The organism is Prevotella sp. SGI.167 (assembly GCF_050313615.1).
Taxonomy (GTDB): Bacteria; Bacteroidota; Bacteroidia; order Bacteroidales; family Bacteroidaceae; genus Prevotella.
The window spans coordinates 1-57671 of record NZ_JBNPLT010000017.1 but is presented as its reverse complement, the minus strand read 5'-3'; the positions used below and the strand labels follow the sequence as shown (position 1 = coordinate 57671).

General features: G+C 45.5%; 45 protein-coding genes and 1 pseudogene (1 of these 46 running past the window's edge). 18 read left to right on the top strand and 28 right to left on the bottom strand.

Translation table 11 applies throughout. The features are described from left to right. A protein-coding gene (locus tag ACQRBJ_RS10130; RefSeq protein WP_004342032.1) for an acyl carrier protein crosses the window boundary here: on the bottom strand, positions 1-144 show its 5' portion. Its footprint begins 93 nt before the window's first position; the window shows 144 of its 237 coding nt (coding positions 1-144); its start codon is at positions 142-144; the stop codon falls past the left edge of the window. A 225-nt stretch (positions 145-369) separates the two neighbouring features. Here ACQRBJ_RS10130 and ACQRBJ_RS10125 point away from each other — a divergent pair, with 225 nt between their 5' ends. From ACQRBJ_RS10125 to ACQRBJ_RS10105, 5 genes and pseudogenes are all read left to right on the top strand, one after another. Continuing rightward, complete coding sequence (locus ACQRBJ_RS10125) at positions 370-975, top strand: DUF4254 domain-containing protein (RefSeq protein WP_294971315.1); 606 nt, start codon at positions 370-372, stop codon at positions 973-975. A 73-nt stretch (positions 976-1048) separates the two neighbouring features. After that, positions 1049-2134 (top strand): glycosyltransferase family 9 protein, encoded by a 1086-nt coding sequence (locus tag ACQRBJ_RS10120; protein ID WP_294971318.1) that lies wholly within the window; start codon positions 1049-1051, stop codon positions 2132-2134. Positions 2135-2549: 415 nt separating this feature from the next. Further along, on the top strand, positions 2550-3542 hold the full coding sequence (nadA, locus tag ACQRBJ_RS10115) for a quinolinate synthase NadA (RefSeq protein WP_217760003.1): 993 nt from the start codon (positions 2550-2552) through the stop codon (positions 3540-3542). A gap of 85 nt (positions 3543-3627) precedes the next feature. Continuing rightward, positions 3628-5613, top strand: a complete 1986-nt coding sequence (locus tag ACQRBJ_RS10110; protein ID WP_445303539.1) for a glycoside hydrolase family 97 catalytic domain-containing protein — start codon at positions 3628-3630, stop codon at positions 5611-5613. A gap of 103 nt (positions 5614-5716) precedes the next feature. Continuing rightward, positions 5717-5830 (top strand): annotated as a pseudogene (locus ACQRBJ_RS10105) (Rpn family recombination-promoting nuclease/putative transposase); the annotation flags it as partial. A gap of 956 nt (positions 5831-6786) precedes the next feature. Here ACQRBJ_RS10105 and ACQRBJ_RS10100 read toward each other — a convergent pair. From ACQRBJ_RS10100 to leuS, 9 genes are all read right to left on the bottom strand, one after another. Then, a complete protein-coding gene (locus tag ACQRBJ_RS10100) occupies positions 6787-7875 on the bottom strand; it encodes a glycosyltransferase family 1 protein (protein WP_445303538.1) in 1089 nt (362 codons plus the stop codon). Positions 7876-7900: 25 nt separating this feature from the next. Continuing rightward, positions 7901-8851 carry a glycosyltransferase family 2 protein gene (locus ACQRBJ_RS10095; protein ID WP_441933271.1) on the bottom strand — a complete coding sequence of 317 codons (951 nt, stop codon included), beginning with the start codon at positions 8849-8851 and terminating at the stop codon, positions 7901-7903. Then, on the bottom strand, positions 8839-9846 hold the full coding sequence (locus tag ACQRBJ_RS10090; protein WP_445303537.1) for a glycosyltransferase family 2 protein: 1008 nt from the start codon (positions 9844-9846) through the stop codon (positions 8839-8841). Before ACQRBJ_RS10090 ends, ACQRBJ_RS10095 begins: the two co-directional genes overlap by 13 nt. Further along, positions 9843-10961 (bottom strand): hypothetical protein, encoded by a 1119-nt coding sequence (locus tag ACQRBJ_RS10085; RefSeq protein ID WP_294969046.1) that lies wholly within the window; start codon positions 10959-10961, stop codon positions 9843-9845. Before ACQRBJ_RS10085 ends, ACQRBJ_RS10090 begins: the two co-directional genes overlap by 4 nt. Next, complete coding sequence (locus ACQRBJ_RS10080; protein WP_445303536.1) at positions 10937-12934, bottom strand: T9SS type A sorting domain-containing protein; 1998 nt, start codon at positions 12932-12934, stop codon at positions 10937-10939. Before ACQRBJ_RS10080 ends, ACQRBJ_RS10085 begins: the two co-directional genes overlap by 25 nt. Then, complete coding sequence (locus tag ACQRBJ_RS10075; protein WP_445303535.1) at positions 12931-13872, bottom strand: glycosyltransferase family 2 protein; 942 nt, start codon at positions 13870-13872, stop codon at positions 12931-12933. Before ACQRBJ_RS10075 ends, ACQRBJ_RS10080 begins: the two co-directional genes overlap by 4 nt. Before the next feature lie 3 nt (positions 13873-13875). Further along, positions 13876-14487: a non-canonical purine NTP diphosphatase gene (locus tag ACQRBJ_RS10070; protein ID WP_153124849.1), complete on the bottom strand. Its 612-nt coding sequence runs from the start codon at positions 14485-14487 to the stop codon at positions 13876-13878. Between the two features lie 59 nt (positions 14488-14546). Further along, positions 14547-15500, bottom strand: a complete 954-nt coding sequence (locus ACQRBJ_RS10065) for a YitT family protein (protein ID WP_294969036.1) — start codon at positions 15498-15500, stop codon at positions 14547-14549. 148 nt (positions 15501-15648) lie between these two features. Continuing rightward, positions 15649-18510, bottom strand: coding sequence for a leucine--tRNA ligase (gene leuS, locus ACQRBJ_RS10060; RefSeq protein WP_445303534.1), 2862 nt, complete (start codon positions 18508-18510; stop codon positions 15649-15651). Positions 18511-18751: 241 nt separating this feature from the next. On the opposite strand from leuS, the gene ACQRBJ_RS10055 reads away from it, so the two are divergent. Together ACQRBJ_RS10055 and ACQRBJ_RS10050 are read left to right on the top strand one after the other, a co-directional pair. Next, positions 18752-21661 carry an outer membrane beta-barrel protein gene (locus ACQRBJ_RS10055; protein WP_445303533.1) on the top strand — a complete coding sequence of 970 codons (2910 nt, stop codon included), beginning with the start codon at positions 18752-18754 and terminating at the stop codon, positions 21659-21661. A gap of 193 nt (positions 21662-21854) precedes the next feature. Next, entirely contained in the window at positions 21855-23147 is a 1293-nt protein-coding gene (locus tag ACQRBJ_RS10050; protein WP_445303532.1) for an ATP-binding protein, read from the top strand. A 130-nt stretch (positions 23148-23277) separates the two neighbouring features. Here the strand turns inward: ACQRBJ_RS10050 and ACQRBJ_RS10045 are convergent, their stop codons facing one another. The 5 genes from ACQRBJ_RS10045 to ACQRBJ_RS10025 form a co-directional block, all read right to left on the bottom strand. Beyond that, a complete protein-coding gene (locus tag ACQRBJ_RS10045; protein WP_117728249.1) occupies positions 23278-24387 on the bottom strand; it encodes an acyltransferase in 1110 nt (369 codons plus the stop codon). 22 nt (positions 24388-24409) lie between these two features. Next, positions 24410-26110, bottom strand: a complete 1701-nt coding sequence (locus tag ACQRBJ_RS10040) for an alpha-amylase family glycosyl hydrolase (RefSeq protein WP_117728251.1) — start codon at positions 26108-26110, stop codon at positions 24410-24412. A gap of 115 nt (positions 26111-26225) precedes the next feature. Beyond that, the gene (locus ACQRBJ_RS10035) at positions 26226-27038 is read right to left on the bottom strand and encodes a response regulator transcription factor (RefSeq protein WP_445303531.1); all 813 of its coding nucleotides are present in this window, start codon (positions 27036-27038) and stop codon (positions 26226-26228) included. Positions 27039-27051: 13 nt separating this feature from the next. Further along, the gene (locus tag ACQRBJ_RS10030; protein WP_445303530.1) at positions 27052-28176 is read right to left on the bottom strand and encodes an AAA family ATPase; all 1125 of its coding nucleotides are present in this window, start codon (positions 28174-28176) and stop codon (positions 27052-27054) included. Between the two features lie 165 nt (positions 28177-28341). Beyond that, a complete protein-coding gene (locus tag ACQRBJ_RS10025; protein ID WP_445303529.1) occupies positions 28342-29790 on the bottom strand; it encodes an AAA family ATPase in 1449 nt (482 codons plus the stop codon). 458 nt (positions 29791-30248) lie between these two features. Between ACQRBJ_RS10025 and ACQRBJ_RS10020 the strand changes: the two genes are divergently transcribed. Next, complete coding sequence (locus tag ACQRBJ_RS10020) at positions 30249-31541, top strand: ATP-binding protein (RefSeq protein ID WP_445303528.1); 1293 nt, start codon at positions 30249-30251, stop codon at positions 31539-31541. A gap of 114 nt (positions 31542-31655) precedes the next feature. On the opposite strand, the gene ACQRBJ_RS10015 is transcribed toward ACQRBJ_RS10020, so the two are convergent. Then, positions 31656-33056 carry a hypothetical protein gene (locus ACQRBJ_RS10015; protein ID WP_445303527.1) on the bottom strand — a complete coding sequence of 467 codons (1401 nt, stop codon included), beginning with the start codon at positions 33054-33056 and terminating at the stop codon, positions 31656-31658. Between the two features lie 455 nt (positions 33057-33511). On the opposite strand from ACQRBJ_RS10015, the gene ACQRBJ_RS10010 reads away from it, so the two are divergent. The 3 genes from ACQRBJ_RS10010 (at position 33512) to ACQRBJ_RS10000 (ending at position 37055) form a co-directional block, all read left to right on the top strand. Continuing rightward, positions 33512-34840 (top strand): VapE domain-containing protein, encoded by a 1329-nt coding sequence (locus ACQRBJ_RS10010; RefSeq protein ID WP_445303526.1) that lies wholly within the window; start codon positions 33512-33514, stop codon positions 34838-34840. 469 nt (positions 34841-35309) lie between these two features. After that, the gene (locus tag ACQRBJ_RS10005) at positions 35310-35729 is read left to right on the top strand and encodes a DUF6078 family protein (protein ID WP_294969015.1); all 420 of its coding nucleotides are present in this window, start codon (positions 35310-35312) and stop codon (positions 35727-35729) included. Positions 35730-35885: 156 nt separating this feature from the next. Further along, positions 35886-37055: an ATP-binding protein gene (locus ACQRBJ_RS10000; RefSeq protein WP_445303525.1), complete on the top strand. Its 1170-nt coding sequence runs from the start codon at positions 35886-35888 to the stop codon at positions 37053-37055. 103 nt (positions 37056-37158) lie between these two features. Here the strand turns inward: ACQRBJ_RS10000 and ACQRBJ_RS09995 are convergent, their stop codons facing one another. Then, the gene (locus tag ACQRBJ_RS09995; protein WP_445303524.1) at positions 37159-38127 is read right to left on the bottom strand and encodes an aldo/keto reductase; all 969 of its coding nucleotides are present in this window, start codon (positions 38125-38127) and stop codon (positions 37159-37161) included. A 192-nt stretch (positions 38128-38319) separates the two neighbouring features. Here ACQRBJ_RS09995 and ACQRBJ_RS09990 point away from each other — a divergent pair, with 192 nt between their 5' ends. Then, the gene (locus ACQRBJ_RS09990) at positions 38320-39405 is read left to right on the top strand and encodes a TIGR04133 family radical SAM/SPASM protein (RefSeq protein WP_445303523.1); all 1086 of its coding nucleotides are present in this window, start codon (positions 38320-38322) and stop codon (positions 39403-39405) included. Here the strand turns inward: ACQRBJ_RS09990 and ACQRBJ_RS09985 are convergent. From ACQRBJ_RS09985 to ACQRBJ_RS09935, 11 genes are all read right to left on the bottom strand, one after another. Continuing rightward, on the bottom strand, positions 39388-40701 hold the full coding sequence (locus ACQRBJ_RS09985) for an ATP-binding protein (RefSeq protein WP_445303522.1): 1314 nt from the start codon (positions 40699-40701) through the stop codon (positions 39388-39390). The genes ACQRBJ_RS09990 and ACQRBJ_RS09985 overlap by 18 nt on opposite strands. A 223-nt stretch (positions 40702-40924) precedes the next feature. After that, the gene (locus ACQRBJ_RS09980) at positions 40925-41881 is read right to left on the bottom strand and encodes a sensor histidine kinase (protein WP_445303521.1); all 957 of its coding nucleotides are present in this window, start codon (positions 41879-41881) and stop codon (positions 40925-40927) included. Continuing rightward, positions 41871-42662 carry a hypothetical protein gene (locus ACQRBJ_RS09975; RefSeq protein ID WP_445303520.1) on the bottom strand — a complete coding sequence of 264 codons (792 nt, stop codon included), beginning with the start codon at positions 42660-42662 and terminating at the stop codon, positions 41871-41873. Before ACQRBJ_RS09975 ends, ACQRBJ_RS09980 begins: the two co-directional genes overlap by 11 nt. Before the next feature lie 72 nt (positions 42663-42734). Further along, positions 42735-43442, bottom strand: a complete 708-nt coding sequence (locus ACQRBJ_RS09970; protein ID WP_445303519.1) for a response regulator transcription factor — start codon at positions 43440-43442, stop codon at positions 42735-42737. Positions 43443-43737: 295 nt separating this feature from the next. Then, on the bottom strand, positions 43738-44088 hold the full coding sequence (locus ACQRBJ_RS09965; RefSeq protein WP_294968985.1) for a hypothetical protein: 351 nt from the start codon (positions 44086-44088) through the stop codon (positions 43738-43740). Positions 44089-44537: 449 nt separating this feature from the next. After that, the gene (locus ACQRBJ_RS09960; protein ID WP_445303518.1) at positions 44538-46409 is read right to left on the bottom strand and encodes a 4-hydroxy-3-methylbut-2-en-1-yl diphosphate synthase; all 1872 of its coding nucleotides are present in this window, start codon (positions 46407-46409) and stop codon (positions 44538-44540) included. Between the two features lie 45 nt (positions 46410-46454). Beyond that, on the bottom strand, positions 46455-46961 hold the full coding sequence (purE, locus tag ACQRBJ_RS09955) for a 5-(carboxyamino)imidazole ribonucleotide mutase (RefSeq protein WP_006848250.1): 507 nt from the start codon (positions 46959-46961) through the stop codon (positions 46455-46457). A gap of 64 nt (positions 46962-47025) precedes the next feature. Next, the gene (locus tag ACQRBJ_RS09950) at positions 47026-47634 is read right to left on the bottom strand and encodes a phosphatase PAP2 family protein (protein ID WP_294968979.1); all 609 of its coding nucleotides are present in this window, start codon (positions 47632-47634) and stop codon (positions 47026-47028) included. Positions 47635-47669: 35 nt separating this feature from the next. After that, positions 47670-49202 carry an RNA polymerase factor sigma-54 gene (rpoN, locus tag ACQRBJ_RS09945; protein ID WP_445303517.1) on the bottom strand — a complete coding sequence of 511 codons (1533 nt, stop codon included), beginning with the start codon at positions 49200-49202 and terminating at the stop codon, positions 47670-47672. A 41-nt stretch (positions 49203-49243) separates the two neighbouring features. After that, positions 49244-49894, bottom strand: coding sequence for a hypothetical protein (locus ACQRBJ_RS09940; protein ID WP_441933750.1), 651 nt, complete (start codon positions 49892-49894; stop codon positions 49244-49246). 670 nt (positions 49895-50564) lie between these two features. After that, entirely contained in the window at positions 50565-51635 is a 1071-nt protein-coding gene (locus ACQRBJ_RS09935; RefSeq protein ID WP_295348301.1) for a C1 family peptidase, read from the bottom strand. Positions 51636-51866: 231 nt separating this feature from the next. Here ACQRBJ_RS09935 and ACQRBJ_RS09930 point away from each other — a divergent pair, with 231 nt between their 5' ends. The 6 genes from ACQRBJ_RS09930 (at position 51867) to ACQRBJ_RS09905 (ending at position 57442) form a co-directional block, all read left to right on the top strand. Then, the gene (locus tag ACQRBJ_RS09930) at positions 51867-53132 is read left to right on the top strand and encodes a peptidase U32 family protein (protein ID WP_153124807.1); all 1266 of its coding nucleotides are present in this window, start codon (positions 51867-51869) and stop codon (positions 53130-53132) included. Then, positions 53132-53569 carry a SufE family protein gene (locus ACQRBJ_RS09925; RefSeq protein WP_153124805.1) on the top strand — a complete coding sequence of 146 codons (438 nt, stop codon included), beginning with the start codon at positions 53132-53134 and terminating at the stop codon, positions 53567-53569. Before ACQRBJ_RS09930 ends, ACQRBJ_RS09925 begins: the two co-directional genes overlap by 1 nt. Next, positions 53562-54104, top strand: coding sequence for an RNA methyltransferase (locus ACQRBJ_RS09920; RefSeq protein WP_217760034.1), 543 nt, complete (start codon positions 53562-53564; stop codon positions 54102-54104). Before ACQRBJ_RS09925 ends, ACQRBJ_RS09920 begins: the two co-directional genes overlap by 8 nt. Before the next feature lie 328 nt (positions 54105-54432). Continuing rightward, a complete protein-coding gene (locus ACQRBJ_RS09915) occupies positions 54433-56187 on the top strand; it encodes a hypothetical protein (RefSeq protein WP_445303516.1) in 1755 nt (584 codons plus the stop codon). Positions 56188-56361: 174 nt separating this feature from the next. Further along, positions 56362-56595, top strand: a complete 234-nt coding sequence (locus ACQRBJ_RS09910) for a hypothetical protein (protein ID WP_294970643.1) — start codon at positions 56362-56364, stop codon at positions 56593-56595. A gap of 10 nt (positions 56596-56605) precedes the next feature. After that, entirely contained in the window at positions 56606-57442 is an 837-nt protein-coding gene (locus ACQRBJ_RS09905; RefSeq protein WP_445303515.1) for a GLPGLI family protein, read from the top strand. The last annotated feature ends 229 nt before the right edge of the window (positions 57443-57671 follow it).

Genomic DNA, 57671 nt, shown 5'->3' with positions numbered 1-57671 from the left:
CTCGAATTCCATGATCAACTCTACTGTATCCAATGAATCTGCACCGAGATCGTTTGTGAAGCTTGCCTCTGGCTTTACTTCTGCCTCATCAACACCGAGCTTATCAACGATAATTGCCTTTACTTTGCTTTCAATTTCTGACATAATTGTAACCTTTAAAATGTTTATAAATTAATTTCTAATTAAAAATCTGAGTGCAAAGGAACACTTTTTTTTTGAGATAAACAAATATTTTGGCGAAAAAAGTGACTTTCGGTGCACAATCACCCCTAAATTGTGCATTAATTTGGTCTTTTTTCGCTTTTTTGTTGGCTCTTTGAGAGAAATTTGTTACTTTTGTGCAGTATTTAATTAAACATTTCAAACCATATGACATTTACAGAAAACGCTAACAGGATTTTTAATCAGGCGATAGCTGATTATCACATCAAAGACAATATTGATACTCCTATCAATAATCCGTTTGCCGAAGGTACCATCGAGAACCGTCTCTACCTCAAGTGCTGGATTGATACCGTACAGTGGCATTTCGAGGATATCATCCGCGATCCGCAGATTGATCCTGCTGAAGCGCTCGTCTTGAAGCGCCGTATCGACAAGAGCAATCAGGACCGTACTGACCTCGTGGAGCAGATTGACTCTTACTTCCGTGAGACTTATAAGGACGTAAAGGTACATCCGGATGCGCGCATCAATACCGAGAGTCCGGCATGGGCTGTTGACCGCCTGAGCATCCTCGCCCTCAAGATTTATCACATGAAGGAGCAGGTAGACCGTCCTGAGGCTTCTGCTGAGCACAAGGCTAAGTGCCAGGCTAAGCTCAACGTGCTGCTCGAACAGCAGGTAGACCTTTCTACAGCCATCGACCAGCTCCTGGAAGATATCGAGGCGGGAAGAAAGTACATGAAGGTATATCGCCAGATGAAGATGTACAACGATCCTTCTACCAATCCGGTTCTCTACAACCAGAAATAAAACAGGAGGAGGATGAGGGAGAGCTATTTCTCCCCATTCCCACCTTATTATATATATAAAGAAGAAAAAACAAATGAAGACAGAGCATATACTTGTTATAAGATTCTCGGCCATGGGCGATGTTGCCATGACCGTACCTGTGATATATTCGCTGGCCAGACAATATCCACATGTCAGGATAACAGTGCTCAGTCGTCCATTCGCCCGCTCATTCTTCGAAGACCTCGCCCCTAACGTAGGCTTCATGGAGGCAGACATCAAGGGCGAATACAAAGGCGTAACGGGCTTGAATGCATTGTATCGCCGACTCATCGCCAAGCAGTTCACGGCGATAGCCGACCTGCATAGCGTATTGCGCTCAAGCTATCTGCGCATGCGTTTCAATCTAGCCAATTTCAAGGTGGCACACATCGACAAGCATCGCAGCGGCAAGCGCAAGCTGGTTGCATCTTCCGGCAAGAAACTGCAGCAGCTGTCTAGCTCCTTCCAGAATTATGCAGATGTTTTTGCACAGTTAGGCTATCCCGTCAAGATGGAATTCACATCCATCTTCGGCGAAGGAAAAGGCAATCTCGCCAGCCTGCCACAGGAAGTTTTCAGAGCTGGCGACAGCGTTATCAGTCTGGAAAACAAGCACATAACCGAACCTTGGATAGGCATCGCTCCGTTTGCTGCCCACGAAGGCAAGATTTATCCCGTACAGCTGATGGAAAAAGTTATCCAGCAACTTATCCACAATCATCCCCACTGCCATATCTTCCTCTTCGGAGGAGGCAAAAACGAGACTCCGGTCATGGATAAATGGGCAGAAGACTATAAGCAGGTAGTGAATGCTTCCTCCCATCTGGGCGGTCTGCAGCAGGAACTAATCCTGATGAGCCATCTCCACGTCATGCTGAGCATGGATAGTGCCAATATGCATCTGGCTTCGCTCGTCAATACTCCTGTCGTTAGCGTCTGGGGAGCCACTCATCCTTACGCTGGCTTCATGGGATGGCATCAGAGCCCCGACAATGCCGTTCAGCTTGACCTGCCTTGCCGTCCTTGCAGCATCTACGGCAACAAGCCATGCATGCGCGGGGACTTTGCCTGCATGAAGAATATATCTCCCGAACTGATTATCGAAAAAATAGAAAACGTATTCAAGCAGAAATCCTGACCGGTTTCTGCTTTTTTGTTTATACACGAAAAACCGTTGATAAGTGTACGGAAAACCCTATTCATAACTTTTTAATAACTTCGTAAATATCCACAGCCCCCATGTCATGAATGTGAAAATAGGGATATCCACAGGGTTATTAATAAGTTTTTAGAAACTTTTTCGCACTTTTTGAGCGGAAAAAGATATAAACTTATTAACTTTGCAGCGAATTGGGGAAATGTTGATAAAACGGTTAAGGCATTAAGAGCCAGGAAAAAGATTTCCATTACCCGTGCTCAAAACTGACAGGAAGACTTGGATAACGGAAACAGCAAATATCCGGACTGTTTTTTATCCACTTATCCACGTCATATCATCATCCTAATAATTCTTTTTTAAAAATTAGAAATAAAGAAATATAAATATGAATATTATGGTGAAAAAAGAATGGATTGAGAAAGGATACGTTGACGAACCCGTTGACGAAGCCTTAGACTTGAAAGCTGAAATCAAGAAACTCTGTAAGGAGAAGGATGCTATCATCCTGGCGCACTACTATACCGTAGGCGAGATTCAGGACATTGCCGACTTCGTGGGCGATTCCCTGGCGCTGGCACGCAAGGCTGCCGAGACCGATGCCAAGGTGATGGTGATGTGTGGTGTTCATTTCATGGCTGAGACCTGCAAGCTCCTGAGCCCTGACAAGACCGTGCTCTGCCCAGACCTCAATGCCGGCTGCTCGCTTGCCGACAGCTGCAAGGCTGAGGATTTGAAGAAGTACAAGGAGGAGCATCCTGGATATAAGGTGGTGAGCTATGTCAACACTACCGCTGCCGTGAAGGCGCTGACCGATTGTGTGGTGACCAGCGGCAATGCCAAGAAGGTGATTGATGCCTTCCCGCAGGACGAGAAGATCATCTTCGGTCCTGATTACAACCTGGGCAACTATATCAACAGCGTGACGGGCAGGAACATGCTGCTCTGGAATGGTGGCTGCCATGTGCATGAGAAGTTCTCTGTAGAGGCTATCATCCAGTTGAAGCAGGAGCATCCTGATGCCGTCGTGATGGCCCACCTGGAATGCAAGGCGCCTGTGCTTGCCGTAGCCGATGTGAAGGGTTCTACAGCCACCATGCTTCATTATGCCCAGGAGCATCCGGAAATCAAGGAGTATATCATCGCCACAGAGGCTGGTATCCTGCACGAGCTGGAGCGCAACTGTCCTTCCGTCGTCTTCTATCCTGTTCCGCCGGAGGTTAGCGAGGGTGGAGTAGGCTGCAGCTGCAATGAGTGCGAATATATGAAGATGAACTCATTGAAGAAGATCTACAATAGCCTGAAGTTCGGCTGGCCTACGGTAGAAGTGGCTCCGGAAATAGCCAAGGATGCCGTCAAGCCTATCGAGAAGATGCTTTCCCTCTCATAAGACCCGGAAGTTCCGTTCCGTGAATGATCTGCATTTTTGGAACGGAACTCTTTAACCATTAGATAAACAACAAAACAACTTAGGTATGGATGCAAGATTAATCACTCCAATCCTGGCTTTATGCTGCCTGCCTTTGTCGGCGAAAGTATATACCGTCCAATCATTATTGGGCGATATGGTTGTTAACATCCATGTGGATAAGTCGATAACCTGGGATATCACCAAGGGGAAAACCCAGGTTCTGAAACCTTCCGCTATCTCCTTACAGACTGATAGACAGACCTTTGGCGTCAATCCGAAGGTGCGCAAGGCTACCGTTCATAATTATAAGAACGATGATACGGGCGGCTATCAGCAGCTGCTCCTTTCCTGCAACGGATATGATGTGGAATTCCGCGTTTTCCTGAATGCTGCAGCCTATCGCATCATCCCTAAGAAGACAATCAATAAGGTGGTGAATGAAACTTCCGAATATCGCTTTGCCGGCAACTATCAGAGTTTCGTACCTTATGTGAATGATAACCGTGAAGGAGAGCGCTGGTGCTATTCCTTCGAGTCCTATTATGACGAGGCTCCGCTGTCCAGAATGTATCAGGATTCCCTCGCCATCACGCCTCTAGCCGTCTGTCTGCCTGAAGGAAAGAAGGCCGTGGTCATGGAGGCTGATGTAGAAAACTATCCGGGCATGTATCTCCTGAAGGGTGCGTCTTCTTCAGAACATTCGCTGCAGGCTGCCTTTCCTCCTTATCCTTTAAAGGAGAAGATAGGTGGATACAACCGCCTGAACCTGGTCCCTACAGAGCGTGCCGGCTATATCGCAGAAAAGGTAACCCGTCTGCCTTGGCGCATCGTGCTCGTAACCGATGAAGACAAACAGCTGGTAGGCAATGATATTGCCCGACAGCTGGGACCTCAGTGCAGAATCAAGGATACATCGTGGATAAAGCCGGGAAAAGTGGCTTGGGACTGGTGGAACAACACCAATATCACGGGCGTGGATTTCCGTGCCGGCATCAATACCGATACCTATAAGTATTTTGTGGATTTTGCCCGCAAGAACGGCTTGGAATATATCATCATCGATGAAGGCTGGAGCGATCCCGAAGACCTGCTCATCTTCTCCGACAAGATGGATATGGCGGGCATCATCAACTATGCCAAGCAGAATGGGGTAGGAGTGATTCTCTGGTCTTCATGGCGCAATCTCATCCAGCGCGGTCATGAGAAGATGGAAGAAATCATGAAGCATTACGGCGATATGGGCGTCAAGGGATTCAAGGTTGATTTCTTTGACCGTGACGACCAGAAGGCTATCAATTCCGTATACGAGGTGGCTGAATGTGCTGCCAGACATCATCTTCTGCTCGACCTTCATGGCATGCGGCCGTTTGGCGTACAGTTTGCCTATCCCAACATCGTGAATTTCGAGGGCGTGAAGGGTTTGGAGAATTCCAAGTGGGAGCCTCGTGTGGGCGATGGTCCTCTGCACGACCAGCCTCGCTATGACGTGACGATTCCATATCTCCGTGCCCTGCCGGGCAGTTTCGACTATACGCCTGGAGCCATGGTGAATGCCGTCCGTTCGCAGTTCTTCGGCAACAACGACCATCCGATGAGCCAGGGCACCAGAGTGCATCAGATGGCGATGTATACTATCTTTGATGCTCCTTTGCAGATGCTTGCCGACAGTCCTACGAAGTATATGCAGAATCAGGAGTGTACCGATTTCATAGCCCAGATACCGACGGTTTATGACCAGGTGGTGCCATTGGACGGCAAACTGGGCGAATACGTGGTTGTAGCCAAGAGAAAGGGCAGCAGATGGTATATTGCAGCGATGAACAACTGGCAGGCTCGTGACCTCACCATCGACCTCTCTCCATTACTGAAGCTGAACGGAAAGACCAACCGTCCTGAAAAGCTGAGCGGCAAGGCGAACATCTTTGCCGACGGCATCAATGCCGACCGTGAAGCCACAGACTATAAGCATACTTACCAGCAGATCAGTGCCGGCGATAAGCTTCAGATACATCTGGCTCCAGCAGGTGGTTGGACAGCCATCGTAGAGTAAATAAAAGGGTCTATATGTCACCCGTTCATCGTGGCATTTAGACCCTTTTTCTATTGTTTTGCCCCACACGCCCTGGGCTAGGAGCTTTTGGGCCTTCAGCCCGGAAGGCAAACATAAGACCAAAACTGAAACAGCACAACGATTGCTGGCAATGGGACTTTCTGCCGAACAGGTTGCCAAAGCTACCCAGCTACCTTTGGAAATCATGAAGAAATAAATATACCAACTGAGATGTAGATACTAATTGTAAATTATTAATTGTTTCCATCTTTCTTCCGATTGGCGCCTATATCTTCCGATTGATGGTGTGAAGGAGAGGTTGATGCCTTTCTCCTAATCACCTGCAAAAGTACGACTTTTTTTTGATACCACCAAATTTCGGGTTGTGATAAGGGCCGATTTTCAGTAGCTTTCAAATTGTAAGTTGGTTAATAATTACAAGTCATAGTTTTGAGAGCAGAAAAAACATAGAGTTGTGGAACAGAAAACATAGAGTTGTGGAAAAGAAACTGTAAATCAGGAGAATCAGGATATTCCGGAAGATCCCCGATTTATTATTTCAATTTCAGTTATTTCAGTTATTTCAGTTTTCAGCGCCTTAGTACTTTTCTCTTTATAGTATTATCTTATATATTTATATATATATAAATATATAAGATATATAATTTACTTACAATTCGTAACTACATATCTAACATATAGGGGCACGCTGAAAACTGAAATAACTGAAATAACTGAAATTGAGATAGGGTTTGGAGTATTTGGCCCTATAAGCCAGCCTTCTTGCTCTACAGACCCCTTGTATGTGGTCTCAAGAACGGGCTGAAGTCCCAGAAGCAGTGCACAAGGCGTCCTGAAAACCCTGGGCGCCGCCCTTTATTAACAAAATGTACGGTAAATATTGTCGGAAAAAGAAAAGAGAGTATCGATAAAGGTGGTAAAAACTGGTTGATAGGTGGTAAAAACTGTTTTCTTTTATATAAAACAATATTTTTAACCTCCTGAAAAGACAAAATTTACGACATTGGTAATCCGAAATGTTGTATCTTTGCATCAGTTAAAACAAACGGACGTTGTGAAACGTCTTTTCATCATCTTTTACTTATACAAATAAAATTAGAAAGTTTAATCTAATTATAAAAAAGAGTGCTCAAGTGATTGAGTGCTCTTTTTTTATTTCCAGTAAAAGGCTTCATATTCGCGAGCCACCTTTATATAATGGTGGTGCTTTTCTATATATTCCATACTTTGCTTTTTTAACAGAGGTATCCGCTCTGGATGCAGGATGAGTTTTTCCAGTTCTCCGTAGACACTCTCGTAGCTGGGCTCTACGTTGATGATGGGACGAAGCTGGGTTTCATGAAGAATCTCGTAGTTTTCCGGTTCTCCACCTCCTATGCAGATGATGCCTCTGGACATCGCTTCCAGCGGATTCATGGAGGGAGTGTAGCTGTAAAGCTGGTCGAGGATGGCATCGCTCCCGTTCATCATCCTTACGTATTCCCGGAAGGGCAGGTTTTCTGCCTGGCGCAGTTCCATCCTGTCGGGATATTTTTCTGCTATCGCCTGGGCAGCCTTCAGCATGATGTCTGTACCCTTATATTCGCTCCGGCTTCTGTTGATGCCGATGAAAACCCTTACCTTATCACTATCCTCCTGAGTCGGTTCCAGGTCATGGGGCTTGATGGGGAGAGGGATAAAGGTGGTCTTGGCGGGGAATTTCGGGTGATAGCATGCCCAGTATTCATAGAGTCCCGTCACGATGCCGTCGCACTCGCCGGCTATGATTCTGTTGAGTCTTTCCTTCTCCGTGCCCAGCCAGTCTTTCCTTTCCTTCAGGGCGTCAGCGTTGGTCCGCAGGGTCTCTCCCATATTGAAATCGCTGTATCTCAGCGGTTGGTCGTTGCAGCAGCCACTCACCCAATAATAGTCCATCCCGAAACCGCCCAGGATAATCTTCCCGTTGTGCCGTTTCAGATAACGGTAGACGGGTAGGATGCGCTCTGCCTTCAACTCGAGAAACATGGGATTGATGAGCTGTACGACATCATATCCGCGAAGCTTGGGCAACAGCGCATACAACCGTGCCATATACGCTATTCCGCCCCATTTCCCGGGCTTCCTGACCAGGTCGATATCCCGCGGATAGTTCTTCCAGAAGTCGCCGTTAGAGAGCACGGTAACCTGATGCCCCAGCTGTCGGAGTCCTTCGGCAAGTGTGGCATGAACGTTGCTGTATTCTCCCATGAGTAGTATTTTCATATCCTATGAATCTAAAAATGAATTTTTATCCCTTCAGCTGGGGCAGGGTCATGACCATGAGTCTTCTGCCCACCTTGCTTCTTATCGCCTTGCAGAACAGCTGGTATTTCTTGGTGTATTTCTTGTCTGGAAGCGGATAGAGCCCCTTGTCGTGGAGCCGCTTCATGGCATCTTCCAGATGACGGGTGCTGCGGGTGAGCAGGATAGTGTTGTAGAGATAGTCCATGGTGAGCTGGGCTATTCTGCGGTTGAGGGCCACTCTCTCCGTATCAGACAGTAGCGCCGCCTTCTCCTGCAGATGGCAGATGACGAGCTCGGTATCGGCGAGTCGCCTCAGATTGTGGCGCATATTCTCCTTCTGATGCATGATGGAGTCTTTCCTCGTGCGGTAGAAATATGCCCTGGCATCGGTGGTGATGACTCTTTCAGCCTTCAGGAAGAGGAGCGGGGTGAATTCCTCGTCCTCGTGCAGGATGCCCGGGGTGAAGCGCTGGTTCTGCAGGATATCTCTCCTGAAGACATAGCTGCAGGCTGAACCCCGCAAGTTGTTGTTGTGCAGGAAGATACTGCCGCTAACCGGTTCGGTATATGAATAAGGTACCTCCTTAATCTCCTTATCCGTCAATTCGAAATATACGATGTCGGGGTTGTGATATCTCACCAAATCGAGACAGTGTTCATAGCCCCGCTGGAGCAGATAGTCATCGCCGTCAATAAACTGCAGAAATTTGCCGGTAGCTATCTTGATGCCCGTGTTCCGGGCTATCGACAAGCCCTGGTTGCGCTGGCGCAGATAGATGAAATCGTCCTGATAGTCCATCAGGTCGTGGATGGGCGAGAGGTCGCTTCCATCGTCGACGATGATGATTTCGCGCTCCTTTGGATTGAGCGAGAGCTGCAGGATGCTTTTCAGGCAGAATTCCAGATATTCTGACGGCAGGTTGTAGGTGGTGATGATGAAACTTACCAGTGGCATCTGAGCTTTCTGCCCAGACAGAGAATTTGATGTATAAGATGATTGACTTTGCATAATCGTTGATAACCTAATATTTTAAGAAGTTGAAGTTTGAACGGATGGATTCCTTTATCTATTCGGGCAAGATATTCCACGAGAGGCGGGGAAGGTTCCAGCTTCCCGGAAACGTCGTAGAGATCGAGCATGATGTTCAGTATCTGCGCCATATAGTCCTGCAGCTGTTCTCCGTATTGCTGCATATAGGCGGGATGCGCCTTGAACCGGTGCATGATGCTGGTCAGGATGCGGATATGGGCATCGTATAATGATTTCAAATCCCCATATTTTGCCTGGGCTGTGATGCCCCGACTGTTCCAGTGATAGACGTATTTCCCTATATCCGTGACCCTGATGACGGGGAAGGCTTTTTCGTCCTTCCTGTCAGAAACCAGTCTTATCAGCAGCGGGGTGGTCCATGCGTCTTCGAAGGTCCTGCCCTTGGGATATTCTACGTCGTCGAAGAGATGGCGCCTGTAGATCTTATTCCATGCATAGGTATGCTGATATCCCTTTTCGGCAAACCAGTAGTCCAGCGGATTCTGATATTCGGCAGGCGTGAAGGAGAGTTCTGACTGTCTCTTCCGGTTGCCGTATCTCTCTGATACAGAATACTCCAGAATGTCGACATGGGGATGCTTCCCGATTTCCTGAATCAGGTTTTCCAGGGTGTTATCCACCATCGTATCATCGCTATCCACAAAGGTGATATATTCTCCCCGTGCCTTTCTGATTCCGGTATTGCGGGCATCGCTCAAACCTCCGTTTTCCTTGTGAATCACCCTGATGCGGGCATCTTTCCGGGCATATTCATCGCAGAGCTGGGGACTGCCGTCGTCTGATCCATCGTCTACGAGAATCATCTCATAGTCGGTGAATGATTGCTGCAGGATACTCTCCAGGCATCTTTCCAGGGTATCCTGCGTGCGATATACGGGTATGATAATGCTCAGTTTCATGACTTTCTGATGTTTGCTATGATGATGAATGGAAGCGACATGCTGAAATAGGAGATGTCGTATGTGGGACTGAACAGCTGGTAGTTGCCCGATGTTGCCATATTGATGATGAACGTGACGGCGGTGAGGAGGAAGAGTCCGTAGCCTATGTTGCCATACAGTCTTCTTCTGCTGTCCTGCCAGCTGAATGCGAGATAGATCATGACAGGTATCAGCAGGAGGATGCCCGACAGGCTGCCCTGGCGGGTCTGCAGGACGAAGGGATTGTATTCGAAGAACAGCAGACTCTTCATATCCCACAGCAGGAAGGGGAGAAACGTGAGGCTGAATGTCAGGAAAATTCCCAATAAGAAGCTTGTTTTCCTCCGAAGGTTTAATGAAAGGAAGGGGCGCAGCAGGAAGATGAAGAACGGAATGGCGACTGCCAACCGCGTGCTGAGCAGCATTCCCAGCAGGAGGGAAAAGAGTACGGGACGGGTGGATAAACCTGCCTGTTTTATCAGCAGCAGGTTGATGACTGCCAGCACCAGTAGGAAGTTTGCCATCAGGTCGCTCCTGACGAATATCTCGTATAGGAAGGCTGGAGAATAGAGCAGACACGCTAGGAAACAGAGTGTTGCCCTGTTGCCATACAGGCGTTTGACGGTATATAGCGTGAAGGCTAAGACCGCAAAAAGGGAGAGTCCTACATTGTTGAGATAATAGAACGGGATGTGCAGAAACTGCCAGACGGGGAAGGGAGATCCGTAGCCACCCAGATGGGTTGGAGCCATATAGGGGTATCTGCCATGCACCAGATAATTGATGAAATTGTGGATTGCCGACCATCTGTCTACCTGTATCTGATAGGGGTCGATGAGATATTGCATGCCTGCCAAAACGAGGATGAAGCCGAGGATGGCGAACCAGAGGCTGCGACTGCCCACATGCCCTACACGAGCAGCAAGACGGGGGAGAAGCAGACCGGCAAGAAGGTAGGCAGAAAGCACCAGAAGGGTGACAGAGAGGCTTATCCTCATCAGATACTTCGTGATGAACAAAGCATTGATGAGAAAATAGAGCACATACAGAATATATGTATTTATATCTTTTATCTGATGATTGCAATTTTGCATACTGTTCCTTGATTACCTTCGTTTGTTGCCGTTTCTACCATATAGATACCGCTAGCCACTTTTTCTCCCTTCCTGTTTCTGCCGTCCCAGGTATAGGAGCCTCCGTTGCTTTTGCCCTGGTTTACGAGGACACCGTTGGAAGTGACAATCTTGACATCTGCCTGGAATGACAATCCGGTGATGGTGATGAGTCCCGTATAATCAGGTTTCACGGGGTTAGGATAGGCCCAGACATTGCCACTGGTCATTTCGTCATTGGTCTTGCTGGCGTTGCTCATATAGGAGCAGAGACCCTTGTCGGTGCCGAAGAATACCTCGCCGGTGGCATCGTTGATGGCTATCGACTCGATGTTGTCAGAGAGCAGAGGACTGTTGCCCGACGTGAAATGATGGATTTCCTCCATATTGTCGTCGCTGATGAGATAGACACCGTTGCTGCTGGTTCCAAACCATTTTCTGTTGCCCTCATCGATGGCGATGGCGCTGATGCTTACGCCTCCCAGCAGATAGTCGGCAAAATTGGTACCGTCGTTTCTCGGAATCTTCACCTGCGTCAATACCGGGGATTCCTGGGTTGTTTCCTTCTTTTCTATCAGTATCGGACCCGCATCCGTTGCCAGCCAGATGTTGTGTAACCGGTCTTCCTTGATATCCTTCAGCCAATAAGTTGTAAACTTAGTTTCATCCTCATTGATGAAATTGGTGGTAGAATACAGCTTGTTGTTCGTCATGTCATATCTGAAGAATGCCGGATTCTGCCAGTTGTCGTTGCTGAACCACAGGATGTTCCTGCTGTCTATCAGCAGATGGCTCATGTTGGGCAATGTAGATAACTCGTTCTGCGAAAGCGCCGTCCAGATTCCGTCCTGATAGGTGAGCAGGTTCTTTTCCTTGTTCATGCTGTTGATGAGCCAGAGCTTGCCCTGGCTGTCGAACGTAAGGCCCTGCACGACCACGTAGTTCTTGTCTGAACCGAATACGGAAACCAGCGGACTGTTGTCGTAGCTGTAATGCTTGATGAATCTGCCATCGGCAAACTTGTAGAGTCCGGTTCTTCCGCATGCAAAAAGGGTATCGGGATGCAGCGGATTGAAATCGATGCAGTTGATGTCCATATAGGAAGGATTTCCGGCAGCCTCATGAAAATTGTCTTCATAGATGTTCCATTCCTGGTTGTCCAGAAGCTGGATGCAGCCTGGGCGTCGCATGTCCTGCATCACGTTATAGCCGCCTCCGCAGGTATATAGCTGTCCCCGGTCGAACTTCATGAATCCAAAGTAGTTATACTTCGGACCTCCCGGCTTCAGGGTGCTTACTATCTGCCTGAGTTCGCTCTTGTCTTCCTGCTTCCGGGCAGCATAATCTCCCACCCTGCTCCAGCTGTTCCTATCGAGCAGGTTGCTGGTGAGCGGGGCACGGTATTGTCCGCTCGCCTGGCTGTAGGCATAGATATACCGGTCTTTTATCTCGCACCAGTCAACCTTGAATCCGAGCTGATAGGTATCGCTGATTTCGCCATCTGCCACGTTCACCTTGACGATGCCGAAACCGTTGCTGAGATAGGCATATTTACCATATATATAGATATCGTTTACCGATTTATCGCCGGTGGTAGCAGCCGTATAGTAATCAGAAAGGTTCTGAACTTCGAAATTACTGCTGTTCATCAGGTCGATATTGGCATTTCTGTAGAGAATCAGCAGGCGTCCGGCAGCCTTGTTGTAGGCGATGTGCTGGATATCGCAGTCGCTCAGATAGTCTACCTTGCTGAAGGTCTGGATACTCTGGTCGTTCCTGTTGTAGACATATAGATTGTTGGAAGCCTGTACGAAAATCAGGTTTCCTGCGGGTTCTATCTCCTGCACTTCGCTATATGCCATATAGGCTTTCCAGTCGCCGATGGCAGCAAATGTGCGGTTGGATGCAACCTGCAGAATCAGGAACGTAAGGAGTATCAATATTTTCTTGCTCATATATCCAGATGTATATAATATAATAACTTATATATATTAAACAGAAAAATGCTGGGTTTATTGCCTGTGAGCCTTGCTTTTATTGGTAGACTCAGCAGCGGAAAGAGATGCTGGCAGAGCGGATAGAGACGGCAGCGCTTCAGCTTGCCGGCATAACTGATGATTCTGGAATAGTCCTGCAGTTCGGTTCTGAACTGATAGAGGGTGTGCAGGCTTTCCTCTGTCTTGCGGATAAACGACATGTTGCCGATAAAGTGTTCATAACCCAGTGGATTATCTACGTGTAGAATGGATATGTGGTTGTCTTTCAGGTTTTTACCCCATAGTACATCTTCATATCCATAGTGGATAAACCTTTCGTCGAAGGGATATCTGAGCATGATATTCCGCTTCACGATGAAGTTGGAGGTGTGGAAATCTGCATAGGGATTAGCCTGGCGCTGGAGATGATTTCCATTCTGCGTGCCGGCTGATTCGAAGATATATCGTAAGTTATACTTCAGCCGTTCTCTGGTTTCAGCATCCCGTTTTATCTGATAACCGCCATAGATAACATCGTTTTCCTTTTCTCTTTGATAATCGGCAAGATACTGCTGGCTGATAATGTTCATGTTGCTGTCGATAAACAGCAGCCAGGGATATTTTGCCTCCTGTGCCAGGAAATTCCGGATGGCAGCCCTGCCCACGTTTTCTTCTCTTTCGATATATCGGCAATGGGGGAGGGTGTTGATGATTCGGTTCTCCTCTACGGTTCCCTTATCGGTAGAACCATCATCGGCAACCAGGATTTCGTATTCGAAACGGGAGGATGATTCCTGGGAAGAAGAGCGGGTTTCCGAGGAAGAAGACAATAATGAAGCTTGAGCCTGTAAGGACTTTACAAGCTCAATACATACATTATTATATGTAGGGATTAATATCGAAAGGGTATTAATCATACCTTATTTCTTTTTCAGATATTCTGCCAGTTTAGCCACGGCTCTGGCTCTATGGCTGATGCCGTTCTTGATTTCCTCGCCCAGCTCGGCAAAGCTCTTGTCGTAGCCTTCAGGAACGAAAATAGGGTCGTAGCCGAAGCCTTCCGTGCCGTGCTTCTCGGTAGCGATAGAACCGTTTACGATGCCGTCAAACTGATGGATTTTCTTGATGCTGGTACATCCGCAAGGACATACATCCTGCTTCTCTATGTAGCAGATAACGGTACGGAAGCGAGCCTTTCTGTTCTCTTTCCCATTCAGTTCTCTCAACAGCTTGGCCATGTTAGCCTCGCTGTCGTGGTCGGTTCCCTCAGCATATCGGGCACTATGAACGCCCGGAGCACCATCCAGCGCCTCTACCTCCAGTCCGGTATCATCGGCAAAGCAGCTCAGATGATAATGGTCGTAAACATACTGTGCTTTCTGCAAAGCATTCTCTTCCAGTGTGTTTCCGGTTTCAGGAATGTCCACGTTGCATCCTATTTCCTTCAGCGAAACTACCTCGTAGTCGCTGCCCAGGATGTCGCGTATTTCCTGCAGTTTATGCTGGTTGTTGGTTGCAAATACTATCTTCATAATTTTCAATTTTTCAAATAATCTCTAACTAAGCAATCACTAATAAGAATAAGTAATCACTACTTCAGTTTCTTAATATCCTTGTCCTTGATTTTCACCTTCATTTCATCAAATCCCTCGCCATATACACCGATGACGGCACTCTGGCTGACGAAGGCATTCGGGTCGATGATTTTCACAATACGGAAGATGGTGACGCTCTCGTTCTTTTTAGCTAAGATACAGAGCACTTTCATCTCATCACCCGTGTACCAGCCGTGACCATCAAGAATCGTCACACCATGATTCATCTGCATACCGATGGCGTTGGCTATCTCCTGATATTTCTTGCTGAATATCATGAATTGCACACTCTCTCGCTTGGCATTCATCACATAGTCGAGTACCAGATTCTCTATCACCATCGTACAGAGACCGAATACTACCTTTCTTACTGCATCAATCGTAGTGAATTCCGGTTTGGCATTGAAGACGAAGAAGGAACTGCCCACGATGACGAGGTCCACGAAGATGAGCACCCGTCCCAGCGAGATATTATGGTATTTGTTCACGATGGCGGCGATGATATCCGTTCCTCCCGTACTTCCATTGTGCAGGAAGACGATGGCGAGCGACAAGCCTGTAAACAGACAGCCGATGATGAGCGACATGAAATCCTGTCCCTCTCCCAGCACCTGTACCATCTTGCCGTCTTCACCTATCATCAAGTCTTGTGCCAGAGCCAGGAATAGGGAGAGCATGATGATGGCATAGACGGTCTTCACCATGAACTTGAATCCCAGAATCTTCAGCGCAGCCAGCAGCAAGGCGGCATTGATGAGAAAATAAGACAAATAGATAGGTATCCCCGTACCGTAGTAAATCACGGCTGCGATACCCGTTACGCCACCTGTTACTATCTGGTATGGAAGCAGAAAGATGGTCCATCCAAATGTGTAAAGCAACAGACCCAATGTAATGTAGAAATAGTCCTTGATTTCGTTCTTAATTCTCTGACTGATTGCTATTTGCATAATATTTTCCTCGTATTTTAAAAGTAGTTAAGGAGTTAAAGGAAGTTAAGACAACAGCTTTTGTTTTCGTATATCTTCTATTGACAGGATATACAATTGTCTTAACTCCTTTTACTCCTTAACTCCTTAACTTCCTGTTATCAGTAAATTACTTTTTCAACACAACGTTGACGATCTTCTTTGGTACGATGATCACTTTCAACACATTGAATCCTTCCAAGTACTTCTGGCTCTTCTCGTCTGCCAATACCTGCTTCTGGATTTCCTCGTTAGGAGTATCCACAGGGAAAGTCATCTGGAAGCGAGCTTTACCGTTGAAGGAAATGGTGAGCTGCATATCGTTCTCCTTCAGATACTGCTCATCATACTTTGGCCATGCAGCATCGCAGACGCTGCCCTGCTCGCCAAGTGCTGCCCACAACTCTTCTGCGATGTGTGGAGCGAATGGAGCGATGAGGATCACGAGGTCTGTGAGCAGTTCTTTGTTGCGGCACTTCTGCTGACCGAGTTCGTTCACGGCAATCATGAAGGCTGAGATAGATGTGTTGTAAGAGAACTTCTCAATATCCTCGCTTACCTTCTTGATGAGCTTGTGAACGCTCTTCAGACTCTCTGGCTTCGCAGCCTCGTCGGCTGATGGAAGGAAGTTGTCGGTGCGGTTCTCATAGAACAAGCCCCAGAACTTCTTCAGGAAGCGGTGGCAACCGTCGATACCGTTGGTATCCCAAGGCTTGCTTGCCTCTACAGGACCCAGGAACATTTCGTAGAGACGCAGGGTGTCGGCACCATACTTCTCGACAATCATATCTGGATTCACCACGTTGAACATACTCTTAGACATTTTCTCGATAGCCCATCCGCAGATGTACTTGCCATCCTCCAGGATGAACTCAGCGTTCTGATATTCAGGGCGCCAAGCCTTGAATGCCTCGATATCCAAAACATCGTTGCTTACGATGTTTACATCTACGTGGATAGGAGTTACGTCGTAATCCTTCTTCAGGTTCAAGCTTACGAATACAGGAGCCTTGTCGTGGTCATCGCTGTTGATGCGGTAAACGAAGTTAGAGCGACCCTGAATCATACCCTGGTTCACCAGCTTCTGGAATGGCTCTTCCTTGCAGCTTACGCCGAGGTCGAAGAGGAACTTGTTCCAGAAACGGGAGTAAATCAGGTGACCGGTAGCATGCTCGCAACCACCTACGTAGAGGTCCACGTTCTGCCAGTACTCATCAGCTTCCTTGCTTACGAGAGCCTCGTCGTTGTGAGGATCCATGTAGCGCAGGTAGTAAGCAGAAGAACCTGCGAAACCTGGCATGGTGTTGAGCTCCAGTGGGAATACGGTCTTGTTGTCTACGAGGCTCTTGTCAACCACCTCTTTTTTCTCAGTATCCCAAGCCCACTTCTTAGCTCTGCCCAATGGTGGCTCGCCAGTCTCTGTAGGCTTGTAGGTCTCAATCTCAGGCAATTCGAGTGGCAGGCACTCCTCTGGAACCATCTGTGGCATTCCGTCCTTGTAATATACAGGGAATGGCTCACCCCAGTAGCGCTGACGCGAGAAGATGGCGTCGCGGAGACGATAGTTTACCTTTACTCTACCGATGCCCTTCTCGGTAACAAACTTCTTGGTAGCTGCGATAGCCTCCTTCACGGTGAGTCCGTTCAGAGAGAAACCGTCCATGCTGCTCTTGCCTGCTACAGGTGAGTTGGTTACGATACCTTCCTTGGCATCGAAGCTCTCCTCTGAAACATCAGCACCCTCGATAAGAGGAATGATAGGCAGGTTGAAGTGCTTGGCGAAGGCGTAGTCACGGCTATCGTGAGCAGGCACAGCCATGATGGCACCTGTACCATATCCTGCCAATACATATTCTGAAATCCATATTGGAATTGCCTCACCGGTGAATGGATTGATGGCGTAGCTTCCTGAGAATACACCGGTTACGCTGTGGTTAGCCATACGGTCCAACTCGGTACGCTTCTTCACGTAGTCGAGATATTTCTCCACCTCTTCCTTCTGCTCGGCAGTAGTTACCTGCTGAACATATTCGCTCTCTGGAGCCAGAACCATGAAGGTTACACCAAACATGGTATCGGCACGGGTGGTGAAGATGGTGAACTTCACGTCGCTGTCCTTTACAGAGAATACTACCTCTGTACCCTCAGAACGGCCAATCCAGTTCTTCTGGGTTTCCTTGATGCTGTCGCTCCACTGGATGGTCTCCAAACCGTCGAGCAATCGCTGAGAGTAAGCAGATGTTCTCAAGCACCACTGCTGCATCTTCTTCTGGATGACAGGATAACCGCCACGCTCACTTACGCCGTTTACTACCTCGTCGTTGGCAAGCACAGTACCCAATCCTGGGCACCAGTTTACCATCGTTTCGCCGAGGTAAGCGATGCGGTAGTTCATCAGAATCTGCTGCTTCTTCACGTCGTCGTAGCTGTTCCACTCCTCGGCTGTGAAGTCAATCTGCTCGTTCTGAGCCACGTTCAGGTCAGCAGAACCCTTCTCCTCGAAGCGCTTGATGAGCTTTTCGATAGGCTGAGCCTTCTGGCAGCTGTTGCAGAAGAATGAGTTGAACATCTTCTGGAAAGCCCACTGAGTCCAATGGTAATACTTAGGGTCGCAGGTGCGGACCTCGCGATCCCAATCGAAGCAGAAGCCAATCTTGTCGAGCTGCTCGCGGTAGCGGTTGATGTTGGCTACGGTAGTTACCTCTGGGTGCTGACCGGTCTGGATAGCATACTGCTCAGCAGGCAATCCGTAAGCATCGTAACCCATAGGGTTCAGTACGTTGAATCCGTTCAAACGCTTGTAGCGTGCATAGATATCGCTAGCGATATAACCAAGTGGGTGACCTACGTGCAGACCAGCTCCTGATGGATAAGGGAACATGTTGAGCACATAGAATTTCTTCTTGTTTTCATCCTCAGTCACCTTGTAGGTCTTGTTCTCGACCCATTTCTGGTGCCATTTCTTCTCGATTTCTCTGAAGTTGTATTCCATTGTCTTTATCTAATTATTTTGTTTCTTTTCTTAAATATAATAAGGTAAAACCCCATTCAAGGTGCAAAATTACATTTATTTTAGCATATTACAAAATAAATCGTCATTTATTTTTAGAAAAGGAATGCGAGTAGAGTTTTTTTTTTTTGTATCTTTGCAAAGTCTATCAGTATCTTTGCTGCCTGATGGGGCAATACGGTAGATGAAAGAATGTGATGAATAATAACTAAAATAGTAAAATATGAAATCTATTAACTTGATTATCTTGTTTTTGATGGCTGTGTTGCCGACCTATGCTCGTGACAACCTGCACAATCTGCAGCAACAGCAAGAAAAGAAAAAGAAAGAGCATAAAGTAGAAGTCTATGGTGAAGTGAAAGATTCGTTTACCCAAGTCTATCTGAAGGCCTTTGTCACGGTGATGGACAAGGACAGCAACGTGATAGATACCATGACTACGAGTGGATGGGGAAAACACCTCTTTTATCATACTCAAGTCCCAGCACGTCCCGCTACTTATATCGTCAAGGCAGAATGTGAAGGCTATGAGACGAACTGTATCAATCATACCATCAAATACATAGCACGCAATAAAAATTTCTTATTCCCTTCGCTTTTGCTCAAGAAGAAAATCAGTAGGGATGTTGCCCTCGATGGCGTGGTGGTGACTGGCACCAAGGTGAAGCTGGCTTACCGTGGCGACACGCTCGTCTTTAACGCCAGCGCATTCAATGTGCCTGAGGGTTCCATGCTCGATGCGCTTGTAAGACAGATGCCGGGAGCCGAAATGAAGAGTAACGGCGATATTTACGTAAACGGAAAAAAGATAGATTATCTGCTCCTCAACGGAAAAGACTTTTTCAAGGGGAAGAATCAGGTGATGCTCGACAATCTTCCTTACTATACCGTAAAGGAACTGAAGGTGTATGACCGTTCTTCTGAAAAAAGCCGACTCATGGGGAAGGAGATGGAGAAGAAAGACTATGTGATGGATGTGGCCCTGAAGCGTGAGTACTCCCGTGGATACATCGCCAACATGGAGGCGGCGGGGGGAAGCGAAGACCGCTATCTGGCTCGTCTCTTCGGTCTCTACTACACTGACAATTCTCGAATCTCGGTATTCGGTAACATGAATAACATGAACGAAACACGAAGACCGGGAAGTCAGGGCGACTGGTCGCCTTCCAACAGTCCACAGGGACAGAAGACTACCCGCCAAGTGGGCGTTGACTTTAATGCTTCATCGAAGAGTCAGGAGATAAGAGAGCAAGGAAACGTTACGTTTGCTTGGGACAATACGCATGACTTGACCCACAGCTCGCAGGAGAATTTTGCCTCTACTGGCAATATCTTCGGTAGAAGTATCAGTGATTCGCGCAGCGACAACCATAGTTTCAACCTCTACAATAACTTCCAGGTGAGTGGAAAGTTGGGAGTATGGTTGGATACCCGTATCGACTACTCCGACAGAAAGTCATCTTCGTCAAACCTCAGTGCTACCTATTCTGCCAATCCTGAAAGATGGGGCGATATCAGGCAGACCATCGATTCTACCTTTGCACAGAATGTAAGTGGCAGCCTGCACGACATCATCACCAACCGGTCGCTCTATCAATCACGCTCTAAAGTGCATGCATTCACAGGTAGTCAGACAGCTCTGGTATGGTATAAGTTGCCTTGGGGTGATAGAATAGAACTGGACTTGAATGGAAGCTATGCCAGCTCCAAGCCAAACGAGTCTTTCAGCCTGAACCGCAATGAGTATTTCAAGACTGGCGAGAAGGACTTGCGTAACTATTACAATGACAGCAGACAGAACAGCTATGATATGAATGCCAGCTTGAAGTATGGAATAGAATTTCCATATTCAAAATGGACAATGTTTATAGGACCCAAATTTGCGCAGACCTATCAATCGGTGAAGGGCTTGAAATACCGCCTGGATGAGCTTGGCGGCGACTGGATAGCCAATCCGGAACTGATGTTCGCCACGCTGCCTTCTAACATGGAGCAGCTTTCGGGGGTGATAGACGAGGATGTGAGTAGAAGCTATCAGACGATGAAAAAGAATACGGGTGGTGAACTTGTATTCCGAAGAAATGATAGATCTTCATACCTGTTTCTATCGCTGAGCATTTCTGAAGAAAAAGAGCGTCTCAATTACCATACTTCGGCTCTCGACACGATAGCCCGGAGAAACCGTGTGGTGTTCATGCCATCGTTCCTGTATGATTGTAGTGACGATAAGAAGTCTATCCGCTTATATTATTATATGCAGAGCCAGACGCCTGATTTCTTCAGCATCATGCCATACAGAGACAATTCGAATCCGCTGGCGGTGAGGGTGAACAATCCGAACCTGGAGAATTCGCTGTATCATCATTACGAAGCAAACATCCGTTTCAACGGACTCAAGAATCAGCAGTATATAGGATTCTTCGCTACGGGTAATTTCTATCACAATCTTGTGGGTACCCGCACTACTTATAATTCGCAGACGGGTGGCTACACCTATATGAGTGATAATATTGGTGGTGGCGGCAACTGGGATTTCTGGACGACGACATCTTATGGTGTGGCTCTTGACAAGGCAAGACTGTTCCGTCTGGATTATCGTCTGTGGTTTAACGGTTTACGCCGCAAGGATTTTGATATTGCTTACGATGATAATTCTACTCAGCTCTGCTATGTGCTCAGAACTGAGTTGGGTAACAGTTTGTACTTCAAGTATCAGAAAGACAAGTTGAGCATCAACTTGGGTGGAAAGGTGGAATGGAAGCATGGTACCAGCGACCGCAGCAATTTCGAGAAATTGAATGCCTATGATTTTGAGTATGGTGGCAACATGACTTACACCTTGCCTCTTGGCATCTCGCTCTCTACCGACCTGAAGGAATATTGCAGGCGTGGTTACAGCGAGAAATCGTTTAACACCAGTGATCTGGTATGGAACGCCTCGCTGGCCCGTTCGTTCTGCAAAGGCAAGCTGACGCTGAAGGCAGAGGCTTTTGATATTCTTCAGAATCTCTCGAGCACCGTGTATGAGGTGGGCGGACAAGGCAAGACAGAGAAATGGAACAACACGCTGCCAAGCTATGCGATGGTGCATTTGATGTATAAATTCAGCAAGGCGCCGAAGAGTAAGAAATAATTGTGGGGGTATGAGGCTTGTGGGGGCTTTGGATGTATGATACAAATACACTTTTAAGGACGACTTTTTGTGGTTTTATACACTTTTAAGGACGACTTTTTGTGATTTTATACATTTTTAAGGACGACTTTTTGTGTTCTTTGAAATAAAAAATGTATCTTTGCATTCAGAAACATCAAATAGTCAGATAGTTATGAAGAGAAATGCCATCAAATACCTATATCAATGGAAAGCAAGCAACGACCGAAAGCCGTTGATAATGCTTGGAGCCCGCCAAGTTGGCAAAACCTGGTTGATGCAGGAATTTGCCAAAGAGGCCTATCCCCGTAGTGCGTATGTAAACTTCGAAGACAATGAAATGCTCCGGGAAGTTTTTGCTCATGACTTTGATATCCCCCGTATTATTAATAGCATACAATGGAGTACAGGCGTTTCTATAGACGAAGATACGCTTATCATTCTTGATGAGATACAAGAAGCGCCCAGGGGTATCACTGCGTTAAAGTATTTTGCAGAAAAAGCACCTCAATATCATGTCGTAGCTGCAGGTTCGTTGCTCGGAATAGCAATGCATCAGAAAGACTCTTTTCCTGTAGGTAAAGTAGATTTCATGCATTTATATCCTCTTACATTCTTTGAGTTCCTGGATGCAATCGGTGAAAGCCGTATGGTGGAACTGCTTATGTCAAAGGATTGGAGTATGATAACCATGTTCCGGAATAAATTTGAAGAATGCCTGCGACAGTATTATCTGGTAGGGGGAATGCCGGCTGTAGTCAAGTCTTTTGCCAGTGAGGGGAATCTGTCTAAAGTCAGAAGCATTCAAAAAGGAATCCTTGAAGCGTATGAGCGAGATTTTTCCAAACATGCTCCGGCCATAGAAGTTCCACGTATCCGAATGGTATGGAAATCCATCCCATCCCAGCTTGCCAAGGAAAACAAGAAATTCATCTATGGTGCCGTAAAGGAAGGAGCCAGAGCAAAGGATTTTGAACTCGCTATCGAATGGCTGAAAGATGCAGGGTTGATCTATAAGGTAAACCGTTGTAAGAAAGCCCTGTTGCCATTGGCTGCATATGAGGATTTTTCTGCTTTCAAGTTATTCCTGTCTGATGTGGGACTGATGGGAGCCATGAGCAATATTCCTGCCCAAAGCTTGCTGGAAGGAAATGTGCTGTTTTCAGATTTTAAGGGGGCGCTGACAGAGCAGTATGTCCTGCAGCAGTTTAAGGAGAAATCTTCCTTGTCTATCTATTATTGGTCGGCAGAAAATTCACGTGGTGAAATAGATTTTCTAGTGCAGGATGAAGAAAGAATCATTCCAATAGAAGTAAAGGCTGAGGAGAATTTGCAGGCTAAGAGTTTGAGGGTGTTTGTAGAGCGCAATCAGGGATTGAAAGGTATGCGCCTATCCATGTCACCTTACAGGGAGCAGGATTGGCTTGCCAATTATCCTTTATATTCTATATCTGCAATATTCGGATAATGATTATAGGTATAGTATGCAGATAATCAGCGCTAACGTGCTTTTTTCATACCGTTAGCGCAGATTATCCGCGAATAATTTGCGCTAACGGTATGAAAGATAAGTTTTAAATGATAATATAATCTATCTTTTAGATGCCAAAATACTTGTTTCCGGGTAACAATGATAGCACCTTGCTGGTAATCACGCAGCACAGATAGGTAAGCAGAGCTATGCTGGGGATAGCTGCCCAAACAGGTATGAGCGGCTCTGCCTGGTTGCCATTCACAAAGAAACTGGCAATAGGAGCCAGAAAGAACATATGCATCAGATACATGCTGAATGAGAGGCGGGAAATGCCAGTAATCCATCGGGGTGCTTCTTTCTGCTCAATGCAGGTGAACATCAGGAAGGCGCCAAAGGTGGCCAGTAGCACGTTGGGCGTACAGAATTCCCACGACCATTCAAGTAGAGGCGTCTCTATGAGCTGGTTAGGAGTGCCCTTCCACCAGAATGACCAACCTGTAAAGGCTGCACCTATGACAAGACAGGTCAGGCCTATCTTCATTTTCTTAGCCCGATTCCAGGTAAGGTGCTTTCGGATGTAATGCGCCAGCACCAGATAACCCAGGTAGCCCGAGCAATACCAGAGCATTGTAAATCTATTCCAGAAACATTCGCCCCAAAGCTCGGGGGTGATAAATGTGTGAAGCCATGGGATGAAGGTTGAGAGAATGAAAATACCTATGAAGGTAAGTTCCTCTTTGGCTGTTGATTTTTCCAACCAGGGCGAGACGACAGGAATGATGAGGTAGAGTGAGATGAGTGGATACATAAACCACAGGTGTCCTGCCATAGGTGAGAAATTGAATGGCAACATCCACAGACCGTGCAAGGCCTCATCCCATGTCCATTGACCAAGCATGGCGGGGATGAAAGTATATAGAAGCTGAAAGACTATGAATGGTGGCAGGATGCGCATGAATCTCCGTTTGTAAAATGCATGCATCGTCAAGCCCTCCTTCATAGGCACGAGTAAAAAAGCACTTACCACCATAAACAGAGGCACGCAGATGCGACCTAAGGCTCCGTCGTAGAACGAGACCCAGAAGCGATTGCTCTCGTTGGCCAGCATCGATACATTGCCTGCCAATCCTGAGGCATCGGCAGCATAGAAGTTCTCGCTGGCATGAACAAGCATGACCAGAAAGCAGGCCACGACGCGGATGTAGTCAATAAAGACAATCTGTTTCTTTTCCATATTTTATCTATTTCTAAAAGAGTTATTTCACAATCACGGCAACATGATTCTGATATTTTGGGAACGATACCTTACCATCCTTCACAACGGACTTTAATCCTGTATAAAGATCAGTAACTTCTGTACCATCGGAAAAATATCCACTCACATTGATACCTCGATTCGGATTTGGTTTTACACGTATCACCACCGTTTCTTCGCCTAAACGCGCACAGGTGTGCACATCTATGGTAGCCTGTCTTCCGGTAGCAATGGTTGGGTGCTGCTTTCGGATGGTGCCCAGACGATGGAAGTGCTTGAACACCTCCTCATCAATGCTATTCCAGTTCATATCGCTACGGAAAGCCTGATTGCTATCCACGTTGAATTGGGCATCACTCAGACCACGACGAGTTTCATCTCCATAGAATACCTGAGCCACACCCGGAGTCAGCAATAATGTGGTGGCACAATCTATGATGTTGGTCATGTCGGTCTCTCGGTTGTACGAATTGTTTAGATAACTGAACGGATGCCAGTCAACGTGAGCCGACAGGCTATCTGCATACTGCTGCCATGTATAGACGATGTTGTCGAGGTCGCCATGTTTCGGAAAATAGAAATTCACCATGCTCTGGAAGCCAGCTTCGGCATAATCTTTCTTATAGTCGATAGATGCGTAGTCGAAATCTCCTGTAAAATAGATTTTGTCTGTCCATTTGGCTGCAGGATCCTCGGGGTGAGCCTTACGCCATTTGCCCAAAGCCACATTGCAAGCATCATAGAGCTGACGCCAGCGAGGTATATGTGAATACTCCACAATGTCGCATCGGAAGCCATCGATTCCAAACTCCTCAACCCACGAGGCAATCCAAGCCACCATGTAATCTGATGGAGCCCATTTGTGGTCTTTACGCAGTTTGCGAGCCGATGGGTTGACCCACGCATCGTTGCTCTTACCCTCGCGCTTCCATTTTTTCTTCAGAAAATTAGGAATCTTCACGCTTTCGGTCTTCTCGGTCTTTACATCTGGCAGATCGTAGAGCGACATGGTAAGCGGATCGGTCTGGTCCCAGCCCTCGTCATTCATTCTGATCCATTGGCGGGTCCACCAGTCTTTCCAGTTGGCACACTCCCCATACCATTTAATGTAATCCAGGTCACGTCGGTGTTCTACAGCCTGCTTTTCGTTCATACCAAAGGCATCGGCATAGCCACATTGTACAGCATCGAGATAGGTAGGGCAGCCTGGATCGTTCAAATTAGCACCTAGCATCACACGGATGCCCTGAGCGTGAAGGGTATTCACCAGTTCTCGCATCTCTTCGATTGTGCCATAGTTTTTATCCATCTGGGTATAGTCAAGCGGATAATATCCGTGATAGCCGTAGTGAGGAAAATCGTTGATTTTGCCCGAACCTGCTATCCATCCATGCAGCTGTTCATATACATCGGTCATCCATAACACATCGATGCCCATCTGGGTGAAATACCCCTCACGCGCCTTTTGCAGAATACCCTTTAGGTCGCCACCATGAAATGTAGCTGCATTCATCTGTTCGCTACCATAATCGACCTTGCGACCATAATTCACATCGTTTGATGTTTCGCCATTGGCAAAGCGGTCTGTGACAAGGAAATACACCGTAGCGCCACGCCATGAAAAGTTGTCTGCAGCTACTGAATTTACCGAAAAAGTTAATGCCATCATACAGATAGCAAGAGAGAGAAAAAAGCGTCTCATAATCTTATTAATATGTTAGTTTATACTATATTGCATCCGTCCGTATTTCTACAGTCGTCATAATCCGGGTGCAAAGGTACGTTTTTTTCTCACCTTTCGCAATAGTGATTTTTCATCATTTTTGTGGTAGGAGCCCTAATCTTCGGGCCACATCTATAGCCTCGGTTGTGTTTTTGCAATGTAACTTGTGCATAATATTCTGTCTGTGATTATTCACAGTATTTGCACTGATACACAGCTGGTCAGCTATCTGCTTGCTGGCTAATCCCTGGCGTATTAGCTCTAGTATTTCACACTCACGGCCAGTGAGCAAGCCGTGCATTATGATGTTCGACTCTTTGACCAGCGTGTCGTCCATCGAACAGATAATTCCCGTCGGGCCAGCATTCTCTTTGATTACATTATAAAGGCAAAGCGTCAGCAGCAGGTTGCCCGAATCGTCGTAATCCAGATAGAAGATTCTGTGGCGGAGCGTAAGATAATTGCCTTGGCTTGTCTCAATGCGCACCAGATGCTGCATATAGTAGTTCGGACGCTGGTTTATGGGCTGCTGCATGATGAACGAATGAAATTGAAGCTCGCGTGTGATTTTTTCTGTGACATCATCGGGGTGAACATGGTCGAGCACCTTCTTCTCCCAGATGGAATCCACCTCTTCATTGGTCTCACCAAGTCCCATGGCTCGTCCCAGTCTGCCATAGCAGATGTAACATACATCAAGCATCATGTTGCTTAATACCACGAGAGCATTTTCAACCGATGCGTAGTTTTCGGCCATTCTCTTAGCCGAGGCATACGCCTGAGTATATCTCTCTTTGCAGCTGAAATCATGCTTAAGCAGTTTTTTATCCAACTGCTTCTGCTTTTCAATTTGTACCACATTCAAACGCTGATACATTGATTCGCCCATCTTCTTATTCTGATTCATATCCTTATTCTTTTTACATCATTTCTCTCTTAAACCAAAACTCGAACACGCAGTCGGCGATGAAGATGCCATCCTTCTCCAGGGTGATCAATTCCTTGTCGATGAGGGCTTTCTTGATGCGGTCGATGTTGGATTTGCTGCCCAGCGGATAGGTTTCTGCTACTGCCTGGGCGGTGAAGCCGGAGTGAACGCCACTGCAGAGGAGGCGCAGAAAGTTGAGCTGATAGGTGGTTAAGCCCTCGGTTTGCTGTACGAAGAGACCATGACATTGTTGCAGCAAGGCGCTGATGCCGCTTTGCAAGGTTTCTTCGTTTACCTCTTTCTCGGTCTCAGCCATCACGTTCCATGCCAACTGTTGCACATAAGAAGAATAGTTCTTTACGGTTTCACAGATTCTTGTAGCAAAATCCTTAGATATGCTCTTGCCGTATTTCTCGAATCGCGAGCAGATGAAAGGTACCCAATATTCTGTAGGAATGCAATCCAAGTGCAGCATCTCGCCAAACATATAGAAAGGCATGCGTCGGTTTTGGAAAATGTTTTCCATCAGATGCTTCTTGCTTCCAAAGAAGCAGTATGATACATTCTGATGATGCTGCCAGGCACCACGCAAGCGTTTCTGCACCGTCAACGAATCTGGAAACTCTCCGATTTGCTGGAATTCGTCGATGCAGACTACCAGGCGGATTCCCTTTTCCTGAGCTATTCTTTCCGGAAGATTCAGAATATCTTCTGGGGAATAGTCCTTAGGAGTAATTCCCAGGGATAAAGAATATTCGGATGTAGGATCCGGACTAAAAGAGATTTTTGGTGAAACTCTTACCAAGAACTGCTTAATGTTTTCCACGACTTGTTCCAGTTTATTACCCATAGATTTCATAATGGCTTCTGCGAAGCGATTATAGAAATCATATTCGCTTCGGCAATCGTAGATGTCCATATACACCACTTTAATCTTTGGGTTGTCTATTTCGCCTATTACCTTTTTAACGAGAGAAGTCTTGCCCATGCGTCGGGGAGAGATGAGAATGACGTTGATGCCATGCTCAAAGTCTGCTTTCATGCGCTTGGTTTCTTCTATTCGGTCGGTGAAGTTGTTTCCGGCAACCGACATACCATATACGAATGCCTTTTCCATTGCTGTTTCTTTTTACTTGATTACGGATGCAAAGATAAGCAAAAAAAACAAAGTTCACAAGGTTGTGGACCACAAACTTGTGAACTTTTAATATTATTTTGTAAATCAGGTATTTAATTTGAGGAGAATTTACAGGCCAAGAGTCTGAGGGTGTACTTTGTCTCATTAAATAAACAAATCGTTCATCGTAATCTGTTTCTGTACGATGTCGCTATGTTTGTTCTGCTTCAATCCGAAAGAAGTAATCAATGTGAGGAGAAGCGATTTGGATGTTTTCGTCTCTTCTGTGAAGATACGCAGTTTCTCCAGCAACTTCTCCTCATATTCCTTGCTGATTTCGAATTCGCTCTTGTAGAATTTCATCTCACAGATATTGATGGTTTCATCTTTCCGGTCTATCAGCAAGTCTATTTGAGTTCCTTTTTCTGTATTGCTGCTTCGCCATGAGCAAACCAAGGTCTGTACTCCCGAAATTCCCAGGGCGTGCTTGATTTTGTCTATATGGTTTAGACAAAGCATCTCGAAAGACAAGCCAGCCCAAGTATGGTATAGCTGGCTGTTTTGGGAGGATGACCAGAAACTGGAATCCTGATACTTGTTGTGCTTGATGAAACGGAAGTAGAAGAGCGTATAGAAATCTACTAACTGGAATAAGGTGTTTCGCTTTTGGCGAATGTCGGAAGTCATCTTGTTGGCTGTACTGAATGGTTCATACAGACGGATGAATCCGCATTGTTCCAATTCTTCCAGTACTGTAGAGAAGGCTCCATTATCTTTTCCTCCCGATGCCTTGACCAGTTCCTGTCGGGTCATACCCATTCCTTTGGTAGCAAGGGCAGTAACCACGGCGATATGGTCGGCTGATTTCTTAAACAAAGCTCTGTATAAGTCGTTGAACTCATCTTTCAGTTCTGCATTGTCTGCGAAAAACAGCTGGTCGATGTTCTGTGCCAGACTTTTCGATTTATCCATCATAGACAGATAATAAGGTATTCCACCCATAACCATATAGCATTCTGCTATCTGTTTTCGGCTGTAGCCGAAGTGGTAAGCCTTGAAGTATTCTTCGCATTCGTGCAGGGTGAATGGTTTTACAATCAGATGATGGGTCAGTCGGTTGTGCAAGCCACCACGGTTGCGAATCAGGTTGTTGATCATCCAGGAGGTGGCGGATCCGCAAACGATGAGTTTGATGTCGTTGCGCAGTACAGCCCAGCTGTTCCAGAAGTTTTCCAGTGCTGGTATGAATCCCGATTTGGCGGTATCCATCCATGGCAATTCATCGATGAATATTACTTTCTTGCCTTCCGGAAGTGTTTCTATGTATTGTGACAGGGCATAGAATGCCAGCAGCCAGCTCTTGAATGTCTGCAGAGTGGTGGAGTGGGTATATTTTTGCAGGGAAATGCTGAAGTTGACAAGCTGTTCGCCTTTGGCAACTCCGTTCATTCCTGTCATGAAGAAGGCAAAATGGTCCTCTACGGCTTTTCTGATGAGAAAAGTCTTGCCTACACGTCGTCTTCCATAGACGGCGATAAACTCTGATTTATCGGAGTTTATATATTCATTGAGCAGTTTGAGTTCTGCTTCTCTTCCTATCAGTCTCTGTTCCATATCTTTCGTTATTTTCTGCGCAAAGATATAAAAAAATCCCCATTAGCGCAAATTATTCGTGGATAATCTGCGCTAACGGTATGAAAAAAGCATATTAGCGCAGATTATCCCGTTAAGCGTTCGGCGATTTCAAATCCGCCGGGATGCCTGTCGGGAGACTTTCTATTGACACCTGTCGGGAGACTTTCTTTTAAACAAATCGTTCATCGTAATCTGTTTCTGTACGGTGTCGCTATGTTTGTTCTGCTTCAATCAGAAAGAAGTAATTCTCCAGTTTGTCCGCTTTGATTTTGTTAGATGTATGATACAAATACATTTTTAAGGACGACTTTTTGTGACTTTCTACACTTTTAAGGACGACTTTTTGTAGTTTTATACATTTTTAAGGACGACTTTTTGTGCTCTTTGAAATAAAAAATGTATCTTTGCATTCAGAAATATCAAATAATCAGATAGTTATGAAGAGAAATGCCATCAAATACCTATATCAATGGAAAGCAAGCAACGACCGAAAGCCGTTGATTATGCTTGGAGCCCGCCAGGTTGGCAAAACCTGGCTGATGCAGGAATTTGCCAAAGAGGCCTATACCCGTAGTGCGTATGTAAACTTCGAAGACAATGAAATGCTCCGGGAAGTTTTTGCACATGACTTTGATATTCCCCGTATTATCAATAGCATACAATGGAGTACAGGAGTTTCTATTGATGAAAATACGCTTATTATCCTTGATGAGATACAAGAAGCACCCAGGGGTATCACCGCATTAAAGTATTTTGCAGAAAAAGCACCTCAATATCATGTCGTAGCTGCAGGTTCATTGCTCGGAATTGCGATGCATCAGAATGACTCTTTTCCTGTAGGTAAGGTAGATTTCATGCATTTATATCCCCTCACATTCTTTGAATTTCTAGATGCAATCGGTGAAAGCCGTATGGTAGAACTGCTGATGTCAAAGGATTGGAATATGATAACCATGTTCCGGAATAAATTTGAGGAATGCCTGCGACAGTATTATCTGGTCGGGGGAATGCCGGCTGTAGTACAGTCTTTTGCCAGCGAGGGAAATCTGTCTGAAGTCAGAAGCATTCAAAAAGGAATCCTTGAAGCGTATGAGCGTGATTTTTCCAAACATGCTCCGGCGATAGAAGTTCCACGTATCCGAATGGTATGGAAATCCATCCCATCACAGCTTGCTAAGGAAAACAAGAAATTCATTTATGGTGCCGTAAAGGAAGGAGCCAGAGCAAAGGATTTTGAGCTCGCTATCGAATGGCTGAAAGATGCAGGGTTGATCTATAAGGTAAACCGTTGTAAGAAAGCCCTGTTGCCATTGGCTGCATACGAGGATTTTTCTGCTTTCAAGTTATTCCTGTCTGATGTGGGACTGATGGGAGCCATGAGCAATATTCCTGCCCAAAGCTTGCTGGAAGGAAATGTGCTGTTTTCAGATTTTAAGGGGGCGCTGACAGAGCAGTATGTCCTGCAGCAGTTTAAGGAGAAATCTTCCTTGTCTATCTATTATTGGTCGGCAGAAAATTCACGTGGTGAAATAGATTTCCTAGTGCAGGATGAAGAAAGAATCATTCCAATAGAAGTAAAGGCTGAGGAGAATTTGCAGGCTAAGAGTTTGAGGGTGTTTGTGGAGCGCAATCAGGGATTGAAAGGTATGCGCCTATCCATGTCACCTTACAGGGAGCAGGATTGGCTTGTCAATTATCCATTATATTCCGTATCTGCAATATTCGGATAAAAAACAAAGTTCACAAGTTTGTGGACCACAAACTTGTGAACTTTTAATATTATTTTGTAAATCAGGCATTTAAATGTGTTTTTCTTGCTGCCATCAACCTGTATCAATAGGGGGCTAGCCGAAGAAACTGTAGCCCCAGATGGCCTGCATCATCCTGGCACAGAGCGAGGAGAAATTCTGATAGAGTTTAGGCGACCATTTCGTCATACCATACAGCTCCTTCTTCTCCAGAAACATCTCCTCGTTCCATTCGGTGTAATCATATTCATTGAAGTAGCGGGAATAATCGCTCAGATTATCTCCCGTAAAGCGGAGACGGGGATCGATGTTGCCAAACCAGTCGTCACTCATCATCTGATGGGCAAAGGTGGCGAAGGTACTCTCATGCTTGATCAGGTTGAGATGCTTCAGCACGCTCCATACGCAGAACCAGTGGTTTTTCCTGGAAACCAGATTCACCATCTTGGAGATGGATTTCTTCAATTCCTCCAGATCCACCGAACGGCCATTCACCGTAAGATAGAACACCTCATTATGGAGGTCTTGCTCGAATTCCTCCGGAAATTCTATGGCACGGATATGCTCCGTGATGAGCTGGTATTTCGCCACAGCATCCACGAGCATCATGAATTCATCATTCGAGAAATTCACTTTTATCAGCGAAGCACCCAACTGGCTCACGTCATCTGCACTATTGAGAAACAGCAGGAGCAGATTCTGGGGCACCAGATGCTTCAACTCCCTTCTTGCCTGGAGCCATTGGTTCACGTTGAGCGGTTTTCCATCGTTGTCATACTGCAGATTGGAGAAATACAGTTCCAGCTTTTCGCTGCTTTCCTTTTCCGAGATGTATTTCTGCACAGCCCATTCCGTTAATCGTGCCGCTTCCTCGGGTGGCATTTCTGAACTGGTAACGTGGCAAACTCTGCGGAAATGCAGCACCAGATAGCTGGCGAGGCAATAGAGACGGATGAGATACCACAGACGTTCCTCGTATCTCACTCCCGGAAACTTCGTAATTTTATGATTTTTCTGAATCAGCTTCTCCGTATTCAGAATATCTCCCACCATTATCTGTATCGATTCCCTGCTCATGCCATCCATCAGCAGCAGGTCCTGCAACTTAGGCAGGAGCGTACTGATTTCTGAGGAGAACATCGGGGAAGAGTGTCCTTCTACTTTCTTGCCAGCCTTGACCTGGGCAAGGACTTTTTTCATGAATTTGGTAAACTGGGTGGTGACGATGAGTTCGAAGGAGGTAAAATACGTTTCGTTCTGCTCCTTGCGATGATGGGAAACATCGGTATGCTGCAAGGCGAGGTCCTGATCTGCCAGATAGCAGAGTCGGGAAGCCTTGGTACATAGGGAGTGGATGTCGAAGGTCATCTCCTGAGAGCTGTAATCTTCCCATCCGTCCATCAACACCTTGAGCATCATTGCAAAATTGTCGAGTTGACGATCGAAAACCTCGTAGCTGAATGCGGGGACTTGTTTATCTTGTTGAGTCTGAAGCATATTTCTTGTTTTATAGTGAATAGTTTGCGAAACGAAGTTCCGTTATCAGTCTGCAAATTTACATTTTTCTATCATTATCACCAAATGTTTTCCCATAAAACTGAAGAACTCTGCCCGATTTTCCCACGCCTTTTCCCACAACCCCTCTGATTTTTTCCCAAATGGAGCGGGAAGGGCGTGCGACAGACGGGAAAACTTGGAAAACGCCTTTCCTATTGATTATCTTTGCACCCGGAGTTGAGAAGACTGGATGGAAGTTTCAGGCTGCGGGTGGATAGAAAGCTATTTTCAAAAACACTCTTCACTCTTCACAAATGTATTATAAACAGCTAATATACAGTTGTTTAGATGCGTGAAGAGTGGTAGCCTACTCTTCACCACTCTTCACCACTCTTCACCCCATCTTTTTTGAGGGCGAATCACATCATTATTAATAATTTTAAAAGCCATGAATTATGGAAGAAAAAAGAAATTTTAAGTCATCTATGATGACAGGTAATCAACTGGCAATCTACCAGGTAGAGAGCTTTCTGGAGGAGTCTTATCTCTTCCGGAGAAATGTTTTGAACGGAAAGACCGAGTTCATCTGCATCAAACCAGTAAAGGAACTGGAAGAAGAGGAACCGGAAAATTCCGAAGAGAAGGAGAACTCCGAAATAAAGGAGATTTCCGGGGAGAAGGAGTTGGAGAAAAAAGAAGTGACTCAAAAGAAGGAGGAGAACCCAGAGAAGAAAACCTGGCAGGTTCTTACAGCCGAGGCTTTCAACTCCATCGTACGCCGCGCCAAGAAATTGGGAATCGGCGAGCAGAAGTCGCCAAGACAGGACATCGAGGAGTACATCAAGTCGGATGCTGTTCCCGTTTTCGACCCTATCCGGGAATACATGAACAAGTTGCCGAAATGGGATGGCAAGAACCATGTGGCTGCTCTTTTCGGCAGAATTCCGGGATTGACCAGCGAACAGCTTGCCTGGTGCGCCACCTGGTTCCGTTCGGCAGTAGCCCATTGGCTGCAGATGGATATGCTGCATGGCAATGAAACCGTACCGGTGATTATCGGACAGCAGGGTTGCGGAAAAAGTACCTTTGCCGTCCGACTGCTGCCCGAGGAACTTCGACAGTATTTCCTCGACCACATCAACTTCGGCAACAAGTTTGATTCAGAAATGGCTCTCACCCACAATCTTATAGTGAATGTTGATGAGCTTGCCAACATCACCGTTGCCCAGCAGGGCAAGTTGAAGCAGACCCTCTCGAAGGTAAAGGTGAATGGTCGTCCTATCTTCGGCAAGAGTCAGGCTGACCGCAGAAGATACGCCTCATTTCTGGCAACCACCAATGATGAGCATCCGCTCTGCGACCCGACGGGAAGTCGCCGCTACCTCTGTCTTCGGGTTCCCGACGGGGAGTTTATTGACAATAATTCAGCCATCAATTATGACCAGCTCTATGCACAAATGATGTATGAGCTTCGTGATAAGAAGACCCCTTATTGGTTCACCAATGATGAGGTGGCACGCATTCAGGAGTGCAACCTGCCTTTCTTCAAGGTAGATGATCTGGAGACCATGATCAACTACTGTTTCCGAATGCCGGAAGAGGAAGAGGAGGGCAAATGGATGGTAAGCTCCGAGGTATTCAAGGTGCTTCATCTGCAGTATCCTATGCTGGTAGGAAATTTGAGTACGAAGATTAAAATAGGTCAGGCTCTCAAGTTTATGGGATGCAAGAGCAAGCATACCAGAAACGGACAGGCCTATCAGCTCCTCGCTCTCTCGGCTTGAGAATAAACAGTGAGGAGCCTTATTCCTACAGAAGGGTAAGCGTAAGCGGCTCCGCTGTGAAGAGTGGTGAAGAGTTGTGAAGAGTGGATGACCACTCTTCACCTCTCACAACCCCTGTGTTTATCGGGATTTCAGGCGAGTCTGTGAAGAGTGAAGAGTAAAATCGAGAGTAAGGTTTTTCACGGGCAAAACCACGTTTTCTGCAGTCGGAGAGCATATTCCGAATGGTTGTGGTAGATCTCCCGAAATTTTTCTCCCGACGTATTACTTTGCGCCCGGCAATGGCAAAAAGTTGCCCCAGTAGAGGGCAATATTGTGCCATAGTCAGGCAAAAAGTGGAATGAGGCTCTTTTCAACTCGTCAGGACTATCATGACGACTTCCGGGAGGCTTTCCGGCACCTCGTAAGTACCCTTCCATACCTATTTATATAATAGACTATACAATAACTTTTAAAATATCACGCAAAAATGAACAAATACATTCCTTACAACATTACATGCCCATTGGCATCATGTAGCCGTAGCAACACTTGTGCCCGCTACGCCAACTATCAGAAGGCAAAAGCCGAAGAAGCTTCCTTCATCATTTTGAATACCGATCTTCTCCAGGTAGAGGGAGAAGGCTGTCCTTATCATCTCGTATACGAACATCAGCGCTGGGCAAGAGGTTTCACCCGTCTCTGCGATTCCATCCCATCGGGCAATGCCAGATATCTGAACGTATACACCCCATTCAGCCAGCGCCGTTTCTACAAGGCAAAGAATGGCGAGTTTCTCCTCGACCCTGAGATGCAGGAAGCTCTTCTGGAGGTTTTCAAGAAAAGAGGTGCCGACATCAGTCTGGGGTTCGACAGCTATGAGGACCAGAATGTGCTGGTAGAGAAGTAAGCGCCGATTATCTGCTAGTTTTTGGCAATTATAATGTAATATTAGAAAATTGCACTCTATTCAGTGCAATTTTCGTTAAAAAGTGCACTAAGCCCAGTGCACTTTCGCTATTTATTCGTATATTTGCAGCCAAAGAACAACATAATCGGGCATAAAATGGAACAATTACAAGCAACATTCGACAAATTGCTGAGAGAAACGAGTACTACGTTTCATCGCTATATGTATAATCGCATCAATTGGGATGCTCGTATGATAGGTCTGATGGGACCAAGAGGTGTAGGTAAAACAACTTTGGTGCTTCAACACATCAAAGAACAACTACCAAGAAAAGACTCACTCTATGTACAGGCAGAAGATTTTTATTTTGCCAGTCATAGGCTCACCGAACTGGCAGATTCATTTGCAAAGATGGGCGGAAAGTATCTTTTCATTGATGAAATTCATAAATACAAGGATTGGGCAAGAGAGTTGAAATTAATATACGACTACCATTCCGAACTTCATGTAATGTTTACCGGATCATCTGTTCTCGACATAGCTAAGGGAGCATTTGACCTGAGTCGTCGTGCACTTATGTACGAGATGCAAGGTCTATCATACCGGGAATATCTGGAACTCTTTCATGGAATCCACTTTCCGGTATGTACTTTAGAACAGCTCATGCAGCAGGAAGTCAATATACCGACTGGCTTCTTGCCATTAGAACACTTCGCAGACTATCTGCAACGAGGATATTATCCTTTTTCTGATGGCGACATCAGAATGTATATTCAGCAAGTGGTCAATGCAACGATAGAAACCGATATTCCGCAATATGCTGACCTTACGGTTTCAACAGCAAGAAAACTCAAAAGGCTACTTGCCATCATTGCTCAGAGTGCACCATTCAAGCCTAATATGAGTCAGATAGGAGGGCAGTTGGAAGTTTCTAGAAACAATGTTGCCGACCTTTGCGCCTACTTGGAGAAAGCCGGACTTATTGGGCAGCTCCGCACTTCAACTGGTGGTATTCAAGGACTAGGAAAGGTAGATAAGATTTATCTGGATAATCCAACGCTCATCTATACTCTTGCAGGAAAGAGTGTTGAGATAGGAACTGTGAGAGAAACTTTCTTTTTCAATCAGACACGCTCATTCATGCCAGTAACAGTATCACCTATATCTGATTTCCTGATAGACGGGAAATATACATTCGAGGTTGGAGGAAAAAAGAAAAAGCAAAATAAGCTGCAGAACATAGAAAATGGATATGTAGTAAAGGACGATATTGAGACTGGTTATGGAAACATTATTCCGTTATGGATGTTTGGCATGCTCTATTAAAATACCACGATTTGGCAAAATAGTGAGCTGTTATTCTGCCAAATCTATGTAAAAATACTACGATTTGGCAAAATAACAGAGAAATGATTTGGTTAATCCAATATTAAAAAGCCTTGGCATGAACACACTTCATGTTCTTTTCCAGCTGGGCTGTTGAACTGGCACCTACCAATACGCTGGTAACGCCTTTCTGCTGCAATATCCAGGCTAGCGCCATCTCGGCAAGGGTCTCGCCTCGTTCCCCAGCTTCCTGATTCCATTGCTTCAGCTGCTCCAGCAACTCCGGTGTCAGGGCGCTGTGCTTCAGGAAATGCTCCTTTGCCATACGGCTATCCGATGGGATGCCGTTGAGATAGCGGTCGGTGAGGAGACCTTGTGCCAGAGGCGAGAACGAGATGAATCCGATACCGTTCTCGTGACAGTAGTCGAGGGTTCCGTTCTCCTGTGGCGCACGGTCGAGCATGTTGAGTCGGTCCTGGAAGATGAGCAGCGGACAGTCGCGCTCCTTGAGATATTTATCGGCAAACTTCAGGGCTTCCAGTGGCCATCGGCTAATGCCGAGATAGAGTGCCTTGCCCTGCTTCACGATGTCTACCATAGCCTGGAGGGTTTCCTCGAGTGGGGTATTCGGGTCGTAGCGATGACTGTAGAAGAGGTCTACATAGTCCAGATTCATGCGCTTGAGACTCTGGTCGAGGCTCGCCATCAGATACTTGCGAGAGCCCCAGTTGCCGTAAGGACCTTCCCACATATCGTATCCCGCCTTGGTAGAGATGAAGAGTTCGTCGCGATAAGACTGGAAATCATCCTTCATCAGTCTGCCCATGGTTTCCTCGGCACTTCCGTATGGAGGACCATAGTTGTTGGCAAGGTCGAAGTGGGTGATTCCGTGGTCGAAGGCATAATGGGTGATGGCACGGCTTCTTGCGTAAGGATCCACTCCTCCGAAGTTGTGCCAGAATCCCAGACTAACCTTAGGCAGCAAGACTCCGCTCTTACCGCATCTCTTGTAAAGTGCCTCTGCATCGCCATAGCGATTGGCATCGGCTGTGTAGATTCCTTTTAAGTCCATAATTCCTATTTATTTTATGTTTGAATATCTTGTTCAGCAGCAAAGGTATTGCTTTTTTTTAGAAATGGATGGAAAGTGGCTCTTAAAAATGTGTAAAACGGCAAAAAACTCTCTGGGCTTTGCCTGCTCATGGGAAGCCTTCAGCTTCTGTGTTTTCACTAATTCCCTCTAGATTAAATAAGATAATTCAGTATGACGAAGATAGAACCCTTATCCTTGCGCCGAAGACTCGCTTTGGAGATTTGGCGCAAGGGGTATCAGCATATAGTAGAGGAGCATCCGCTGCGCCAGCTTTTCTGGGAATGTACCCTGCGCTGCAACCTGCATTGCCGCCATTGCGGAAGCGATTGCAAGGTAAAAGCAGGAATAACCGATATGCCCCTTCAGGATTTCCTGCGGGTGCTAGATAACATCAGCCAACATACGGATCCTCATCAGGTATTCGTCATCGTAACGGGGGGAGAACCCTTGATGCGTGAGGACATCACCCAATGTGGAGCTGCCATTTACAAGAAGGGCTTTCCATGGGGAATGGTAACCAACGCACTCTATCTTACTTCTCAGAAATTCAATGACTTACTGAATGCAGGACTCCATACCATGACCATCAGCATGGATGGATTGGGCGATGAGCACAACTGGATGCGGGGCAACAAGCATAGTTTCGAGATGGTTTCGCAAGCTATCGACCTTCTGGTTTCGCATCCCGAAATCAAGTTTGGTATCCTTACCTGCGTCAATCGCCGCAATTATCCCCATCTTGACGCCATCAGGCAGTTTCTGATAGATAAAGGGGTGAAAAACTGGCGAGTTGTTGCCGTATTTCCTGTAGGCAGAGCTGCTTCAGATCCTGATATGCATCTAGCTGCGGAAGAATACAAAGGCATCCTGGAGTTTATCAAGCAGACCCGAAAAGAGGGTAGGATAGCGTGCAGCTATGGTTGCGAGGGATTCATGGGCAACTTCGAAGGCGATATCCGCAATACTTTCTATGGTTGTCATGCAGGCGTAACCGTTGGTTCGGTCTTGGTAGATGGCTCCATTTCAGCCTGTGCCAGCATCCGTTCCAACTATCATCAGGGCAATATCTACCAGGATGATTTCATGGATATCTGGCAGCACCGTTTCCTTCCTTACCGTAACCGTGAATGGATGCGGAAGGGTGAGTGTGCCGAGTGCAGATACTTCAGATACTGCCAGGGCAGTGGTATGCATCTTCGTGATGATGAGGGCAATCTCATCATGTGCCCGCTTCATAGATTACATGTCTTGCAGTGAAAGTCCTATCGTCTCAAACTCATATTCTCCAAAGTCCTTTTTGGGCAATATGGCTATCTTCTCTTGTAGCTTACTCATACTGAGCTTATGAACATTGCGTTTGATTTCTGCAATCAAGCCGGTATGGGTGAACTCGTTGATGGCGATGAGATCTATTTCGTTCTCTCCTTTTCGGTCCCACCAGTTTCCTATTTGCGTAAATTGCTCTGTTTCCATGAATTTATCCAGGAAATAACGTTCCAGGGTTCTGCCTGTGAAGCCTTCGTAATTGTTTTCGATGTTGCTGCGCAGGAGAGAGAACAGATTGCGCTCTATCAGCGACTGATATGGATAGATGAACCGGAACCAGAAGCGCAGGAAGTTATCATGGATTTCGTATGCCGTAACTTTTCCGTTTTTCTTAGCCAGTAGTGGCTTCATCCGGTTGATGAGTTCATATCTGCTTTCCAGATTCTGGAGATATGTGCCCATGTCTTTATGTAATACGCTATCTATCTCGCTACGCTTGGTCTTGCCGTTGGCGATGACTTGCAAGATGGAGAAATAGGTGGTGAAATCTCCACTGAATTCCTGGTTCAGAAGATCCTTACCCTCGGTAAGGAAGTAGGAATCCTGTCGGCAGACATAGTCGAGCATCTTTTTTCTGGTGTAGCATTTGGCATCTATGAGCAATTCTATATACTTTGCCACGCCACCGGTAATGGCATATAGACAGAGTAAATCCTCTGGCAGATAGTTTGGGTTTACATCTTGCAGAATCTGCTTCATCACCTCAATGGTGAAAGGACGGAGGGTAAACTTGGATGTAGGACGCCCGTAGAGCGGTTCCGATTCATCCTCGAAGATTCGCTTCATTAAAGTCTGGATACTGCCCGATACAATGAAATTGATTTTTGCCTCTCGCTTATATCGGTCCCAGATATTCTGTATATCTCCAAAGATAGATGGATTAATCTTATAGAGTGTCTGAAATTCATCCATCACGATGGTGAGGTGTCGCTTTTGGGCTTCCTTCATGATCACTTCGAACAGGTCCTTGAACTTGGAAACCTCACCATAGATGGTAAGTCCTATCTGCTGCTCCAGGTCTCTTTGGAAATTTTGGCACAATAGAGCCTCCGAGTCTTTGGAGACAAAGAGGTAGGCATACTCCTTTTTCTCTAAAAACTTTGTGATGAGTGAAGTCTTGCCTATTCTTCTGCGCCCCATCAGAACTGTAAACACAGCACTCTCAAACGACTGCTGCTCATTGGCTTGCAAGATTGCAAGTTCTTTATCTCTATCGTAAAACTTCATAATGTAAATCCTCGTTTATATAAATGGCGGTTTATATTTGTGCTGCAAATATACGAAATAGTTTTGTAACAGAGAAGAGTTTTCTCATAAAGTTTCTTTTTTTAATGTTATTTTCATTATTTCCCCCAAAAACTTGCGGATTTCAAATATGTATCTTTGTTTCGGACATTATGAAATCTTCGTTACGTAAAATTCATAATTCAGTAAATGCTTATGGTACAGATTATTTCGGCAGCGAGATGGTGAACTCCGACCATTTGTCTTTCTCGCTCTTTACGCTTATCTTGCCGCCATGGGCGTTGATTACCTGTAGCACGTAGTTCAGACCGATGCCGAAGCCGCCACGAGTCTTGCGGGCATCCTTTTCGTGCTCTGCGGCGCGCTCAAAGCGGTTGAAGATGGTCTTCAGCTCGCTTTTGGCTATGCCGATACCCTCATCAAAAACCTTGATATAAACGTTTCTGTCATCCTCCAGGGTGGAAATCTCAATGTTGATTTCCTCCTTCGAGTACTTGGTGGCGTTATCCACCAGATTGCTGATCGCTTCCTTCAGATATTCCTCGTCGGCTAGGGCAGAGGTGGCTCCAAACTGGGTGATGATATGGATCGGTTTCGTTGATTTCGCCTTGTATTTATCCACCACATCCTCTATCATCGTTTCCAAATCTACTTCCGCTTTCTGAATATGCAGCTTGCCGTGTTCCAGTTTCGAGATGGTGAGCAGGCGGTTGATGAGGGCAAGCAGATGCTGCGCCTCGTCTTCTACGATGCAGAAATATTTCTCTTTCATTTCCGGCTTCTTCTCCAGTACGCCGCTGTGCAGATACTTGGTTCCCATGATGATGGAGGTGAGTGGCGACTTCATGTCGTGAACCATTGCATAGGAGAAGTCCTCGCGCAGCAGTCGCACCCTTTCCTGCTCATCGATGTAGTTGATCTGGTCGATGAGGCTCAGGATGATCACCACCGTGGTAAGGAGTGAGGTGAAAACCGTGAACTTGCTTTCGTAGAAGGCAGCGAGCAAAGCCTGTGCCCTGACATCCGGTGCCAGGTTCCAGGGCGTTTCAAATCCCATCTGGTGAACGGTCATCTCGAAAGAGTTCCACATCCAGAACAGCTGCATGCAGAGCACGGCAATCAGAGCCGTGGTGCTGAGTGCCTTGGCTCTATTAGTCTTCATCTTTCACAAGCATTTCAGGCAGTTTCCTGCTCAGGGCAGCGAATCCACCTATAGTTAAGGCTGTGCCGGCTATCAGGAGCAATATGCCGAGCACTTTCGATTCAAACTGGAAGGGAACCAGATTGGATACGAAATAGAGCACGATGAGAATGATGGTGCTGCGCGTCTTGCTGTATATCCAGCAGCAATAGCAGAGGGAGATAAAACCGAGCACGGTCAAATCTACATTGATGTCACCACTAGATGTTACCGACATCATGCTGGCTGGCAGCATCATGATCGAGAGGGTGAGAAGCTGCACCCAACTCTTCTTGCCGCAGCGGATCAGTTCCTCCTGAATGGCGCCGAAGAAGATGTAGGCAGATATAAACGATCCGTTGATATTAAAAGGCAGGAAGCCGAGATAGCTAATATCCATCATCTGCTTGGGAAGGAAGTCGAGATGGAAGAGGTTCATGATGGAATAGAAGACCATGGTGAAGCCCAGAATCGGCATGATGCAAATGGTCATCGCCTTCCATTTGGCGGCAGGAATCACCTTTCCAAGCGAGAACCTGGAGAATTTGTAATGTCCGAAGGTGAACCATACGATGAGTATGCCCAGAAATCCGATGACTATTATAAACGGATAGATTGATTCCTTCAGGGCTCCTATCTGCTGGCTGTGGGAGCCCGAATGCATGTTCATTGCCATGTAGAGTCCCACCAGGAATCCTCCCAGGAAGATGGTGATGAGATATTCTGCCAGGAACAGTATGTAGTATAATATCGCTTTCAGCATAATGAATGTCTTTTCTGTTTTTTCTTTCTTCTAATTAATTCTCGCATGATGTTATGAGGGGGTGGGGGATGTTTATTCTGCGATGAGCTTGAATCCCACTCCTCTGATGGTTTTCAGTTCTACGGCAGGCTCGTCTTCCAGTGCCGTGCGGATTTTTTTGATGAATACATCCAGGCTTCTGGAAGCGAAGTAATCCTTGTCTTCCACGCCCCAGAAACGGCTCAGTACGGCTTCCCGGCGCACCACCTCGTTCTTGTTTACCGCCAGCAGTTCGAGGATTTTAGCCTCTCGTGCGGTAAGCATCTTCTCGCTGCCTTCCTGTGTATCTTTCAGGGTGGCGTGGTTGGCATCCAGTGTATATCTTCCCAGCTTGATCTGGCAGCTGGCATTCTCGCTGCGCTTTCCGGCTTTCAGCTGGATGAGGCTATGTATGTGGGCATCAAGCTCTTCGGGAATGAAAGGCTTCTTGATATAGTTGTTGGCTCCGGCGGCATAACCTGCCTTCAAATCCTTGGGTGCGGTGAGGCCGGTGGTAAAAATAATGATGGTATCTCCATCCACCTCTCGGATGTTCTTCACCATTTCGATGCCGTCCATGATAGGCATGTCGATATCCGATACGATGACATCGGGCTGAAAGTCTCTCCACGCCTTCAGTCCTTCCTTGCCGTTAACGGCGGTTTTCACTTCATATCCTCCGATGATATCCTCGAAGCAGCTTTTCTCCATATAGGCGAGGTTTTCATCATCCTCAACCAGGAGTAACTTAGTATCAGCCATAATCGTATTTCGTTTTCAATGTTTCGATTGCAAAGATACATTTTTTATTTGAAACGGCAAAGCAATGAAGGGATGATTAACTTAAAGATAACATAGTGAACTCTGGCAGCAAAGTATGCTTACCTTCCTTTGTCATTCAGGGAGTATGTGGAAGGCATCGGAGGTACGTCCAACTTACGGCAGCTACAGTTAGGGACGAGGCTACTCTGAAGCGAGAGCTAGCCTCGCTTCAGCAGATTAATGGTCAATATCCCAAATATATCCTTACCCTAGATGAAGATCCTGATGCTCTTTATTAACTTGAAAATTTTATATTTCGTATAATTAAAATAGCAACGATAGTAACCATCGCTATAACAAATGGAAGAGCGAAAAGTAAGGCTGGAATGAAATCCCATGCTACGAAGTACCAATACGAATACATTGGAATCATGATAGACATGCCGCCCAAACAAAAACATGTATATGTCTTGACTGGCTCTTTTGCAGGATGAATTTGCAGACCACAATGAGGGCAGGTCGTATAGTAAGACGTGCCGTGCAGAAAGTATTTTTTTACGGTACTGAATGGCACTTGCTCTCCACACTCTGGACATTTTGCATGGCAAAGGTGTTGAAAGAGAGACTTTTTCTTATTCTTTTCCATTTAAAAAATCTTGAAATACAGACAATATACTAACAGAGAAAGTAGCAATAGCAATGCGGCTATTGCGATAATGCTAGCAACTGCAGTGCATGTAGTCGCAGAAATCTGCGCTACCCATCCGTCTATAACTAAAATAGCAACAATCCACCAACACTTGGGGCTTCTGCTACTTAATGGTTTAAAAAAATCACTCATAAGAATCTCTTTTATGTTGGTTATTAAATCTTGTGCAAAGATACAACTTTTTCTGTGATAATAGCGATATTCTTCTCTTATTAACTTAAAGATAACATTTTTTCTTTGCAACAGTTCTTTCTTTTAGTGAAAACAAATTGGTGATTAAACTAAAGAAATCTGTTGTTGCTTTTGTTACAAAATAAAACAAAAAGGTCAAACTCGTGTCTTACCTCACAAGTTTGACCTTTCTGTTTTTTATGATTTTCTCTTTATTATCCTTCCTTATCCGAGTCGATGAGGGCGAGCAGATGCTCTACTGCCACCTCCTGTGGAATGTTCTTTTCTACGCAAACCTGCTTGCGGTAGAGGCTTACACGGTTAGGACCGGCACCTACGTAGCCGTAATCGGCATCCGCCATTTCGCCTGGACCATTCACGATGCAGCCCATGATGCCAATCTTCAAGCCCTTGAGATGCTTGGTTGCCTCTTTGATCTTAGCGATGGTCTCACGAAGGTCGTAGAGGGTTCTGCCGCAACCAGGACAACTGATATACTCGGTCTTGCTGGTGCGCAGACGGGCTGCCTGGAGAATGCCGAAAGCGGTTTCATCTACTGTCAGGGCAGGGATGTCACCATCGTTCATCAGCCAGATTCCATCGGTAAGACCATCAATCATCAGGGCTCCCATATCGGCAGCAGCCTCCAGCTGGAAGTCGCTCTTCTCCTCCTTGCTGTGCTGGTACATCTCGGCGAAAACCACAGGGTTCTTCAAGCCGGCATTCATCATCTCGTGAACCAATGCACGCTGGTCGCCCAGGCGATTCTGATGATTGCTGACGCAGATAACCACCACCTCTGGATGAGCCTTCAGGCAGGCGATGTATTCCTCGGCTGGAGTACCAAACTGCAGGGTGAGGAACTTGACGTCGGCCTTGATGCTGGCGATGAGCGGCATTGCCATGGCTGGGAAGATAGGGTAGAGCTTGGCACCGGTGGTCTCAGGCTTGCTGTTCAGCGTCTCGTAAACATTGTAATCTACGATGTAGCTCTGACCTGGCACAAACTGCTTAGGCATCTTGCCGCCTATATAGATATAATCAGGCGTAGCATCCTTGTTCTCACAAACGGTGCTCTCGCCGTTGATTCGGTTGCTGATAACCACCGGAACGTTGTTGCCGCCGATATTGCCTACTGCCACGGTTTCGCGGCGGGTTGGGCGCAGCCAGTCGAAGCCAGGATAAGCTGCGGCAGGAATCAGCAGATGACCCTGTTTCTTGCCGATGTAATCTACCAGGTGTCGAGCCACCGGAATCTCTGCAGCAGGCTCCTCGCTGAGGCTTACACGAACGGTATCGCCGATACCGTCAGCCAGCAGGGCACCGATGCCTACGGCACTCTTGATTCTTCCATCCTCGCCTTCGCCAGCTTCGGTTACGCCGAGGTGGAGTGGGTAGTTCATGCCTTCCTTCTCCATTTCTTCTACCAGGAGGCGCATGGAGCGGACCATCACAACGGTATTGGATGACTTGATGCTGATAACCACATCGTAGAAATTTTCCTTCTTGCAGATGCGCAGGAATTCGAGGCAGCTCTCTACGATGCCCTCTGGCGTATCGCCATAGCGGTTGCGGATGCGGTCGGAGAGGGAACCGTGGTTCACGCCGATGCGGATGGCTGTATGGTTCTCCTTGCAGATGTTGAGGAAAGGCACGAAGCGTTCCTCAATCTTCTTGAGTTCGTGAGCATACTCTTCATCAGTATATTCCTGCTTGATGAACTTGCGGGCAGGATCCACGTAGTTGCCTGGATTTATGCGTACTTTCTCACAATAGAGAGCAGCCACGTCGGCAACGTTAGGATTGAAGTGAACATCGGCTACGAGCGGAGTCTGATAGCCGTCGGCACGGATGCCGGCATTGATGTTTTTCATATTCTCTGCCTCGCGGGAACCCTGAGTGGTGAAGCGCACCAGCTCGCCACCAGCCTTGATAATCTCCTCAACCTGTTGAACGCAAGCCTCTGTATCATTGGTGTTGGTGGTGGTCATCGACTGGATGCGGATAGGATTATCGCCACCCAGGTCGAGGTCTCCGATATGTGCCACAGAAGAGGCGCGGCGGGTATAATTGAATAAATCTACCATAATGTATAAGAATAGAATATGCCCCAAAGAATGGGGCATATTAGATTAATTACACTTGAAGTCGTATTTCACCTCAGCCAAATCCTTGTTAGCCTTCTCAATCTTGGCACCGAGACCCGCCTTCCAAGCCTCTACCTTCTGAGCCACTTCCTCATCGGCAAGGGCAATCATCTCGGCAGCGAGGATGGCAGCGTTCTGAGCCGCATTCACACCAACAGTAGCCACAGGAATGCCAGGAGGCATCTGAATGATGCTGAGCATGGCATCAAGACCATCGAGCATACCCTTGATAGGCACACCGATAACTGGCAGTGGGGTAGATGCTGCGATGACACCAGGAAGGGCGGCAGCCATACCGGCAGCGGCGATGATTACCTTTACGCCACGCTCCTTAGCTCCCTTGGCGAATGATTCTACTGCATCTGGAGTGCGATGAGCAGAGAGGGCATTCACCTCGAAAGGAATCTGGTTGTCGTTCAACCACTTACATGCTTTTTCCATAACAGGCAGATCGCTTGTACTGCCCATGATAATGCTTACTAATGGTTTCATTTCTTCTTATTTATTTATAATTATAAACTTTTTTCTTTGCAGAATGTGCTTTCTGATACTGATGCTAGATAATCATAATAGCACAGACGATTCCTATCAGAAATCCCATAACCACCTGAGATAGCGTATGTTGTCGCAGAATCATTCTGGCTGTTCCTACTGCTCCTGCCAGAATCAAGACTAAGCAGAGCCACCACAGCGGGTTGAAGGAAAACGCCATGGAATAGGATACCAATGTGCCTGCCACGCCACCGATGGCTGCAGTATGTGTACTGATTTTCCACCAGACATTGATGATGGCACAAATCATCTGTATTGCCATCGCTACAACCACGATGATGCTGATGACACGTGGCGTATTGCGGTATTCCATCCAGAAGAAACAGCAGAAATAGCACACGATGGAGATGATGTATGGCACGATACGACGCTCCTTCTTGCCTAATTCCTTGGCTGTCCATCCCTGTACTCTGCGATATAGATGTATCAGGAGGGATGGAGTAACAACCGTAAACAGATACACAAAGGCAAGCATCGTCAATTTATAAGCCATGGGCAATAATGCCATGTAGCTGAATATGAACAGCACGGTGAGTCCTACCAGCGGAAGATAGAACGGGGTGAAGATCATACTCATAATCTGAGCTGCCAATATGATATTTTTCTCTTTCATAACTCTAATATTTCATAACTCTAACGTATCTTTCCTTATTTCCTGAGTCGTGCAACCGGGATGCCGAACTGCTCTCTGTATTTGGCAACCGTGCGTCGTGCAATAGGAAAACCTTTCTCTTTGAGCGCCTTGGCAAGGGCTTCATCGCTTAGTGGTTTTTTCTTATCCTCCTTATTGATCAGCTCCTGCAGGGCCAGCTTGATTTTGCGGGTAGCCATCTCCTCTCCGTTTTCCGTTACATAGCTGTCGCCAAAGAAGAATTTGAGTGGGAATATTCCCCATTTGGTCTGTGCATATTTTACGTTGCTGACACGTGATATGGTACTGATGTCCAAACCTGTACGGTCTGCTATGTCTTTGAGAATCATCGGTTTCAGGTCGGCTTCGTCTCCATCCATGAAAAACTGGCGCTGAATGTCAATGATGGCTTTCATCGTGACGATGAGCGTGTGCCGACGTTGCTTGATAGCTTCGATAAATCCCTGAGCCTTGTCTACTTTTTCCTTGGCATAGAGCAGCGCCTCCTTGTCTTGGCGGCTCATTTTTTCCTTGTGCTTTTTGTAGGTGTCTATCATATCAGTAAATGATGGAGACACGGTGAGCTCGGGAACGTTTCCGCGGTTGAGGGTGAACGTGATAGAACCGTCATCATTGGTGTCGATGATAAAGTCGGGAGTGATTTGCTGCATGTTTCTGCCTTCCGTTTCGCCCATTGAAGCACCAGGTTTAGGATTCAGCTTTCTGATTTCCTCCTTCAGGGTTTCTACCTGGGTATCGTTTAATTCGAGTCCCGCCTTGATCTTATCCCAATGTTTCTTGGTGAATTCTTCGAAATAGTCGGTGAAAACTTCTTCCATCGTCTTGTGGAGAACGCCTCTTGGCAATCTCTTGACTTGCAGCAGGAGACATTCCTGAAGGCTTCTGCCACCAACACCTGCAGGGTCGAAGGTCTGGAGGATGTGGAGCACATGCTCAATCTCCTTCTCCGTTACGTCTATGTTGTGATAGATGGCAAGCTCATCGCAGATGCTGTCTAGGTCTTTGCGTAGCAGACCGTCATCATCGAGCGAACCGATGAGGTATTCCATAATCTCCTTTTCCTTATCAGAGAGTATGTGCATATCCATCTGCTCCTTCAGCTTATCGTAGAAGGAGGTAGTATCGCCATACACCATTTCTTCATAGTCAGCATTGTCCTGATTGCTGTATCTATCTGTATTATAATCAGGCATCTGGTCGTCTCTTCCTATGCTTTCCAAAGCCTGGTCCAGTTCATCTTTTCTTTCTTCTTTTTCCGATTGAGCCTCGTAGGCAGCCTCTTCGTTGCTGTCGTCATTATAGTTTTCTGTATCAGTATCCATCGGAGTCTCTCCATCGTAGCTTTCGTTCAGCATATCGTCTGGATTCTCACTCTCCAATGCAGGATTATCGTCCAGTTCGGCATTTACGCTTTCCTCCAGTTCGGTGAGAGGCATTTCCAAGAGCTTCACCTGCAGTATCTGCTGTGCGGTGAGCTTTTGAAGCTGTTGCAGCTTTTGTGCCTGTGTCTGAATGAGTTTCTGAGCCATTTTTTTTTCTTTTTTGAGTTAAGCTATAATTTGATAGTATATTACTTGTTCTTAAAATATTCTTTCAGTTCATTGGCAAACTGATACAGTTTATCCGGATTTCCATTACCGTATTTTTGCCAAATATCGCTGCATGGTTCCAGGAGTGGGCTTGCGGGTTCTTTCTCTCTGTTGAGATAAGGGTCGCAGAACCGGAATACGCTCATCACCTCTGCAATTATCTCCGGCGTTGTTTTGATAAACTTGGCGAGGTCTATAATCTCAGGGGTTTCTGGTACCATGGTGATGGGGGTAAGCTGGAAATAGAGATCAAGAATAATGATCAGCTTCACCGGAGTGAGTGAAGGTTCTGCTTCTAGCGGTTCCCAATCTTTCTCGAATGATTCTTTCAAAGCCACTCCTTCGAAGAAAGCTTGCGCATTGCCACATCCCCTCATCTTTCTGACGAGAGCTATATCGTGAGCCAGTTTGCGTGGATTATCGGCGTATTTATCCCATAATCGCTTGATGTGCGGAGCAACCATTCTCAGTTTGAACATCTGCTCATGCAGATATTCTGGTTGAATGTGGAGCTCCAGGCTCAAGTCAACCATTCCTTTCGAATAGAGAGGTTTTACGCCCATTGGCTTTTTCTGGTACAACTGTAACAGTAACAGCCAGTAATCTTCGTTCCACAAAGGATGTCTTGCCATATTCTCAATGCCTTTATTAATCTTTTGCAAAATTACGACTTTTCATTGGTAATACAAAATAAAATCGAAGATATTTTCAATAAAAATAAAGTGCGCAACCTCGAGAGTCCTCGAAATTGCGCACCATTAATGCTATATTCCCAATTTTTTCATAACTCAAGGAGGTTTGCTTTCACAAGTCCCCTCCGTTGTGTTGCCCGAAGCAGTCATTTTACTGCTCACAGGCTTCATCTTTTGTTATCCGATACGTTTTTCTTTTTTACCTTAAGTTACGCCTAACCTACTGAAAAACTATCCTGTCGTCCTTGAATAAACAATCTTTTTTCTTTACCTTAAAACTAATAACCTAAAAAAACTAAACAACTAACAATCTTAAACCTAAAAACCTAATAACCTAAACAAATTTTCTTTTGTCGTCCTTGAATAAACAATCTTTTTTTTACCTTTTAACTAATAACCTATAAACAACTAACAATCTTAACCTAAAAACCTAATAACCTTTTTGTCTTATTGACGATGCAAAGGTACGACGATTTTGCCAACCAGCCAAATCTTTTATGCGGAAAATGCTAAAAAAGCCCCCTTTTTTGATGTAAATCAACTATGTGTGTGCGTACACAAGCGTTATGAAGCAGATATTTGACTTATATCAAGTATTATCGTACCTATCTTAAACTTTATCATAAAGGAAGGCATCTTCACTCATGTAGACGGCTATGGTCTTTAGCTTGATATAGTCTTCCGAGAGGTAGATGAGTCCCTTGTTTCCCCATTTCTTACCCCATGAATTGCGGCAGACGTAATAGCGCTGCTTGCCTTCAACGAAAGAACCTATGATTTCCATCACGTGATCATCGGTAGTGCGGAGTTGTTCAAACTCCTTCTGACGTGACAATTGTGTTACAGGTCGCTCCGCTGGTCGAACATCTACATAGTTCTTCTTTGGTGTTTGGAAACCTGGTTCGCTGATGTCGCCTTCCCAGCAGACAGGGTGACCCTTTTCTACTGCTTTTTGGATGTGGAGCATCATCTCGTCAAGAGGGAGGTTGAGAAAGGCATCGTGCATTCTGTTGTCTGGAACCTCAAGTGCGAAGTATTCCCTGAAAGGATGATGGGAGAAACTGGTGAGCGATACGTATTCTTCCGGATAGCATACGCTGTGGGCAAACTCCTGTGGGGTGTATTCGGCACCTAGCATGTGGACAGCCTTGGCGGGCATGTATCCTATTTCTGCATCAAAGAGATTGTTTAAATCTTCCTTGAGTTTGTCGATACCCGTCTTTTGGGAGATGGCACTGTCGCATAGCTTCTGTACCTTTCGGCAGAGCACCTTATAGTTTACATGCTTGGGATCTTCGTAACTGTCGTATGGTTGGGCTCCATACTTATCTATATAATGTATAAGCATGGAAGCGGTGCCACGAAGGCTGATATCTTTCTTTCCCTGAGCAAAGTAATATTCCAGTGCCTGTTCCTGAAGCATCATGCGTGCCACGTAGGCAACGGACAGATTAACAGAGTCGCCCTTCATGATGTGCTCGCTTTCGATGGTTGCAAGCATGCCATACGCCCAGCAGAGTTCGCTTTCACCCTGATCTTTGATAGGGGTTGTATGGATCAGCTTGACTGATGCGGGCAGGTTGTCTATTTGATACTCTGACTGTTGATGATCAGAATCTCTCTTGTAGTTACAACTTGCAATCAGTACTATTGCTAAAAATGCTATAATAATTTTCTTCATACCTCTTTATATATAATATAGGTGTATAATCTTCTATGTTGATCTACTTATTTGTTATAAGTAATCTGGGCAGCAAAGATACAATTATTATTTGATTTAGAGTAAGCTAGAACTTGATTTCTTGCGTTAAGATTTCATAATGCCACCTATAATATAAAATAAATCTTGAATAATTTTGTATTGTCTTTATTTTGGCGTAACTTTGCACCCACAAATAGAAAAATTGCATTCATGAATACAAAGATAAACGAATTTGAAGTAATGGCGCCAGTAGGATCTCGCGAATCCCTTGCTGCTGCCATTCAAGCTGGAGCCGACTCTGTTTATTTCGGAATCGGTAAGTTGAACATGCGTTCTCACTCTGCCAATCATTTTACTATTGACGATTTGCGTGAGATTGCTGCTACCTGCAATGAGCATGGCATCAAGACTTATCTTACCGTTAATACGGTAATCTATGATGACGACATTGAGACGATGAAAGAAATCATTGATGCTGCCAAGGAGGCTGGCATTTCTGCAGTAATCGCCAGTGACGTGGCTGTGATGAGCTATTGTAATGAGGTAGGTGAGGAAGTTCATTTATCCACACAGTTAAACATCTCTAATACAGAGGCTTTGAAGTTTTATGCACGTTTCGCAGATGTATCTGTATTGGCACGTGAATTAAACATGGATCAGGTGAAGCACATCCATGAGCAGATTGAGAAGCAGAATATCTGCGGTCCGATGGGCAAGCAGATTCGTATCGAAATGTTCTGTCATGGTGCTTTGTGCATGGCGGTTTCCGGTAAGTGCTACATGAGTCTTGCCAATGCCAATCGTTCTGCCAACCGTGGTGAGTGTGTGCAAATCTGCCGTCGCAGTTATACCGTTACTGATAATGAGACCGGTAACCAGTTGGAAATCGACAACAAGTATGTGATGAGTCCTAAGGACCTGAAGACCATCCGCTTCATCGACCGCATGATGGATGCTGGTGTTCGCGTCTTCAAGATTGAGGGTCGTGCCCGTGGTCCTGAATATGTATATACTGTAGTGAAATGCTATAAGGAAGCGATAGCTGCAGTTCTTGACGGCACCTTTACAGAAGAGAAGAAGGATGCCTGGGACGAAAAACTTGCCACCGTATTCAACCGTGGTTTCTGGGATGGTTATTATCAGGGTCAGACTCTCGGTGAGTGGAATAAGCATTATGGTTCTGTGGCTACAGAGAAGAAGGTGCTTGTGGGTAAGGTGATGAAATATTTCTCTAAGTTGGGCGTGGCAGAGGTTGCCGTAGAGGCTTCAACCTTTGATAAGGGTGAGAAGCTTCTCATTACGGGTAATACTACCGGCGTGATGTATCTCAATGCCGATGAAATCCGTTACGACCTGAAGCCAGTGGAAACAGCGCAGCAGGGTTGGAGAGTTTCCGTTCCTGTGCCAGGCAAGGTTCGCCCTAACGATAAGCTCTATAAGTTGATTACAGTAAACGAAATTAAAGAAATAAAATAATGGCAACAATTAATGATTTGCAGGATGAAGTAGTTGAGGAGTTCCAGGATTTTACCGACTGGATGGACAAGTATCAGATGCTCATTGATTTGGGCAATGAACTGGCTCCTCTCGAAGAGAAATATAAGAACGAGCAGAACCTTATCGACGGTTGTCAGAGTCGTGTTTGGTTGCAGTGTGACTATGTAGATGGTAAGCTCGTCTTTACTGCCGATAGTGATGCGCTTATCGTGAAGGGCATCATCGCTCTCCTGATTCGCGTGTTGAGCGGTCATACTCCAACAGAGATTATGGATGCTGATCTCTATTTCGTAGAGAAGATTGGTTTGAAGGATCATTTGAGTCCTACTCGCAGTAATGGTCTTCTGGCGATGATTAAGCAGATACGTATGTACGCCTTGGCTTACAAAACAAAAGAAGCAGAAGGCAATGCGTAAATTAAGAACGATAGAGATGAATCGCCTCACCCTGGAGGAATTCAAGGAAGCTGAAAAACTTCCTTTGGTTGTTGTTCTCGATGATGTGCGATCCTTATATAATGTAGGAAGTGTCTTTCGCTCTTGCGATGCCTTCAGAGTTGAAGCGGTGTATCTTTGTGGTATTACCGCTACTCCTCCTAATGCCGAAATCCATAAGACGGCTCTGGGAGGCGAAGACAGTGTGGATTGGGAATACTTCAAGACTACAGAAGAAGCTGTAGAGAAGTTGAAGCAAAAAGGCTACTTTGTATATAGTATTGAGCAGGTAGAAGGTTCTACCAAGCTTCAGAACTTGCCGGAAGCCCACACTGAAGAAGAGAAGGGTTACGCTGTTATTTTTGGAAATGAAGTAAAAGGCGTAAAGCAGAACATCGTAGATATGAGTGATGGCTGTCTGGAAATTCCTCAGTTTGGTACAAAGCATTCCCTGAATGTCAGCGTTACTGCTGGCATTGTTGTCTGGGAGTTTGCCAAACTCATTATTATCCATTAAAAAAGAGTACACGTTTTTTAAAAAGGTTCTTCCGTTAAAGCTATACGTCTTACATGGTAAGCATCTTCGCATTTAACGGAAGAACCTAGTAAAAGACTTCTATATATACGATAGAAGTTGTTGGAAAAGACAGTAGAAATTGTTGGGAAATATAGTATCTAAGACCGCACATCAGCTGTTGTGCGCTTGCACATCACCTGATGTGCGCTTGCATAACAGCCGTTGTGCGGGCGTCTTTCGGCTGATGTGTGGTTTGTGATAGTTATTTTATAGAGACATTATTTTGTAGTTTCTTTATTTTTTCGTACTTTTGCAAAAAAAGAGAGGAATGAAAGAAAAGGTCATATTTTTATTGTTAATCATCATGCTTCTTTCATCTTGTGCAGGAAACAGGAAGTATGATGATCTGATGCAACGGGCAGATAGCATCATGAATGTTAATGACGACTCAGCAACGGTTGCCATCCGGATGCTTGATGGGGTAAAGTCCAAACTACCAGAGTTTTCCCAAGCGCAAAAGATGCGCTATGAGTTGTTGCGTCATAAGGCGATGAACAAGGCTTGCATCACGTTCACATCTGATAGCGTGATGAAGGAAGTGGTGGATTATTATGACCATCATGGTTCGGCTAACGAGCGGATGCTTGCCAACTATGTCTTGGGCTGCGTGTACCGGGATATGCATGAGGCACCAATGGCATTGGAGTATTATAATAAAGCGACGGAGCAAGCCGATACCACTGCCGCAGATTGTGACTATGGCACGCTTTATAGAGTATACAGCCAGATGGGTTTTCTCTTTAGTAAGCAATATTTACCTTATCAATTGTTAGATGCTTTTGGTAAGGCGGAGAAGTATGCCTATTTGGCAAAGGATACATTCAATGCCATTGTGAATTACCAAAACCGAGGCAGTGCATATTACTATTTAGGAAATACAGATTCTGTTATTGCAATAAACTTACATGCTGCAAGTCTGTTTAAGCAAATAGGAGATGACTATAATGCTATGATAGCCTTAGGCTGCAATTTTGGCTATTATTTAGAAAAGCAAGACACAATTAAAGCGAAAAAGGCTTTTGAAGCATACTTTTCTACAGGGTATGAGGGGAATTTGGAATATGAAGATTCTAAGGCTTATGTATTATGCCTAAAAGGGAGTTATTATCTGTTTGTAAATAAGTTAGACTCAGCTTATGCCAATCTATCCCTAAGCTTAAAGTTGTGTAAATCATATAGCGTCAAAGCTACTACAACAAAAGCTTTGGCTCAGTATTATGCAAAGGTTAATCAACCGGCAATGGCTATGAAGTATGCCTTGCAAAGTTCTGAGTATAATGACTCTGACTTGATAGGAGCCAGAAAAACTCAGTTACAGCAAGTTAAAGCCATGTACGATTATGGCAGAAATCAAGAAATAGCAAGAAGGGCGGAGCTGAAAGCAAAGCGAAGCAGACAAATGAACTATATGATAGTTTTTGCTTGTGTCGTATTGTTCTTGTTCCTTTCTTATGTTTATAGAAAGCAGTTAGCTCTCAAGAAAAAGAGAATAGCAGCTTCAAAGCTGGTGTATGAGGACTGCTTGCTTAAACTTAAAAGGTTACAGGAAGAAAAAGCTCAACTTGTAGCAGAAAAAGACAAAAAACTGGCTCAAATTATAACAGAGAAAGAAAATGCAATCAGTAAATTAGTGTCAGAGATACATGATATACAAAACAGATACTCATTATCTTCGATGTCCGATGCTTATTTAGTTTTAAAGAATTCTTCCATTTACAAAAAAATCCAATGTATAGAAGCGCATCCTTTGGAAGAAATGACTGAGGAGGATTGGACGGAATTGGCTGATACGGTAGAGGAACTAATTCCTAACTTTATTCCTATGTTGAAGAACCGAGTCAGCGATAGAGATTATCGAATCTGCTTACTGATCAGACTCGGAATTCCTGCATCCTTAATGGCAAGACTTTTAAATCTATCTGATGCAGCAATCTCAAAAAGCAGGAAAACTATGTTGAAAAAGCTGTGTGGAAAGGTAGGAAAGCCCAAGGAATTTGATGAGTATGTGCTACATATCCCATAATTTTTGGCATGGTAAAATTTAGATAAAATACTCATAACCTTTTCATTTTTAGTGTATTTGGTGAATGGTAAAAAATAGGTAAAAAGTAAATTAATAATGTTCTTGCGTCTTTCCCTACAATTTTGTACTTTTGCAGCGGAAATTAAAACAAACAACAACTAAAAAATTGAGATTATGAAGAAATTGTTTTTAATGTCAGCCTTTGCGCTGATGGGAGTTGTGGCTAATGCTGCTGAGCATGTTGGAACAGTTGTAACTACGTCTTGTGGAAAACAAATCATGACAGTAGCACTTGAGTTTTTCTCTAAATCAGAGGAATTCGTTGACTATATAGAAGATTTGAACGAAACTTATTGCGGAGAAAGAAAAGGTGCTCATGCTGAAGCACGTATAAATAATGTAAAATAGAGGTTTGCTTATGGATAAAATAATTGTATTTTTGTGTTTTTGTGTATTTCCGTTATTGACAAATGCTCAAACTATATCTGGACCTTTGGCAAATGAGCCTGCAAAGCTAGGTACGAAAAAAATAGTTGATTCTAGTATTATAGAATGTATCTACAACTATCGCGTCATCGACCATAGCTTAGGTGATATGAGAGAGTATCATGCTATCTTAGAATTAGGTGATTCAATTTTTAAATATGAAAGTTATGGCTCATATAGATTGGACTCTGCTCTTGTTGGCAAGCAACAAATGACTCTTGGAGAATTTTTTGATTTCTACAATAAGTATAGTCCCGACTTTAAAGAATTCTTGCTAGAAAATGTAAATGCGAATAAATTATCTTATTATGGTCAGGTCTCAATAGATAAATTTATGTATCATGAGGAGGTTCCTCATATAGATTGGGCTTTATCCGATAGTACGAAAGAAATATGTGGCTATTTATGTCATCAAGCAACAGCTACTTTCCGTGGACGTAATTGGATAGCTTGGTATTGTGATATACCTAAAAGTGTAGGACCTTGGAAGCTAAATGGATTGCCAGGGTTAATTCTTGCGGCGGAAACAGAAGATAAAGAGCATACTTTTTCTGCGATTTCTGTTCGCAAATCAAGTTCGCCAATAATTGTCAGAGACACAGAATATTTCAAGACAACTCGTGAGCACTTTAACAAGGCTTTGGCGGATTATAAGTCCAATCCTGCGAAGTCTTGGAAGAATTCTCCTTTGGCTCCTAAAGATATGAATGGCAAAACGATGCCTATTCCGAAGAGAAAACTTTTTTATAATCCTTTGGAAAAGGAATAGCAGCAAGGCAGTTTAATAAAAACAAAAGTTTTAGCATGAGTTTCATCAAGCATATTGGGATGGTTGTCCTTGCATTGCTAATAGCCTTGCCTCTCTCTGCCCAAACCACCCTTTCGGGAATGGTAAGGGACGAGTCGGGCAAAGCTCTTGGCAATGTAATGGTCAGAGCCTACAATCAACATAAGAAGTTGAAGCGTTATACGCAGACGAATAGACAAGGTGAATTCCG

Coding starts and splice junctions, on each gene's coding strand:
- ACQRBJ_RS09960 (WP_445303518.1), bottom strand. CDS start 46,409: ATGGTAGATTTATTCAATTATACCCGCCGCGCCTCTTCTGTGGCACAT.
- ACQRBJ_RS09920 (WP_217760034.1), top strand. CDS start 53,562: ATGCGTAAATTAAGAACGATAGAGATGAATCGCCTCACCCTGGAGGAA.
- ACQRBJ_RS09990 (WP_445303523.1), top strand. CDS start 38,320: ATGACGAAGATAGAACCCTTATCCTTGCGCCGAAGACTCGCTTTGGAG.
- ACQRBJ_RS09925 (WP_153124805.1), top strand. CDS start 53,132: ATGGCAACAATTAATGATTTGCAGGATGAAGTAGTTGAGGAGTTCCAG.
- ACQRBJ_RS10070 (WP_153124849.1), bottom strand. CDS start 14,487: ATGAAGATAGTATTTGCAACCAACAACCAGCATAAACTGCAGGAAATA.
- ACQRBJ_RS10015 (WP_445303527.1), bottom strand. CDS start 33,056: ATGCTTCAGACTCAACAAGATAAACAAGTCCCCGCATTCAGCTACGAG.
- ACQRBJ_RS10040 (WP_117728251.1), bottom strand. CDS start 26,110: ATGAGACGCTTTTTTCTCTCTCTTGCTATCTGTATGATGGCATTAACT.
- purE (WP_006848250.1), bottom strand. CDS start 46,961: ATGAAACCATTAGTAAGCATTATCATGGGCAGTACAAGCGATCTGCCT.
- ACQRBJ_RS09965 (WP_294968985.1), bottom strand. CDS start 44,088: ATGGAAAAGAATAAGAAAAAGTCTCTCTTTCAACACCTTTGCCATGCA.
- ACQRBJ_RS10045 (WP_117728249.1), bottom strand. CDS start 24,387: ATGGAAAAGAAACAGATTGTCTTTATTGACTACATCCGCGTCGTGGCC.
- ACQRBJ_RS09995 (WP_445303524.1), bottom strand. CDS start 38,127: ATGGACTTAAAAGGAATCTACACAGCCGATGCCAATCGCTATGGCGAT.
- ACQRBJ_RS10020 (WP_445303528.1), top strand. CDS start 30,249: ATGAAGAGAAATGCCATCAAATACCTATATCAATGGAAAGCAAGCAAC.
- ACQRBJ_RS09935 (WP_295348301.1), bottom strand. CDS start 51,635: ATGAAGAAAATTATTATAGCATTTTTAGCAATAGTACTGATTGCAAGT.
- ACQRBJ_RS09940 (WP_441933750.1), bottom strand. CDS start 49,894: ATGGCAAGACATCCTTTGTGGAACGAAGATTACTGGCTGTTACTGTTA.
- ACQRBJ_RS10065 (WP_294969036.1), bottom strand. CDS start 15,500: ATGCAAATAGCAATCAGTCAGAGAATTAAGAACGAAATCAAGGACTAT.
- ACQRBJ_RS10000 (WP_445303525.1), top strand. CDS start 35,886: ATGGAACAATTACAAGCAACATTCGACAAATTGCTGAGAGAAACGAGT.
- ACQRBJ_RS09985 (WP_445303522.1), bottom strand. CDS start 40,701: ATGAAGTTTTACGATAGAGATAAAGAACTTGCAATCTTGCAAGCCAAT.
- nadA (WP_217760003.1), top strand. CDS start 2,550: ATGGTGAAAAAAGAATGGATTGAGAAAGGATACGTTGACGAACCCGTT.
- ACQRBJ_RS10085 (WP_294969046.1), bottom strand. CDS start 10,961: ATGCAAAATTGCAATCATCAGATAAAAGATATAAATACATATATTCTG.
- ACQRBJ_RS10100 (WP_445303538.1), bottom strand. CDS start 7,875: ATGAAAATACTACTCATGGGAGAATACAGCAACGTTCATGCCACACTT.
- ACQRBJ_RS09930 (WP_153124807.1), top strand. CDS start 51,867: ATGAATACAAAGATAAACGAATTTGAAGTAATGGCGCCAGTAGGATCT.
- ACQRBJ_RS09975 (WP_445303520.1), bottom strand. CDS start 42,662: ATGCTGAAAGCGATATTATACTACATACTGTTCCTGGCAGAATATCTC.
- leuS (WP_445303534.1), bottom strand. CDS start 18,510: ATGGAATACAACTTCAGAGAAATCGAGAAGAAATGGCACCAGAAATGG.
- ACQRBJ_RS10125 (WP_294971315.1), top strand. CDS start 370: ATGACATTTACAGAAAACGCTAACAGGATTTTTAATCAGGCGATAGCT.
- ACQRBJ_RS10035 (WP_445303531.1), bottom strand. CDS start 27,038: ATGAATCAGAATAAGAAGATGGGCGAATCAATGTATCAGCGTTTGAAT.
- ACQRBJ_RS10095 (WP_441933271.1), bottom strand. CDS start 8,851: ATGCCACTGGTAAGTTTCATCATCACCACCTACAACCTGCCGTCAGAA.
- ACQRBJ_RS09980 (WP_445303521.1), bottom strand. CDS start 41,881: ATGAAGACTAATAGAGCCAAGGCACTCAGCACCACGGCTCTGATTGCC.
- ACQRBJ_RS09915 (WP_445303516.1), top strand. CDS start 54,433: ATGAAAGAAAAGGTCATATTTTTATTGTTAATCATCATGCTTCTTTCA.
- ACQRBJ_RS09905 (WP_445303515.1), top strand. CDS start 56,606: ATGGATAAAATAATTGTATTTTTGTGTTTTTGTGTATTTCCGTTATTG.
- ACQRBJ_RS10005 (WP_294969015.1), top strand. CDS start 35,310: ATGAACAAATACATTCCTTACAACATTACATGCCCATTGGCATCATGT.
- ACQRBJ_RS10055 (WP_445303533.1), top strand. CDS start 18,752: ATGAAATCTATTAACTTGATTATCTTGTTTTTGATGGCTGTGTTGCCG.
- ACQRBJ_RS09950 (WP_294968979.1), bottom strand. CDS start 47,634: ATGAAAGAGAAAAATATCATATTGGCAGCTCAGATTATGAGTATGATC.
- ACQRBJ_RS10120 (WP_294971318.1), top strand. CDS start 1,049: ATGAAGACAGAGCATATACTTGTTATAAGATTCTCGGCCATGGGCGAT.
- ACQRBJ_RS10050 (WP_445303532.1), top strand. CDS start 21,855: ATGAAGAGAAATGCCATCAAATACCTATATCAATGGAAAGCAAGCAAC.
- ACQRBJ_RS10010 (WP_445303526.1), top strand. CDS start 33,512: ATGGAAGAAAAAAGAAATTTTAAGTCATCTATGATGACAGGTAATCAA.
- ACQRBJ_RS10090 (WP_445303537.1), bottom strand. CDS start 9,846: ATGAAACTGAGCATTATCATACCCGTATATCGCACGCAGGATACCCTG.
- ACQRBJ_RS10080 (WP_445303536.1), bottom strand. CDS start 12,934: ATGAGCAAGAAAATATTGATACTCCTTACGTTCCTGATTCTGCAGGTT.
- ACQRBJ_RS10030 (WP_445303530.1), bottom strand. CDS start 28,176: ATGGAAAAGGCATTCGTATATGGTATGTCGGTTGCCGGAAACAACTTC.
- ACQRBJ_RS10075 (WP_445303535.1), bottom strand. CDS start 13,872: ATGATTAATACCCTTTCGATATTAATCCCTACATATAATAATGTATGT.
- ACQRBJ_RS09970 (WP_445303519.1), bottom strand. CDS start 43,442: ATGGCTGATACTAAGTTACTCCTGGTTGAGGATGATGAAAACCTCGCC.
- ACQRBJ_RS10025 (WP_445303529.1), bottom strand. CDS start 29,790: ATGGAACAGAGACTGATAGGAAGAGAAGCAGAACTCAAACTGCTCAAT.
- ACQRBJ_RS09910 (WP_294970643.1), top strand. CDS start 56,362: ATGAAGAAATTGTTTTTAATGTCAGCCTTTGCGCTGATGGGAGTTGTG.
- rpoN (WP_445303517.1), bottom strand. CDS start 49,202: ATGGCTCAGAAACTCATTCAGACACAGGCACAAAAGCTGCAACAGCTT.
- ACQRBJ_RS10110 (WP_445303539.1), top strand. CDS start 3,628: ATGGATGCAAGATTAATCACTCCAATCCTGGCTTTATGCTGCCTGCCT.